The following is a 57,671-nucleotide window of genomic DNA, read 5'->3' as shown; positions in this document are numbered from 1 at the left end:
GCCACTCTACAACTTGCCGCCTTCGCGCACCAGTTGGAATGCTACCGGGATGAGGAAACCTATTACAATTCGCAAAGCAGACAGCGGAAATTTGCAGCAGAGTCGTTTTTCCCCACCGGGCTATTCCAAGCTCCAGAAGGGGAACAAGCAACGCCACCCGCCACCGCCATTTTTGCTGGACACATCGAGGCGGTGGAAACACGCACTAACCCTGATAGCGGCTATGAGTTTCTTTACATGTCTATCAAGACGCTGGCAATGACGCTGGATGTGGTAGCCGACCCGGAAATGGTAAAGGGCGAGCCGATACTAGGCGGAGTAATATCCGGTAGCTTCTGGATAAGTGGACGAGTGGTGGAATAACAATAATCCCCATCTTGCGGGATATATCGTGATAAATAATTAATGGAGAATACCAGACCATGATAAAAGCGCCGATTAGCTGGCTAAAAGATTACGTGGATATTGTATGGACACCAGAGCAGATTGCAGCCGGTTTAACCCTACGCGGGCTGGAAGTGGAAGCAGTTATTCGCACCGGAGCAGGCTGGGACAAAATTGTAGTAGGCGAGGTGCTAAAAACTGACAAACACCCGAACGCCGATAGGCTAGGCTTGGTGCAGATTACGGACGGAACACGTACATATCAGGTAATTACCGGAGCAATGAACCTCAAAGCTGGCGACAAATGCCCGCTCGCTTTGCCCGGCGCACGACTGATTGACGGACATAAACTACATGCCGATGGAACACTGGAAGGGGCGTTGGAACGCAAGCGCAGCGAGTTGCCATACTTTACGGTTAAAGCGGGGAAAATGCGGGGCGTAGAGAGCGATGCGGTAGCCTGTGCCGAACTGGAACTGGGCGTGAGTGAAGAGTTCGATGGAATTATGGTACTTGACCCTAACGCCCCGGTGGGCAAACCACTGGAAGAAGTGCTAGGCGATGTTATTCTTGACCTAGACCTCAGCCCGAACCTAGGACGCGCCCTATCCATTTTTGGTATTGCGCGTGAAATAGCGGCAATGACCGGGCAGAAGGTGCGCTTTCCCAAAATCGAAGTCGTAGAGGATGGCGACCCCGTAGAAGGGAAAATATCGGTCAGAATTGATGCGCCGGAGCTTTGCTCTCGTTTTAGCTTGATGGTAATCGAGGATGTAAAAATCGGGCAAAGCCCCGCATGGATGCAGTATCGTCTACGCGCCACCGACCAGCCCGTGATTAATAACGTGGTGGATGTTACCAACTACGTGATGCTTGAGCTTGGACAACCGCTACACTCCTACGATTATGACGACATCAGAGGCAAGCAATTCATCGTACGGAGGGCATACCCCGGCGAAAAAATGGAAACGATTGACCATGTGGAACGCACCTTCACGCCCGAAGTTTTGCTGGTAACAGACACCGAACGCAGCGTCGGTATGGCAGGTGTAATGGGCGGAGCAGACTCCGAAATCAAGGATACCACCGTAAACATCGCGATGGAAGGGGCGCATTGGGATTCCTTCAACATCCGGGCAACCGGGCGCGGCTACTTCGCCAAAGTCAGCGAAGCCGCCAAACGCTTTGAGCGTTTCGTTGACCCTGAACTGACGGTTCTAGGTGTTCGCCGCTCTATTCAGCTAATTCAGCAATTGGCGGGTGGACGTGTCGCTAAAGGCATGATTGATGAGCATCCGGTGAAACACTCTCGGCGGGTGGTGGAGTTGCCGCTTTCGGAAATCCCGCGCTTGCTCGGCATCGAGATTCCCAAAGAAACCATCATCGAGATGTTGGAACAACTGGAGTTTGCAATCGAGGATAAAGGCGATATTCTTGCAGTTACCGTGCCAACCTACCGCAACGATGTGACCATCAAAGCCGATTTAGTGGAAGAAGTGGCGCGTATGTATGGCTACGATAAAATCCCCGAAAAGCGCATGAGCGGGGAACTGCCAGTACAGACCTTCAATAGTGTTCTCGCCTTTGAAGATAAAATGCGCGATGCCCTAACCGCTTGTGGCTTGAGTGAGATTATCACCTACCCGCTGGTAAATCTGGCAGATTTGGAAAAGCTGCATTCGGGTGGGGTTAGCGCGGAAAACCGCTGGAGCGACTCTGCGAAATTGCTCAAGCTGGCAAATCCCTTGAGCAGCGAACACGAATATATGCGCCCTACCTTATTATCTTCCACTCTAACAGTTCTGGGTGAAAACCGTCGCTTTGTGAACCGCGTTGCCATTTTTGAAATCGGGCGAATCTATACGGTAAAGGAAAACCAGTTACTACCGGAAGAACGCCGCACCCTCTCAATCGCGATGAGCGGAGAGCGCCACCCGCTTTCACGCTTCACCGCTGTTAAAGATACCGAGAAGCTGGATTACTTTGACCTCAAAGGAGTGCTAGAAGCAGCCTTAGCGCGACTGAATCTGAACGGTATCACCTTTGAGCCAATCGGTGGAACCTCCGTGTTGCACCCCGGACGGGCAGCAGATATTTATATTACGGTAAAGGGAGAAAAGAAGCAGGTTGGTATTCTGGGGGAATTGCACCCCAAAGTAGCGATGGCTTTTGATTTGTCGGAAGAGCGTGTGGGAGTTGCCGAACTCGACATCGAACTGATGGTAGAGTTGGCACAACCTGTACCATACAAAACCGTTACCCGCTTGCCAATGCTCTCACAAGATTTGGCAGTTATTGTGGATGACGAAGTACCCGCTTCCAAGATAGAGAAGCTGATTCTTGAAACGGGCGGTAAATTGCTGGCAAGCGCAACCCTCTTTGACTTGTATCGGGGCAAACCCATTCCCGAAGGCAAAAAGAGCCTAGCATATCGTCTGGTATTCCAATCGGAAGAACGCAACCTGACCGACGAAGAAGGCAACAAACTACGCGAGAAAATCGAGAAGCGCTTGACTCGAGAGGTGGGCGCAACCTTCAGGGGCTAGTATTTTAAATTCAGATAGGCGGAAGTTGAATTTATAAACCATAATAGTTTACTTTCGTCTCATCTCTTATATATTTACAGCATCTTTAATTCGCAGGGATTAATAACATTGTACACACCTATACTCGCTACATTGGGTTATATCCTCTCACACGATGGTTCACAGGTGTTGATGATTCATCGCAACAAACGCCCGGAAGATACTCACTACGGCAAATATAATGGGCTAGGCGGGCGAATCGAACCAGACGAGCATGTAACAGGCGGGATGAAACGCGAAATTTTCGAGGAAGCAGGTATCCATGTGGAATCCTTGAACTTGCGCGGCACAATCTCATGGCCCGGCTTTGGTAAAGATAACGAAAACTGGTTTGGCTTTATCTACCTGATTGATAAATGGAGCGGTGAGCCACACGAAGGCAACCACGAAGGCACGTTGGAATGGGTTCCCGTTTCAGATATTCTGAAATTGCCGCTGTGGGATAGTGACCGCCTTTTCCTACCAATGGTATTTGATGGCGACCCACGCCCTTTCCATGGCGTTATGCCCTATAAAGACGGTGATATGGTTAGTTGGAGCTTTGAGCGGTTGTAAGGCATCAATGCGCCGCTACGCAAAATTCATTACCTTCGGGGTCATGCAGCACTGTCCAGACAATGCCCAATTCGGCACGCTCGATAATTTTCTTAGCGCCTAAAGCGATGAGCCGCACTACTTCGGCATTCATACCTGCAAGGTCGCCCGCCCCAAAATCGAGATGCATACGGTTCTTAACAGTCTTTTTCTCCGGCACTTTCTGAAACAGGATGCCCGCTTCAGCTTCATTGGGATTAACCAGTTGGATATATTGCCCGAACGGACCACGTTTTTCCCACCCTGTCATAACTGACCAAAAGTCTGCCAGTTTCACGGGGTCTTCGCAATCCAGCACAATGTTAGCAATTTTAAGGCTCATCGCATAACTCCTTTCGATTTCCATAACCTAATGTATTATAACTAATTCGCAATATAACAATAATTATGTTTGGCTTCCATATTTTGTAAAAATAGGGTAAAAATATAGGTGGTAATAATCTATAAGCGGAGGAATTAAAAATGTCGATTTTTACAGCAGAGCAACGCAAGCTCTTTGAAGGAGCTAATTTTATTAATGTAGCCACAATAAGCATGGATGGAACCCCTCGTACCACTGCTATTTGGGTTGATATAGATGGTGATGATATTTTGTTAAACGGGGCGCGTAGCCGTAAATGGATTAGCAATTTACGCAATAACCCGAATCTAGCCTTGAGTATTTTCGATGTTACAATGCCTTACCACCAAATAAATGTGCAAGGTGAAGTGCTAGAAATAACTGAGGAAGGAGCGGAGGAGCATATTGACAAACTCTCCCAGAAATATTTTGGGCGCGACTATCCAGACCACAACCCAAATGACCCGCGTACTATTGTCAGAGTCAAGGTGAAAAAATTCAAGAGTATTGGGGTTTAAGCGAAGGTTGGCACAGCTATATCAGAACGCGGGTGGTTATGGGGAAAGGACTCGCGTTTCGGTAAAGTATAACTCTATCATTTTTAGTGAAGAAGGGGGAAAACAAAAAAAGCTCCGCTTATACTGCATTATAGGCAGTATATTCAGAGCTTACAAATTAGATTAATGACCGATTAGCTTATTTCTTCTCCGCAGCGTAGCGTGGGATGTAACCGATAACCCCGGTTGAAAGCTGAATCTGGAAGAAATAACCATCATCCGAGAGTAGCCCGGCACGTTCACCACGGCGCAACTTGGAAATCTGGCGACCAATAATGCCCGGTTTGTCATAAACTGCAATTTCAGCCGAGGTAACTGTAATACCACGAGCAGCGGACGATACTTTCGCAGCGGATGTGGAAGGTTCGCGCCGAACATTGCTAGAAGAAGAAGTAGAAGCTGGCGCAGATTTGGGCGCAGCCTGACGAGAAGCGCGAGCAGTCACAGCAGGAGCGCCAGTGCCGTTAGCGCTTCTAGCTGGTACAGGTTTCGTAGCAACCTCGGCGGGAACAGGAGAATCTAGAGTAGGCAACTTAGAAAGTGATGCACCCTGCACAATTTCCCCAGCAGCTTTGTAGATATAACCAGCCAGACCGTTGTCTAATTGGACTTTGAAATAGTAAGGATCGCTATCCTCAATCACCAGAACTACAGCGCCCTTTAAGAGATTGCCTAGTACATTCGAGGTACCCTTTGGCGCTACCAGCAAATCGGCTACTTGGTACTTAATTTTTAAAGGTGTATTACCCGATATCTGATTCAATTTTACCCCTCCTAATTGGAGATTCATCGCCGTTGATAAGCAGTTTCTAAAGACCGAGGGAAGTGCTAACAATCTATAAGATTACACAAATCTCACACAATTTTACCACATTCTTTGCATTGTATATATTTTAACAGATGTTAGAAAGGTTTGCTAACGGAATGTGGGTTTTTCTATGAATCATCTGTGTCTTTTGAGTAGATTCGTTTGTGGTTTTTGTAACTGCATTATATATCCTTTCGTATTAGGTTATAATTAGTCAAAAATATTAATATAGACGGGTTTTGTAATGAGATTTTTAAATATACTCCAATCAGTTTTATTGTTGCTAGTTTTGGTACTGGGGGCGTGTGGCGATTCAGCAGCCACTTCGTCTGATAAAACGCCTCAGCAAGTTACACCCACTCAAGGAACAACCATCTTAAGTGCTGTAACACCCAGTGTTACGTTATCCAGCCAACCGGAGCAACCACTTTCGGGACCGGGAGGAAGTAGCTACAAATACGGGGAAAGTACCAGCAGTAGCTTTGGAGAAGGTTCCGCCAAATATTATATTTATGAACCTGCAAACCCCACCCCTGCTACGGCACCTGTAATTGCCCTATTGCATGGTTATACCGATATTAACCCGCAAAGCTACAAAAACTGGATTGACCATCTGGTTAGGCGTGGGAATATTGTGATTTTTCCCGTATATCAAGCAACTATTTTTGATACAAACGGTTCGAAATTTACAGATACCAGTTTGATAGCGCTGAAAGAAGCTCTGGCACAATTACAGCAAAACGGTAAGGTTAAACCTGAATTGGATAAATTTATGCTGGTCGGTTACAGCGCGGGCGGTATTATTGCTACAAATCTGGCAGGACGTGCGACTACAGCTGGCTTGCCAGAACCACGCGCCCTTTTCGACATTACGCCGGGGGGTTGTAATAATTGCGGGGCAATGGCAATCGGAGGTTTTCCACTAGAACTGGAGGCGTTGCCTGCTATCCCCGCTTCTATGAAAATGCTGGTACTGGTAGGAGACAAGGATATAATTGTGGGGGATAAATCTTCAAAGGTTATCTGGCAAAATACTTCGCAAATATCGCCGGAAAATCGTGATTTCATTAAGGTTATTAGCGATAATCATGGGACACCTGCGTTAATCGCCGACCATGGAATGTCGAATCGCAGGAAGCCGGATGCGCTGAATTACTACGGTATATGGAAATTGACCGATGCGTTGCAAAGTTGCGCGTTATACAATACAGAGTGCGATAATGCGCTTGGCAACACTCCGGCGCAACGCTTTATGGGCAAATGGAGTGACGGAACGGCTGTAACAGAACTGGTAGTTACTAAAAAACCATGAGTGAAGGAAGTAGAAAATAAATGCAATTGATGATTGCCGCCCAATTTCAAGGGACATTGCCTGAAATACAGCAGAAAATGGCAAAGGTAGCCGAGATTTTCTATCCCAAAGAGATTTATTATCAGTTAGAAGCTATACCCAAAATGATGCGCTTCAAAGTGCTAGTCTATTCCGATGATTTAACCAAAGCCAAAGATGCGCTTTTTGGCGTTTTCCCCAATGAGCCGCGCAAACTACAAGTTCAGGTGGATTCTCAAGTTCCACTCAAGCTTTCAAAAAACGTTATCAAGCCGGGTCAAATTGCGCTTTTCGGACGTTTACCCTTTGCCTTAAAAATTCCCGGTGCAGAGGCTTTCCAATTGGATGGCGATAGTACCATAGCTTTGAATGAGTTTGCAGTAGAATGGGATGGTTTTGGAACATTGCGTATTCGCGATTTGGGCGAAGGTATCGGAGTAGTAGTGGGCGAGGTAATGGTTCCGGCTAACGAATGGCTGCAAATCGAAACGGGCGCAAAGGTGCGAATCGGGCGACAGGCAACGCTACGATTTGTAGAAATATAGAAACTCTAATTGATAAACCTATATTTTATAGGCAAATCTACTTTGCATTGATATAGAGAATAGCTTAAAATACAATAAGCTTGCTTACTTTTTATAAGTAGCATATATTGTAGGTTGGTTTAGAACTAGAAAATATAAGTCGGTATGTTAACGCGAGTAGTTGCCAAAAGTCATAACAGAGTTCTCGCCATCTTTTTAGTGGCTTTTTTTCTCATTAGCTTGCTGGCTATATTTGGTAAAGTCGAAACCGCCAAAGCCCGTAAGGCAGAAGCGATACCTGCCAGTTCCAAGATAGATAATATGCCGGTTTACGCGCAGCAACGCACCCTTAGCTGCGAATATGCTGCCACACGCGCCGCATTAGGACGTTGGGACATCAATATTAGCGAACTAGACTTTATTAACGCTATTCCACAAAACCCCAATCCACATTTCGGTTATCGCGGAAATATTAACGGAGTATTCGGTGGAACGGTAGATTACGGCATCTATGCCGAACCGATTGCACTCTATCTTAATTCACATGGAATAAATGCCAAATTGCTGTCGGGAGGCATAGAAGAACTTAAAAGCGATATTTCCAAAGGTCGCCCGGTAGTAGTGTGGGTGCCTAGTGGGGTTGGTTGGGGTAGCCCATACCTTACCAGTTACGAGGGTGTAAGCTTCAAATTAATGGCTTATGAACATGCGGTCACTGCTTACGGCTATGATGAAGATGGAATTTATATTGCCGACCCGGGTTTTGGCACTTACGATTATTATAGCTGGGATAGCTTTATACGAGCGTGGGGCTATTTAGATAACATGGGTATGTCGATTTTATCCGGTAGCCCGGCTTATACAGCAGATGAAAGCTATGGAATCGCGCCCCAATTCTACCGCCAGTGGCTTTTAGAAGGTGGGCTTGAACTCTACGGTTATCCGATTTCGCTGCCGGTGGAGACTAAAGGCAAAATCTTCCAGTATTTCGAACGGGCGCGTATGGAATATGATTTAAGCGCACCCGCTACCCAGATTATTGCATTGGGTTTGTTGGGGCGTGAATTAACGGCAACCCGTACTGACGAACTCTTCTTCCGTCCCGTTGCACCCTTAAAATCTGATAGCATATGGTATCTGCAAGAAACCGGGCATACGTTGGGAGGGGCTTTCCTTTCTTACTGGCTTAACCGAGGAGGGCTGGCAGTTTTTGGTTTTCCCATCTCAGAATCTTTTGTAGAGAGTGGTCAGGTAGTGCAATATTTCGAGCGGACTAGGCTTGAACTGGTTCCGGGTACTAACGACCAAATTACGCTGGGCTTGCTAGGTAGAGAAATTCTCAATAGAAAACCCAATACTATGCTGACTCACCTGCCGATTATGGAATAAAAACTCGAATCCTACGTTTGCAAAGCCATACCCATCGTGCTATAATTTTTGTCACCTGAATGAGGGCAATTAGCTCAGTTGGTTAGAGCGCACGGTTCACATCCGTGAGGTCACTGGTTCGAGCCCAGTATTGCCCATTTTTTTATGTCTGTTATTCCTCATTGCTTGTAACCTCTCATCATCTGGTTCGTTTTATATAGTGTGAATAATTACCTCTAAAAGGATTCATTTATATGTGGAAGCGCGTAATTCTACTATTTTTGTTTTGCTTGCTTTTCAACGCTTGTAGTTCTGATAATGTGCCAAATGGAACGCCTATTCCTGAAGTTTCGTCAGCGCCTTTCTGGTTCTTTAGAACAGCTACCCCGCTTGAAGAAGCCATCAATACCACGTTGGAACCGTCAGTAACTATTACGCCGATTCCTATTGCTACCGTGCCTATAATTACTGCGCCAATCACTACCATTGATATTACAGAACCAACGGCTAGCCCAGCACCGTTAAATACTACCGTTGCAAAAACGGTTGCCAGCCCACCTAAAACCGCCACGATTGCAGCGAAAACTGCTGTAGCCACCACGATTGCATATGCAACCCCAATACCCGGCTTAAGTGAAATTGCAAGAGGGCGAACTGGCAAGAAACAGGTAGCGATTACCTTTGATGCAGGGTCGAGCGGAGAGGCTTTTCCTTTGATTAAAACCGCGCTTGACAAGTATGGCGTAAAAGTCACTTTCTTTCTGACAGGTCTATGGGCAGAACGTAACCCGCAATATGTCAAGCAACTAGCGGACGACAAAATGGAATTGGGAAATCATTCATGGAATCATCCCGATATGACCAAAACCGGGACGGAGGAGATTCGCACCGAGCTTTTACGCACCGATACGCTAATCCAGCAACTGACCGGGAAATCTACCAAACCGCTTTTCCGCTTCCCTTATGGAGCGCGAACTGTTCGAGAACAAGGTATCATAACCGGGCTAGGCTATCGCTCAATTTACTGGACGTTGGATAGCCTTGATTCGGTGGGTGCGCCAAAATCAGTAGATTTTCTGGTACAGCGAATAACGGGACAAACCGATGCACAATTGGATGGGGCAATAATATTAATGCATATAGGCGCACAGACTTCGGCAGAAGCATTGCCGTTAATTATCGAGAAATTACAGGCACGCGGATTTAAGATAGTGACCATTTCACAGCTAATAAATTAAGAAGTAAGCAAAAACTTCACCGTTTTTCTATTGACTCCCTCTTGCTGAGAGATATATAATCGTTGTATCACGGTATAACACACTCTTTACCGGTTGCGAAGGGTTTAAAGGTTTAAATTGAAAATCGCCAGGGGTGCGCGATGAAGACAGCGCCAATAGGAAAATCAATCAAAACTGTTTCTTCGGATACGGAGTATATGCGCGAGTCTGCGGCACAGGTACGATAACACGTCCTGTGCCGTTTTGCTTGAGTGTGAATTTTAAGGGGAACTCTAACGGGCTTGGTTTACCAGACTCGCCGAGCAAACCAGTTAGAGTATTAATACTTCCCGGTTAATTCCGGAAAGTTAGAGTTTAGGAGGCAACACATGCACAGTAGCTTTATTGGAAAGATTGAAAAAGCCAAACGCTATCAAACTGAGCCTGGACGCATTCACTTCCTTAACGCGACAGCCGAATTTCATGGTGAACACGACAACTATGTAGTAGAGCTTCGCGAAGGGCATTGGCATTGCACCTGCCACACTTTCCAAATCGGACTTGAAGAATGTGCGCATATTATGGCGATGCAACGCATCCTCGACCCAATGTTGGATATAGAGTCGCGCTCTGCTCACCACGAAGAGTAACCTGAAATTTATTCAAAATCAGGTAAGACTGCCCTATCTTTTATAGAGCAGTTTTTTTTGTTGCTTAAAATTGACGCATCCACGGGCTTTTTGTATCATGCCATGTACACAGCTTTTTTATTATGTGAGGAGGCACAGTTTTGGATTTATTGTTAAGGTTATTTGGTGGTCTTGGTATAGCAATCCCATGCGGCTTTAATCCTTATTTACCCTTACTGGTTATCAGTGTGGCAGGAATGGGCAAACTGACTACACTGAACCCGGATATAGGTTTTTTAAGTTCGTGGACAGCCTTAATCGTGCTGGCAATTCTTGTCGGGTTAGATATTGTTGCCGATAAGTTACCACAGATTGAGAACTTCTACCGTTGGGTAAATCTTCTGGTATGTCCCATCACAGGAGGGCTGGCAATGGCAGCTATAACACCTTCCAACGTTATAGCAACACCCGCCAGCTTTGCAATCGGTCTAATTGCCAGCGAATTGATGCACCTAGTTAAAAATGGGCTACGTCCTGCTCTAATTAATTCTAGCAAAATGGCACTTGCTTTTGAATCCATGATTAGCATGGGTGAGGATATGCTGGTGGGGGTGTTGGCGATACTATCAATAGGAGTGGCTATTCTAGGAGGTTCTCTCTCGATTCTGACTCTTGGAATAAGTTTCTGGTGGATGGCTAGGCTCAAACGGCGCAAGCAACCGGCTAAAATATGAAAATAGGCATAGATGCCAGCAGGTTGGCAGTAGGCAAGCGCACAGGCACCGAAAATTATACCTATCAAGTGACTAGGCGAATTATCGAAAATCAGCAGCATAATTTTGCGCTCTATTTCAATAAGCCCCCTACCAGCCTGCTATTACACGGGTTGAATTTGGGAGAAAATGTAACCACATGTGCAATGCCAACGCCACGCATGTGGACTCATACACGCTTGAGTCTTGAAATGCTGATGCATGCGCCAGACGCTCTTTTTATTCCGGCACATGTGTTGCCTCTATACCACCCCTTACGTTCGGTAGTCACAATCCACGACCTAGGCTACCTTTACCACCCGGAAGCGCATACCCCCAATTCTCGCATGTATCTGAACTGGTCAACCCGATTTAGCGCCCGTAAATCGCGTCTGGTAATTTCAGTAAGCCAAGCCACCGCAAACGACCTTACGCGCCATTATGGAATCAGCCCTGACAAAATCCGAGTAATCCCTCATGGTTATGACCGTGAGCAGTTCAAACCTATCAAAGATGCCAGCCTGATTGCCTATGCCCGCACCAAATACAATATAGAGCAGGGACCTTACATTTTTTATGTAGGCACTATCCAGCCACGCAAAAATCTGGAGCGTTTGATGGAAGCGTTTGCGGCGTTAGTGCGAGATGAAAATTTCGATTATCCGGCACGTAACCAATTACAACTGGTGTTAGGAGGTAAGCCGGGTTGGATGAGCGAACCGATTATGCAAAAAGCAGTTGCGCTAAACCTACCGGAACAAATCAAACTGGTGGGGTATGTCTCTGATATTGATTTGCCCGCACTCTATAGCGGGGCAGAAGCTTTTACATTTCCTTCGCTCTACGAAGGGTTCGGTTTACCTGCGCTGGAAGCAATGGCGTGTGGTGTGCCGGTAATTTGCTCTAACACTGGTAGCCTACCCGAAGTAGTAGGCGATGCCGCTTTGTTGCATCACCCGCTCGATGCCAAAGCGATAGAATGGAACTTGCGCCGCCTTTTATGTAACCCTCAACTGAGAGGCGAAATGGTAAACAAGGGCTTACGCCGAGCAGCATTATTTTCGTGGGAAAAATGCACCAACGAAACCCTAGCTACTTTGATAGAAGTGGCAGGTAAAAGGTAGTATTTTTAGGCAAACGGCTGGAATTGATTAGTGAACACATCATTGGTTTGGTAATTACCGCTTTCCTTGCGCTCAATCCAATTTATTATGCGCTTACGTACCTCCGGCGCATCTGGATCGTTCAGGATTGCGTGGAAAGCCTCCGGGAAAACGTGCATCTCCTTATCAGTTGCAGCAATACGATGGAAAAAGGCACGAGTAGGACGATGGCGCACCGTTATATCTTTGCCGCCCTGCAAAATGATTGTGGGCATGCTGAGAAGATGGTGGGATTGCGCCGCTCGGTTCATCGCCTTTGTCATATTGAGCAAAAACCGCACACTGACATGCTTGTTGAACAAAGTATCCGCTTTCAAAACTTTGATAAATTCAAGGTCGCGGACGCCTTGCTCCTCGCGCCCGGTAATGGGCAATGCCGGTTTGCGGCGATTAGTCGCCAAGTAAAAGGCGGTACGCAATATTTCATCAATTCGAGGTTTAATAGTCGGCGCTACCACGCACGCTGCCAGTATAAGATAATCCGGCTTCAATTCGGGCTTACTAGTAGCGGCATGCAGAATAGCGAGCGGAGTCCCCATACTTTCACCAAACAGATAAAACGGCAAATTCGGATGCCGATTGCGTACCCAATCTGCGGCTGCCGCCACGTCTCCTTCTAGTTCGCCAAAAGATTCTATATCGCCACGCATACCATCGCTACGCCCGTGTCCTCGCAAATCAGGGGCATAAACCATTGCGCCTAGTGGCACAAGATAAGGCGCAAGGGAAGAAGCGTAATAAGCGCCATGCCCGCCCAAACCATGCACTATAAGTACCACCCGCGAGATAGGAACGCTGGAAGGTCTCCAGCAATGCATATGTAGGCGCATACCATCGTGGCTCGAAAACTGTTCAGTTTCTCCCTGTAATAGCTCGTAAAGATTCTTCGTAAAATTACCTATATCCTTTAATTTAAACCGAAAGTTAGAAATTACTCTGTTAATGTGATGGCTTTTTCTTGTGACGAATAAAGCTGAAATAACTCAATGTAACGAAACCAGTAACTAATACCAGTATAACAAGAATGGCAATTAAACCTTGCTCATACCAAAATTGCAACTGCACCCAAAGCCATGGGAAAGTCAGGGTATCCGCTAAACTCGCCCCGTTACGGTTGCCTGTTAGCAGCACATATTTACCGCTATGAGCCTCTGGGTCAAAAACTGCTACATAATAAGTGGTAGCTTGTGTCAGTTCGCGCCCGATGCGTTGTCCTTCCCAGAATCCCGTTTGAGTATATGGTTCATCTACTAAAACTCGTGTCTTTGGTTCGTTGGGGTCGTCCTGTGAAAGCACTATGCCGTATTCGGTAGGAAGTGTGAAAGGCAATTTCCTTAAAGCGGATTCGGGAGGCTTGGGCAAGTCATTACCGAATAGCGCCAGAGAAGGGCGAAAATTCTCTAACCCCTCAAGGCGTGGAATGTTTAGTTCAAGGTCTATTGCCAGTCCCTTGCTGGCAGTAAAAGAATAGAATTGCGCTTTGCCGGAGACTAGTTCGCTCACAAACTGACGCGCCCGGTCAGGGTCATCGTAAAAAATTACGTCGCTAGAAGATAAATTGTAGTTGGCAGTGAAAACAGTCTGACGAGCAGCAGAAGCGCCAGAGTATAACAGAATGAATACTATACCTAGTATGCTTAGAATAATAATAGCTTTTAAAATTCGGTCTATCATTTAACCTGTGACAAGACGCGCTTGAGTATAGTATTTGCTTTGGGCATTGCATCGGTTAAGCCTTCGGCACCGCGCTTGTTATCTATCACCACTGCAATAGAGAAAGCTCTATCACCTTTGGTCGCCCAAGCAATATACCAGCCATTGTTGATACCCTGCTGAGGATTTACTTCGGCAGTGCCAGTTTTGCCGCCTACTACTGCGCCAGAACCCTGCAAACCGCCCCCATTAAGTCCTACGTAACCGTTCGTGGCAGATTTTATCATAATATCGCGAACGGTTTTAGAGGTTTCCGGGAGAAGCGGTTTGAGCCAAACTTCGGGCTTCGTTGCTTTGACCAACGCTTTTTCGCGGGTGCGAATTTCTTTTACCAAGATGGGTTTGGGAAGCGCCCCGTCATCGCGGGCAAAACTGGCAGCCAACATCGCCCAATGTAGCGGCGTTACCAATATCTCACCTTGACCGAAGCCGGTAGAAGCCTGCGCCGGACGCTTGTCCAGAAAACCCGTAGTTAGGAAAGGGCGGCTCTTTTCCACCGGAATATCAAAGGGAATTGCTGTATTGAAGCCGAAACGTTCCATATAACGCAATTCGTCTGCACCGCCAATCGCCAACCCGATTTGCCCGAACACAGCGTTGAGCGAAAACATGTAGCCTTCGGTGGTAGTCCAATCAGTGCGAGTTTTGTCTGGGCGGTTCGGGTCGTTAAACACCGCGCCATCCACCGTCAGTTTGCCCTCATCTTTCCAAAGCGTATCGGGATTAGCTTTTCCCAAATCGAGTAAAGTGGAAAGCGAAACGGTCTTAAAGGTTGAACCGGGAATGTATAAGCCCTGAGTTGGACGGGTGAGAAGTGGCTTTTTAGGGTCATCGCGAAGGGCGTTCCAGCGTTTCTGAATTTCTCTGGTTTGCGCATCCCATAGGTCGTCCGCCACCGTTGGGTCAAATGCCAGTTGAGCCGGGTCGAAGTGAGGATTGCCGACCATCGCCAATATTTCCCCGCTTTTGGCATCCATCAATACAATAGCGCCATCCTGAGTACCCAACTGCTGTTGCGCCAGTTCCTGATATTCTGGCACAATGCTCAAATACAAATCATTGCCAACTATCGGTTGGTGAGTTAAATCGCGGGTCAGCGCCACAAACGGATTTGTGCCAGAACGCCCGGAAAGGTAATCGTCATAACTCGCCTCTAACCCGCTACTACCGAATTGAAGCGGGCTATAATAACCCACCAGAGGGCTAATATATGGATTCAGATAGGTGCGGCGCACCACGCCATCCTTGACCTCAATGCTTACCAGCGGATTGCCAAAAGTATCGCGAACCGTCCCACGCTGCACCGTTAGTTGTTGGCGAATAATGCGGGGGTCTTGGACTAATTCATTTTTGGGGGTGAAATAAGGCTTGCTGATTTCGTCCGTAATTACAATTTGGTTGCGTAGCAGTTGAAAACTGAGCAAGATAAAACCCGCCAGAATGAAAGTCATGGCACGTTGGGTATTATGTGCAATTCGTTCCTGACTAGAAGCATCTTTTTTGATTGGAGCGTTGCCATACCAGAAAGCCAATAGCAGCAAAAGCCCGGTTACGAGCATGCAGAGTAGCCAAACAGAGTCGCTACGCCCGTTTGCATCCCAACCGGGACCGAATAGGAAACCAAAAGAAAGTCCAAAACCGATTATACCTGCTGCCAGTATCAAGCTCAGGTATCGAATTGTTTTTGGATTCATAGTTTGCTATCTCGCTCTAACGAAAGCCGTACCAATAACCCTGCCATCAGAAAGTTTACCAGAATTGAACTACCGCCGTAACTGATAAAAGGCAAGGTCATACCACTAAGAGGAATGAGTTTGGTCACGCCGCCCACGATAATTAAAGTTTGAATGCCAAAAATCGCGCTGATGCCAATAGCCAAAAATTGGTAAAAGCCGTTGGTGGTATGCAAGGCTATGTGGAAACCGCGATATACCAGCAAAATATCCAAGCCTAATATTCCAAGCGCTCCCGCCAAGCCCATTTCTTCACCTATAGCAGCCATTACATAATCGGTATGCACTTCCGGGATAAAGTAGGGCGCACCTTGCCCAATACCTTGCCCAAATACACCACCTTCCGCGAAAGAGAATAGCGCCTGAACAATCTGGTAAGAACGTCCTTGCCCGGTAGGCCATGGGTTTAGCCATGCATCCACCCGAACACGTACATGCGCCAGTTGGTCAATATTGGCAGATAATACATAAATCAAGGCAAACCCGGCGATGAATAAGAATAGCCCTACTATTATATAGCTGGCACGTCCGGTAGCGGCAAAAAGCATTATCAGGAATACGCCAAAAAATAATTCTGCTGCGCCTAATTCTTTCTGAACAATCATGGTCAAAAGTGCTATGCCTAGAATGCCAAGCATTGGCATAAGATAAGGAAAAGGAGGTAACGGTATAGGACCTAACCTGAAATTGGCAGAAAGAATTACCTCGCGTTTATCGTCCAGATAGGCGGCAAGGAAAACTACCAGCATCACTTTTAAAAGCTCGCTAGGCTGGAAGCTGAAAATTCCAAAACGAAACCAGAGACGCGCCCCGTTCACTTCTTGACCAAAAACAGTTACCGCCGCAGTGAGAACTAAACCTAAAAACAGAAAGGTGTATTTGTAGCGTCGCAACAGCATGATATTGCGTAGCCCCAACACTACAATAAGAAAGGTGGCATAGCCAAGCGCTACCCATAGAACTTGGCGACTGGCAATATTGCCCGTTCGGGTGGTTTCAAGGCGTTGGCTCATTATCAATCCAAAAGCGGACAGGGCAGAGATTAACGGTATTATAAGCTGATCAGAACGTGGCAACCAAATGGTAAGTACCAGATGCGTTACCAGCAGCAAGCCGATAAATACAAAAGTCATCCACAGGTCTTTGGCATCCCAACCAACCCGCTGATTTGGTACGGAAATGACAATCAACATTCCAATCAACGCCAGTAGCGCGGGCGCAACCAGCAATTGGAGTTCTACCAGCCGTAATGGCGTTTTTTTCTTTACAGATGGGGTTATTTGCATAATTGAGTATAAAAACGAAAAGGAGCAGACTCAAACAAGCTGCCCGACTTCAATTCACAAGGGGTATATAGAAATAATTTGCCCAAGAGTTTTGCGAATAATTATCTATAATAATTTCAACTCTGTAAGGACGGAGCCACTTACTGGCGAGGTCGTCGCTCCACAGATTTTTCATTGACACGAACAGGAACACGTACTCGGCGTTTTTCAGCATCTTTTTGCTGGCGTTCGATAGCTTTTGCGGCAGCTACAGCAGCGGTAATGGCAGCGATGACAGCAGCTAATAATTCCATAGTGTAAAAACCTTCCTATCCCAAAGAATTTGTAGCCCCAGCCTTGCTGAGTCAGAGTCAAAGTAGAGCGGTGACTAATAGCTGGTTTGTTAGTTAGACCAAAGACCGCTTAGATATGGTTCTGGTGCTATCTGCAAATTTATCTTAACCCATGTACTGTACCAACGCAATAGGATATACATATAATATTCACTATTTTTAAGACTCTTTTAACACTTGATAAGGGTGGGTTATTGTGGTGCTGGGTTTGCATATGCTTGCATTTAGGCACTTTTCTTCATGCCCTATTTTGCGAGTGTACCATTATCGCACATCCGCCTCAAATTCGCCGTTACTTAGCCTGACCCGGATTTTGTCTATACCTACTATTTGGGATATGTCGTGTATAACCTCGCCGGATTCCTTTTTCGTTACGATGGCATAGCCACGCTGCAAAATCTGTTGGGGGTCAAGCACTTTGAGACGATAGGAAAGGGCGCGAGTCTCCAGTTGTAAAACCTTTAAGCGCTGGTTTGTATTTTGAGAAATTTGAGCGATTAATTGTTCTACCCGGTTACGCTGCTGCGCGAGCAAAGTGAAGGGCGAAGCCAGCTCAAGTCGTCTTTGTAAGGCGTTTATAGCCTCTCGACTCTCCTCCAAGCGGTATTCCAGCGTGGCAGAAAGCTGCGATTGTAATTCTTCAAGCTCACTCCGAATATCGGCAATATCTGGGGAGACGAGTTCGGCGGCGGCGCTTGGAGTAGGCGCGCGCAGATCCGCCACGAAATCCACAATCGTAAAGTCGGTTTCATGACCAACCCCGGTGATTACCGGATGCCTACTGGTAAACACGGCACGCGCTACCCGTTCATCATTAAATACTGCCAGTTCTTCGGGCGCACCACCACCCCGCGCCAGTATTATAACTTCAACTTCTGGCATAGCGTTGAGGCTGTGCAAAGCAGCCACAATTTGAGGCGGCGCATTTTCGCCCTGTACTAGCGTAGGAGCTAATACTACGGTGGCAAGCGGGTAGCGACGGCGCAATACAGTCAGGATGTCCTGAAAAGCGGCAGCTTTCCCGGAAGTTACCACGCCAATAGTTTTCGGACGTTTGGGTAGGGGACGTTTGCGTTCCGGTGCAAATAGTCCTTCTGCTTCCAGCCTTTGCTTGAGCAATTCAAATTCCAGCGCAAGTTTGCCTTGCCCTTCCGGCTGAATCAAATCCACGTAGAATTGCAGCTTTCCGGTCTGTTCGTAAATCGAAACTTTACCATGCATCAGATAGTTGGTTCCGTTTACAGGCTTGTACTTTTGGCGCAAGGCGTTACCCTTGAACAACACGCAATCTACCACCCCACTGGCATCTTTAAGGCGAAAGTAAGTATGACCGTTCTGGTAGGTATTGCTGTTCGATACTTCACCGCGCAGCCACATATCGCCTAGTCTCTCGTCCAAAGCCATCAGGGCTTTGAGATATTCGAGCAGTTCGCTAACGCTGAAAATTTCCAAGATTATCCCCTATTATCCCAAGTTATCCCAAGTTATCCCCATCAGGTAGCAAGATTGTACCCCCGTTCTTTCGATTGGAGGTAGGTTACTCCCCAGAAGCATTAAAATACGTATAACAAAGGTTATATCAAGGGCGATAAGTTTCGCGAATGCGCTTTTTACGTTGGCGTTCCAGAAAGTCCAGCACTATCAGGCTGGTAAGTTCTGGGCGTTGCTGTGGCACAGCATGGGCAACACCCGGCAAAATACACAACTCGCTGCCCTCGATAAAGCGGTGCATTTCCACCACCTGCTCAACTGTACCAAAAGGGTCACGTTGCCCAGTCATCAATAACGCCGGAAGCTTCATAGCACGCATCTCTACCTCGGTGGGATAACCGGAATCATCCAGCCACATTGCGGTCATTTGCGTACTCAATTTCTTCCAGTAACCCGGTTCACGATGTGCGTATTGCCTTTCTAGGGTAGCAGCCCACTCCTTGAAGTTTTGCTCTATGTAATCCCCACTGAGTTTTTGCATCGTGGCAAGAATCTCAGGGGTATTACGGTAGTTTACGCCGATTGCCGCCAGAGTATCTACCAAATCGGGATAGAGTGCGGCAAGCTTTAGAGCGGTTATACCACCATCGCTAAAACCAACCACATGCGCTTTTTTGATACCCAGATATTTCAGCAACCCTGCGGCATCATCAGCCAATTCACTATAGCCGGAAAACTTTTGAGAGGGATTATCGGTGCGCCCATGCCCGCGATGTTCGTATGCAATCAAGCGATAGTGACGGGCAAAAACTTCAAAGTGCTTACCCCAATCGCTGGAAAAATCAATCAGACCAAAAGCGCCGTTGAGGAGTAAAAGCGGTTCGGCTTCTTCAGCCCCATTTAATTCGTAATAAATTTTTAAATCGCGTAGAGGGGCATAGGGCATCTTCTACCTCTGGATTCTTTGGAGAAGGATAGAAAAGACACTACCGTTATAAAGATAACTAAATAGAACTTTCGCTTCAGAAGGATTTTCAGGCAAGAGGCTTAAGCCCATTGTTTTTAATCTAGGTTCTTTTTTCTGTTACATGCGAAAGTTCTACAAGAGCTATAAAACAGATTACACCGACTCCAGCAAGAACAAGGTTTGCCCATATTCTACAGGCTGACCATTTTCAACGCTGACTTTCACGCAACGACCGGAATAATCACTAGTTATTTCGTTCATTATCTTCATTGCTTCGATAATACCGATAACCTGCCCTTTTTCCACCATTTCGCCTTCGTTTACAAAGGAGCGAGCTTTGGGGTCAGGCGAACGGTAGAAAGTACCGACCATAGGCGCGACAAGTTTGCGGAAAGAATCTTCTGGTAGTGCTTCGGAATCGGAAATTGCCCGACCATCCATTGAAGACGAAATATTACGCTGCCCACGTGCAGCGCGATTAACGCGAGAAGGTGAAACCTCTAATGCCTGTATCACGGTTTTTTCGCGCTTGATAAGAAGCTTATGTGAGCCATTCTCAATAGCCAACTCTGTAATATCGCTGGCTTCAACCATTTTGATAAGCTCACGAATTTCCTCAGTAAGGAAATTTCCTGACGAGGATGAGCCGTTTTCTGGTTCACCGGAGGATTTCTGACTGCTTGAGCTGGAAGTTGTCACTTAAGCACGCTCCACATAAGAACCCGAACGGGTATCTATCCTAACTTTGTCGCCAATATTGATGAATAGCGGAACATTGACGGTTAATCCTGTGTCGGTAGTTGCCGGTTTGCTGGTACCACTGGCAGTATCGCCCTTGATACCCGGCTCGGTATATGCTATGGACAAGATAACCGAAGGGGGGATTTCAATATCAATAGGTTCACTGTTATAGGTAATTAGGTCAAGGGTATCATTTTCGTGAATATAATATTTCACGTCACCCATTTGCTCGTCATTCAATATTGATTGCTCGTAGTTTTCGACATTCATAAAATGATAGTCTTCGCCATCCTTATAAAGGAACTGCACTACTTCACGCTCCAACCGTACATCGTTGAATTTGGCACCGGCTTGGAATGTACGCACAGTATTAGAACCGCTACGCAGGTTCTTAAAACTGATTTTTACCTGAGCGCTGCCCCGCCCGATCTTCTGGTGATCAAATTCCAGAATCTTCTGAAGTTGACCGTCAAGGTCAATTACCATTCCGCGTTTAATTTCGCTGGTCGAAACCATACCTTCTCCTGAATAAACTGGTGTTTTGATATCCTAGAAGCTGCCAATAAGCGCTTCTAATGCAAGTAAGTAACCTTTAGGACCAAAGCCAGCGATTTGCCCTTTAGCTATTGGCGCAATCAGGCTGTGATGTCGGAATTGCTCACGGGCATATACATTGGATAGATGCACTTCCACAATTGAGACCCCATCCAACGCTGCAAGACAATCACGTAGCGCAATACTATAATGGGTAAAGGCTCCCGGGTTAATAATTATACCACATATTTCTTTGCGTCGCGCTTGTACAAAATCTATAAGCGCACCCTCGTGATTGCTCTGGAAGTCTTCGAGTTCATATCCGGCAGCGTTAGCAACGCTTCGCACTTTTCCCACGATTTGAAGAAGGGTAGTATATCCGTACACCTGTGGTTCACGTTCACCCAGCAAATTCAGGTTTGGTCCGTTGATAAGCAAAATCTTTTTTGGTTTTAGTTCCATACCTCCAGCCTCCTTAATACGTTATAATAATGCTTGAATTTTACAACTATGTAAATATAACGCTTGTTATATTTTGGAAGGGTTTTGATGGCTCAATCTGATACGCGGAGAGGTAATGCCAAAACCTCCGGCGCGACTCTTGAGAAAAAAAAACCGGGAAGGCGCACTTCAAAAGGGCGAATGCGCCTACGAGTAATACTGTTATTACTAATAATAATTATATTATTGCCCCTTTTGCTGGTTTATTTTATCACCGAAAGCCAAAATTCACTTATATACAGTGAGGTTTCAAGGATGCCTTCGCGTCCGGTTGCGCTGGTCTTTGGAGCAGGTTTGAACCGCGATGGTACGCCTAGTTGGATGCTGGCAGACCGGATAGATGCCGGAATCGCCCTGTATAAAAACGGTAAGGTGCAAAAATTGATGATGACCGGAGATGGAATCGAAAATAACGAGGTAAACGCGATGAGCTTGTACGCGCAACAAAGGGGCGTTCCGGTTTCAGCAATTATCAAAGACTCCGGAGGACTACGCACATACGATAGTTGCTGGCGCGCTCTTAATAAATTTCAGATACACAGCGCAATACTGGTAACGCAAGGCTATCATTTACCGCGTGCGCTGTACCTGTGCAATTCGTTAGGAATCAATTCCGTAGGTTTGAAAGCAGGGCTAGAACGCTACCCGGGACAAGATTCTTACAACAGCCGAGAATTTTTGGCAATTCTCGGCTCGTGGATTGATATTAATATCTTCAAGCCTACCCCAGAAGCCAGCCGCTAACCTAACATTATTTTACCCTACTCAACCCGACTTTGGCATCCTCGTTAGCAGGGTCAATATCTAGAGCCTTCTGGTATGCCTCACGCGCTTTCAACGGTTGGGAGGTGGCTTCAAAACAAAGACCCAAATTTGAGTAATAGACCGATACTTTGCCGTTAAGCTGAATTGCTTTCTGGTAAGCATCAATCGCCGGGTTATTCTTTTTCTGCTGGTAAAGCGCAATCCCAAGTAGGTTATAGGCGCGGGCATTGCTGGCACTATTAGGGTCAATCTGGATAGCTGCTTGAGCTTCCTGCTCTGCTTCTGGATAACGTTTAAGCTCAATCAAGGTGCCAGCCACATTCCGATGGTAAAGAGCGACTTTAGGCGATATTTGTACTGCCTTGGCATACGCGAGGTTGGAATCGCCCCACTTCTCCTGCAATTCAAGCGTTAAACCTAACAGGTTATAGCCAGCAGCATAATTTGGGTCGAGAGAAATTGCTTTACGCGCTTCCGCTTCCGCTTCCGGGTATTTGTTCTCATAATAAAGCGCATTAGATACATTTAGCTGGTAAATAGCGGAGCTAGGCATCAACTTTACCGCATCACGATACGCTTTTTCAGCATCAGGGTATTTAGCCTGATCTAGCAAGGAATCCCCAAGAATGTTATTGGCGGCTGCCAGATTCTTATCTTTATCTTTACTTGTGTCAGTAGCATAAAGCGTAATAGCCCTACGCACTTCCTGCTCTGCCACGTCCGGCTTCCCAAGATCCACCAAACATTCGGCGAGGTTACGGTGGTAAAGCGGTTCGCTGGGCTTCAGACGGGTTGCTTCCTGATATGATTTTTGGGCATCAGCTTTTTTACCCTGATTGAAAAGAGCCAGACCCAGATTATTATGAAAACGGGCTATGCTGGAGTCTATACTGACCGCTAGTCGTGCTTCGTTTTCTGCCAGAGTGTACTCTTTGGTAAGGTTATAGGCAGTTGATAGATTATCATGGTAAATTGCTACGTTGGGCGCAAGCCTGACAGCTTCTTTGAATTTGTCAATTGAGCCTTGCACGTTACCGCTATCCAGTAACCCTTCGCCGTCTTTATTTAGCTGAGCAGCTAAATCTATTGCGGAGGTAGTGGGTGTAGGAGGGGCGTTGGTGACAGTAGGCGGCACAGTAGTAGTAGCCACTGTAGTTATTATAGCCACTGTAGCTGTAGGGGTAGGCTTGCCACCGCCAACCACCACAATAAGTACCACCGCAATCACCGCAACTATTACTACCCCGACTATAGCAAGAATCAAGCCGGTATTTGAACCGCGTTTTGGAACTGCTAGAGTGCCGCTACCTGTGGGACTGGTGATGTTGCCGGGCATTCGAGTGCTTGGCACATAACCTTGGGTTACATAGAAACGGTAGCGAGTAGTAATGTTGGTATCGGTAGGAAAGCGTGATTGCAACGTATGCAACCGATTGAAGGCTTCCTGATATTGATTTTGTCTTTCGAGTTCGGCAATGACGTTGAGTTCCTGAGTAGCAAACGGATTTGGAGAAGGCGCGGCTGCCATCCCAAAGGTGCTATTCTGGGGCGAACCATAGTTGGAAGGCGCAAGCGCAATAGTAGCCGGATCTACAGCACCGCCTTTTATAGCCATTTCCAATGCCCGCGCCATTTCCCCGGCAGATGAGAAACGATCTTCTTTCTTTTTACTGAGCGATTTATTTACAATCGTTTCAACCGAGGGTGGAATATCCGGATTCATAGAGCGAATAGGTGGCACAGGTTTCTGAATATGCCCCATTACTACCGAAATAGGCGTATCTCCCCGAAAAGGCAACGAGCCTGTCAGCATTTCAAAAAGCACCACACCTAGCGCGTAAATATCGCTACGGCGATCTAGTGGCTCACCCATAGCTTGCTCAGGACTCATGTAGTCGGGGGTACCAACGCCTTCACCTAAAGAAGTAAGTTGGGTACTACGGCTAACATCTTTAGCAATCCCAAAGTCCCCCAAGGCTACTCGTTTGCCACCTTCAAAAAATACATTGCCGGGCTTAATATCGCGATGCACGATATTATGGGCTTCATAGGCGTAGTCAAGCGCAGAGGCAATCTGGTTAATAATGCTAGAAATCTCAGCCAGATTCAAACTACCCTGATGTAAACGGTCACGGAGAGTAATGCCTCCTTCAATAATTTCGGTCACGATGTAACTATCCGCGCCGGGAACTTCTTCGTAGTCATAGACAGTTACAATATTAGGATGTTTTAGCTGTGAGGAAAGCTCTGCCTCACGGCGGAACCGTTCCAGTGCGCCGGGAGAGGAAAGAAATTCTGATTTTATAGTCTTAACTGCAACATAACGCTTCAAAGGGGGTTTGTAAGCTTTATAAACAGACCCCATACCGCCTTTCCCCAACAGACCAACTACATGATAGGGTCCTATTGTTTCGGGCATTGCTTCAGCAGGCATTTTATTCTTGCTCCGTTCTAACCATGAGGACGACTACGGCAAGGATACAGTATCCCCTTCTCCATTTTAAGCCGCAATTAACGCTTATTTTATCAGTAGTAGCTTAACAAAACAATTACGATTCTGGTAAAAAAAGCTCATTTATAATGACTCATATCGTGCTATCCTGTATAATTCTTGCATCGTTTGGAGCTAGTCTTATATCTTTAGGGATATGTAATCTTAAATGCGCTTTTTTTCTTGGAAAATCAAAAATGGCAGAAAAGTGATTATAAATTGAAACTGATATGGTTAACTAGCCTTTTGCTGCTATCCTTGCTATTGGGCGCATGTAACGCAAGCAGCCCTAGTGTCGTTACGGCTACCCCTGCACAAAAAGATACTGCCTTAACCCAAGCGGCAGCAATACCCACTATTACGCTACTACCGCCACTACCTACCAACACGCCACGCCCAACCCTGCAACCTACATCTAGCAGCGTGAAACCTATGAAAGCTGATGTGGTAAAAACGGCGTTTCAGGCTCTAATCAGCAGCTATTTTTATCCCTTGAGCAGCGCGAATGTATATGAAATTGTGCTACGCGGGATTAAAAATTATCTGCAAGATAATGGTATAAACGATCCGCAAGTACCTATTCCCGATTTTACCGGAGACCCAAACGGTGATTGGCAATTATTCTTGCAGTCATATACATTGACCCTAGAGAAATATCATAATCAAATCGGAGAAGAACAGCTTGCATATGGAGCAGTGCAATCTGCCACCGATTCTGTGAGCGAGTGTCGCACTGGTTTTTACCGTCCTGCCAATACAGATGAACTAATTCAAAATATCGGAGGTACCGCCCCTGCGCTAGGCTTAGGGATAGTTGTAGTAGCTCCAACAGGCAGTGAAGGGCTATATATCGATAGGGTAGTACCCGGTAGTCCGGCTGATAAAGCAGGCTTGAAAACCGGGGACTCCATCAGAGGAGTTGGTGGGCAAAGTATCGTGGGAATGAATCTGGGAACTGCATCACGCCTTCTAGTTGGCGGTGATAAACCGATACCCGGCACACAGGTCACTATCGAAATAAAACGAGCAATGACCGGAAAAACCGAACAGATACAAATTACACGCGGTAGCACGCAAGTACAAACTTTTGAGCGACAGCTTATTGGCAACGTAGGCTATCTGCGAATTAATAACTTTCCTAACCGTATCCAGTTAACCGACCTGAACCGTGAATTGGATAGTAACCTCAGTGAATTGACCAAGCAAAACGTTAAGGGTCTCGTAATTGACTTACGTGGCACACGCTATGGCAACTACAGCACAGTGAACAGCTTCCTGAGTCGTTTTGTACAGGATAACGGGCTACTGGTAATGTCGGGGCGCAATAGTCAGGGTAAATTTACAGCTTTACAAATGAACAGCATGCCGGGTGTTACCGTCTTCAATAAACCGCTGGCGGTATTGGTAGATGGTACCACTGCTGCCGAAGGTGAGCTTTTCAGTTATGCGCTGCAACTCAAAAAAGCTGCCCGCATCTTCGGACAACCTACTGCCGGGTGTGTGGTAGGTAGTGACATTGTGCGTATGCCTGATAACTCGATTTTGAATCTGGCGGTTTTCCGAGTAATTCAAGACCCTACCCAATTGGACTCGGCGATAGCCCGCGTTATACCCGATGAAGTGGTAGATATGGAATTAGCTTTGCTCGAGCAAGGCAAAGACTCATTACTCGAAAAAGCCCTAGCTTATATCCAATCTTTATAGAAAACGGAGAAACTAGCAAAATGAGCGCAAACATATATGAAGAACGCTGTCGCCAAGCGCAAGCGGTAATGGCTTCACTCCAAATAGATTTCCTTTTTCTCGGACCCGGCGCGGATATGCGCTACCTTATCGGCACACCCGGTATGGAAAACGAACGTATGATGCTCTTTATAGTGCCGCAATCTGGACAGCCCGTTATGATAGTACCAACGCTGGAAAAACTGGCTACCAGCAAACACGCTACCTATTTTGAATTGCTGGATTGGTCTGATGGTGTCGGACCACAAAGCAGTTTGCTGGAAGCGTTGGGTGGGGCAGTAAAGCAAGAAATCAAAGCGGCAGTTGGCTCACATCTGTGGAGTATGTTCCTGCTAGAACTACAGCGCATCTTACCAAATTCAAATTGGACAACCGCAAATGAGATACTTAAAAAATTGCGTATAAGCAAATCTGCTGAAGAAATAAAATTGCTCAAGGAGGCGGCAGCCATCGCAGACCACACATTTGATGAGGTGCGCCAGCTTAAATTTGCAGGTAGGCGCGAACTTGAAATTATGAGTGACATCAATAACCTGTTACTCAAACACGGGCAAGAAAGAATGGAGTTCTGTATCGTGGGGAGTGGACCTAACGGGGCGCAACCGCACCACCACACCGGAGATAGAATAATTCAGCCGGGCGATGCAGTTGTGCTAGATTTTGGCGGTATGTATCAGGGTTATTTCAGTGATATGACTCGCATGGTGTTGGTAGAGGGTGCGGAAGCCGACCCACTTTACCGTGAAGTTTATGACGTTGTAAACAAAGCACGCGCAGCGGGACATGCACAGGCAAAGCCCGGCGTTACCTGCGAAAGTGTGGACGAGGCAACGCGAAAAGTGATTGCCGATGCAGGCTATGGCGAGTTTTTTGTGCATCGCACCGGACACGGCATTGGCATGGAAGTTCACGAAGAACCTTATATCGTAAACGGCAATCAGCTTATATTGGAACCGGGTATGGCTTTCAGTATCGAACCGGGAATATACTTGCCGGGTCGTTTTGGTGTTCGCATTGAAGATATAGCAATAATAACCGATAATGGCGAAGAGAATATCAACCTCAGCACGCATGAAATTGTCACAGTACGCTAATAGCAATATTCAGGAAGGGCGCAGGCATACTGCGTCCTCTTTATTTTAGGGGTTAGTTAACATGAAAATACTGGTCGCAACCAACAACCGTAGCAAACTGCTAGAAATGGCAAGGCTATTTAATATAGAAGGCTTGGAACTGGTTTTACCAGCCGATTTGGGTTTGAAGGATTTTGATGTTGAGGAAACCGGACAAAGCTATTACGAGAACGCCGCGTTGAAAGCAGCCGCTTTTGCGCGTGCTTCCGGCATGTCCGCACTGGCAGATGACTCCGGGCTGGAAGTGGATGCGCTAAACGGGGAACCGGGTCTGTACTCCAAACGCTACGCCGGAGAAAACGCCACCGATGCTTACCGGATTAGTTACCTTTTGAAAAAACTGGAAAATGTAACGCAAGAGAACCGAACGGCACGCTTCATAGCTTTGTTGGCTTTAGCCTCACCGGATGGCACAATTATTGAACACGAGCAAGGCACTTGCGAAGGTAGAATCGGCTTTGCGCCAACCGGAAATAATGGGTTCGGTTATGACCCGATTTTCCTGCCAATCGTAGTAGCTGATAATCATAGTATGGCTGACTTGAGCAATGAAGGGAAAGACTTAATCAGCCATCGCGGTAATGCCGCTCGTAAGCTTGCTCCTTTTCTCAGAAAATATATAGAAGAAAGTTAATAGAACGTTTATGCTATAGAGTGGTATAATAATTCTAGCAATGTTTAGGTGTAAGCTGAGTAAGAAGGCAAGCAAATGGTTAAAGGGCGAGCAAAAGTAGTATTTACATGTGAAAAATGTGGCTTCGAGAGTCTCAAATGGCTGGGCAGGTGTACCGAATGTAGCGCTTATAATAGTTTTACCGAAACTGTTAAAGTGGCAGAGCGACAGATGGGTAGCGGTGGTGGGGAAAGCGTCCGGCAAAATCGCGCCGCCCTAAGCAGCAACAAGCCAGAAAGCATAGCCCGGATTAGCTCTGAAAATTTCAAGAGGATTCGCGTACCGATTGGGGAGTTCGAGCGAGTTATGGGTGGAGGCATTGTACCCGGTTCACTAACTCTTATTAGCGGCGACCCAGGAATTGGCAAATCTACCCTGCTCTTACAAGTAACCGCAGCGTTGGCAGAGTCTATTGGCAAAGTGCTATATGTCTCGGCAGAAGAATCTGCTAACCAGATAAAGTTACGCGCAGAACGATTGGGACTTGCCCCTGAAAACCTTTACCTACTGGCAGAAACTAACCTCAACTTGATTCTAGACCATATCGAACACATGAAGCCCGCTTTGGTAGTAGTAGATTCAATCCAAACGGTGTACCTCACGCACAAAGAACGGCAGGAAGAAGACCTAGCGTTGGGCTTTGGCGCAAGCGGTTTTGAATCGTTGGGTGCAGAAATTAACTCGGCGGCAGGAAGCGTAACCCAAGTAAGGGAATGTGCCGCAACCTTGATGCGCCTTTCTAAGAAATTGCATCTGCCCGTATTTCTAGTAGGGCATGTTACTAAGGAAGGGAATATTGCAGGACCTCGCGTGCTAGAGCATATGGTGGATTGCGTGCTATATCTGGAAGGTGACCGCTTTCACCAATACCGACTTTTACGTGGCGTTAAAAATCGCTTCGGCTCTACCAATGAAGTAGGCGTTTTTGAAATGCGCGGAGAGGGTATGGCTGAAGTAACAAACCCTTCACAAGTTTTCTTGGAAGAAAGGCAAGCGGGCGCGCCCGGCTCGGCAGTTGCGGTAACGATGGAAGGCACTCGCCCTATTCTGGTAGAGGTGCAGGCTTTGTGCAGCCAATGCTATACTCAGATGCCACGCCGAACCACCAACGGTATTGATATGAATCGCCTCTTGATGCTTAGCGCAGTTTTGAGCAAACGCTGTGGGCTTGGGCTTGGTAATCAGGACGTATATGTAAATGTGGTAGGCGGTTTGAAAATCACCGAACCAGCCGCTGATTTAAGTATTACTGCTGCAATTGCTTCTTCATATAGAGAAGCGGAAATAGACTCTAATACCGTATTGATAGGAGAGATTGGTCTTTCTGGTGAGGTACGCATGGTTAGCCAACTTGAACGTAGGTTGGCAGAAGCAGCGAAACTTGGCTTTACCCGTGCAATCTACCCCAAAAGCGCACATAGCAACGGACGCGATTTGAAATTACCGGAGGGGTTTAGGGGCGTGCCGGTAGCCACGTTGGCAGAAGCATTAGAAAAGGCTTTAACCGATAGCGGGAATTCCCGCCGCCACAAACCAAAAGCAACGCAGGAAAAAGAAATTCTGCCTAATCATACCCAATTTGACGAATATGGGAACGAGCTTGAGAAAGAGTTGGAAGTTTCAGAGCTAGGGGATTTTTGATTACCTGCAAACTTTATCCACAGTAAATGTGGAAATGTGTGGAAAAGTAGTGAGTTTTACTAAAGAACAGAAATACTTTGCCATTTTTGTGGCAAGAGGACAAAATCCTCAGGTGTGTCCAAATCGTAAGCTAACTCCGGTATATAGCATCGCCGTATATTCTTTAAACCGCAAGAATGAAATTTTCTCAAATGAAGCGCGAAGCTGTTTTCCCCAAAATTATAGGAAAAATCAAGTAATGTTGAAGGGGCAAGCAGTAGCGCGTTAGTGCCTTTGTGCAGTCTATCTGGAGCAATTGCCACAAATGGGGTAGTTTCTAGGAATAAAAAATCGCGTAAAACTCCGATATTCATTAGCGGAAGGTCGGCTAACAGAATCAGCAAGGCATCACAGCGTGTAGTAGTGACTATCTGTCGCGCAGCTAACTCCAACGCAGCATTTAATCCTATTTCCTGACCGTCAGAGCTTTCTTCAAACGATGTTGCGCCATAAAACCGCCCCATTCGTAGCGCTTCCTGATCTGCGCTCACAACATTATAGCCCGAAATAAAACCCAGCGCGGATATGTCTTTAAGTACCGAAAGGGTATGCAATAGCAGGTGGCGTGCCAGAATAGTCCGATGGTTTAAATCCAACAACGGAGCTATACGGCTTTTGCCTTTTGAAAAAGGCTTGACCGGTACAAGCGCTTGTATATTCGGTTTGGGATAAAGCGTTTTTTGCAACTTTCAGTCCTTTATATTTCTATGAATATAATTATAACATTGTGAAGGTTTTTATAAAGTTAGAAATGTGATATTATCATTGAGAAGTAGAGGGCTTTTTATCTCAACAGGCTGTTATAAATTGGATGCGAAACAAAAGGCTAAAATTCATGTTGAAGGATTATTTACAAAAAATCGAAGAGCTTTCTGATGAAAAGCTATTAGCTTTGGCAAACCGCTATCGCAGTACGATTCAGGAAATTCGGATTTACCGACGTGATGCAGAAATCGTGGCTTTTACAACAGTTGTGAAATACACTGACGAGGAATTAAAGAAAAAGGAAGAAGAATTAGCAATTATCCAAAGCTTTATTGAGAAGCGTAAGTTAACGGAATAAAAAAAAGCGCGAGACTTTATATCTCGCGCCATCTCTAAGTATGAAGTTATTTGTTCTCAGCCGCTAGTTTCGCTGCCTGTTCAGCCCACTTATTCCGCTCAATCCGAGTAGCGTTGATGCCCGTTTTCTCAGCAAGTTGTTCAGGACTCAACTTAGAAAGAGCTTTAAAAGTGATAACACCAGCCTCATAAAGCTTATTACGGAAAACTATTCCGATATCCTCGATTAAAGTAAAATCATCTTTGCCTTCCAATGAAATTTCCGGAGTCTCTTCATTTTTAGCCTCTAAAACCTCGGCATGGTCTGTTGTGGATTCAGACGCAACCACAGGCTTTTTAGCGGTAAGAGTGATTTTGTTTTCCACGCCCATAGCAGCATTAACTTCGTCAATGATATTAGGACCATGAGGCTTAGGACCGGAATTACGAACGGTAAACCTAGCAGTGCTTTGAGGGTTAGCAATCTGCATCGTTACCGATTCAGACTTAGTTGGCGTGGCAGGCTTTGTCGGTGTAACTGCCTTTTGCTTTGCGGAATAGCGTCGTAGCAAATAAAGCGCTAACAAGCCAACACCAGCGCCTAATGTAAAACCTAAAACTTTTTTAATCACAGTAAAATCTCCTCTTAGTCTAGTATAGTATATATTCAGCAATCAACCGCGTTGAACTATTTGAAGCTTGCTAAGATAAATCAGAGTATCACCTACCTCAGCTTTGCGATTAACTAGATCAGTTCTTTTCTTTAATTGGGTCTCATTCAAAAGCTGTTCATAGCGTAAAAAAAGCCCATCATAAACTCGTGGGTCTTTGGTAGAGCGCGTGTAATAATAGATAATAAAAGTGCTGTTCCGTTTGGTTCTTGGATCAACGGTTGGCGCAGGATTTTTGCCAGACGGTGTAACATAACTGGTTGCGCCATAGTCTATCTCAAGCTTTTTCTGATTGAACTGCTTCCATTGTAACGGCACAAGCTTCTTGCTGTAGTAGTTGTTAAGCTCTTCAGCGGATTGCTTGATAACATAAATCTCTGTTTGGTTAGAGACAACCCGATAATTAGGCATAGCAATAGAAATAATATTATTTGCTAGGCTCGATTGAATCGAGTCTGGGGTTTTGGTAATTTCTCTGATACCGATTGGCAAAGGCACATCAGCCATTGTAATAGATTCGGTGGCAGTACCGGGCTTAACTTCACCGGATGCTGAAACAAAGGTTAGATATATGACAAGAACGATAGAGGCGATAAAAAAAGTTGGGGCGAAGATAAAAAGCCCATAACGAAGAATACGGCGCGTGCCTCGCTCTTCAGGATTCTTATAGACTGCCACAGGGACTCTAGGTGATAGCGAAGAAGGCATGCTATTTTTGCTATTGCCAATCCCAGACAAATACTCAGCACTATTTTTATCGGTGGTATTACTCATAACCAAGACCTATAGTTAAGCCCATAATAGCAATAAAAGTAAATCTTGCCTGTATATTATAACACTACAATGATAGTAACTGCAGCAGGGTGGCAATTCGCATCTACTACCACCATGTTTCACGTTAAACATTATAGGGATGTTTCACGTTAAACATGTGGCACTTGCTACAAGTGTAAGTCTGTTTCACGTGAAACTAAGATAAAGGGTTATTCGTCATTATTGTAGAGTTATATAGCCTGTAAATCCAATGTGCATAAGGTTTGACTCTGCTATAATTGATTTCCAAGAAGTTCTATTAGGGTCAATTTCTTACTAGCCCACAGTCTCTTGAAAGGAGAAACAGGTTGATTGGTTCCACACTCTCTTCTAAAATTTCCCGATCTTTGCCGATATTGGTTGTTTTAGTGCTGGTATTGCAACTTGTAGCTACCGCGATGGTATTGCCTACAAACGCAACAGCCCAAACCAAGTCCTTGAATCCTTACGGGGTTAACACTTTCCTTGAAAAGGAAGTGGAAGACTGGAAAAAGGAGAAAACTTTCCAGTTGATTTCAGAAGCCGGTATCGGTTGGGTTAAGCAACATTTCCCTTGGGACGAAATCGAGTTCCGCAAAGGCTACTTCTATGATGACAAATTCAAGAAGTCTAGCTGGGAGAAATTCGATCAAATTGTTAATCTGGCAGTGAAATACAATATTAATATTGTTGCACGCCTAGATCGCACTCCTCAATGGGCTAACCCACTGAATGGCGATCCTATGCATCCACCCGCGGATTTCCAAAACTATGCCGATTTTGTCAAAGCCTTTGTGACTCACTACAAAGGCAAGATTAACTACATTCAGGTCTGGAACGAACCAAATCTAGGCTACGAATGGACAGGCACGCCAGATGCCAAGAAATATGTAGAGATGTTAAAACTTGCTTATCAAGCGGCTAAGAGCGCAGACCCTAACATTAAGGTCATGAATGCGCCGCTTGCTATGACAATTGAGAAAGGACCTACCAATCTGAGTGAACTGGATTTCTTTAGCCAGATGTATCAGGCTGGCGCAAAATCCTATTTCGATGTAATTGCCGCTAATGGCTATGGCTTGGAGTTTCCGCCCGAAGATGCGCCAGACCCGCAGAAGCTAAACTTCCGCAGGGTGGAATTGCTACACGATATAGCCGTTAAAAATGGCGATGGCGATAAACAAGTCTGGTTCAATGAATATGGTTGGAATGCCTCGCCTGAAACCATCCCCGCAGATAAGCTCATCTGGAGACGTGTAACAGAGCAGCAACAAGCTGATTACACGGTACGCGGCTACAAATATGCGCGTGACAATTGGGCATGGTCTGGCGTTATCTTTATGTGGTATTTCCGTCAGGTTGGAGATATTACCCCTGACCGAAGTGACTATTATTTCCAGATGGTCACTACCGATTTCAAAACCAAACCTGTTTATGATGCATTAAAGAAAGATGCGTTGGCATTTATAAATCAGAAGAGCTTACCAACGCAGGTTCCATATACACCCGTCACACAACCAGTCACTACTACAGCAGCAGTTACTACCACAAAAGCAGTTACTGCGGCAGCGGTAGCTACTACAACGCAAGCGTCTGGCAGTAATTCTAGTAGCAGTGAGAATTCCGGTGCGTTAATTCTTATAATTGCTGGTGTCGTAGTCTTGTTGGCAGGCGGTGGCGGCGCTGCGTTCTACTTTATGCAACAACGCAAGCAACAGTAATTTTACTCCGCAGTAACAAGTTCGAGTTATTATCGCAAAGCAGGAGCGTTCCGAATTTCGGGGTTGCTCCTGCAATCGCTAACATCCATAGCTTGCGTTATACAGTTTTCTTCAAGCAATTTTTATCTGGAAGTGAATTATGATAGAAGCAGTTAACCTAACAAAAGAATTCGGCAACTTTACAGCAGTAAAGGATGTCTCGCTTACAGTTAAAGAAGGAAAGGTTTTGGCGTTATTGGGGCATAACGGAGCGGGGAAAACCACTACAACCCGTATGCTTAGCGCGATTCTTGCACCCACCAAAGGCTATGCCAAAATTGCCGGATACGACACCGTAACACAAGCCCTTGAAGTACGCCGTTCTATCGGTCATCTGACTGAGTTACCGGGATTGTACTCGCGTATGAGGATTGAAGAATATCTGGAATTCTTCGCAGAAGTTTTCAATGTGCCTAAAGAAACCAGACGCACACGAGCAGAGCAAATGATGCGACAATTTGACCTATGGGAAACTCGAAAGCTAAAAATCGGCGAGTATTCAAAAGGTATGCGCCAGAAAACTGCCCTCATCCGGGCTTTAATCCATGACCCTAAAGTATTATTCCTCGATGAGCCTACCAGCGCGATGGATCCTTATAGCTCGAAATTGGTACGAGATTCTATTTCTCAATTAAAAAATCAAAATCGCACGGTTGTCTTGTGTACCCACAATCTGTACGAAGCAGAAGAACTGGCAGACCATATTGCCATAATTCGCAAAGGCGAAATCCTAATCGAAGGAAGCCCAGATGATTTGAAACGCCGTTTACTTGGTGCGCCAAGTTTTACCGTAAAGTTGGCACAATATAAGCACCCGGATAATTTGCCAACCCGGTTGAAAGAACTTGTTGAAGTAATCGATTCAGGCACTGATTGGTTCACTTACAGGTGCGAGGAGCCAGAAAAATACAACCCGCACTTATTAAAGATTCTGGTAGAAAGTGGCTATCAAGTAATCACTATAAGCGAAACGCCACGTAGCCTTGAATCTGTATATCTCAAGATTGCAGGAACCCCTGCTACCGCCAGCCAGAACCGGGATGAAAGCGAACAAACCCTACTAAAGCTCAAAGGGAAACGCAAAGGCTGGTTTAGAAACCGCCGTAAAGAAGAAGCTAACAAGTCGCAAGAACGCAGCCTGAGCAAGAGGAGGTCGTAAGCTAGTGCTAAAAAATTTAACCTTGAGAATAGGTAATCAGCCACCCTCCTCTATTGCACGCGCTTTAATAATCACAAGGCGCGAACTTAGAGACAGTATGCGGGATTGGCGAATCCTTTCCCCCCTGATAAGTCTGACCTTCATTGTGCCATCGCTGGTGGTGTTGGCTATAAGGTTCGGCAAAACTATGCTGGATAAACTTGAACCTGGTTCTTTCGAGGATAGGGTGCTACCCTTTGCTACGTTATCGGTTGGGTTCTTCCCGATGTCCTTCTCGCTAATCATCGCCTTTGAAAGTTTTGTAGGCGAAAAAGAGCGTAACAGTTTGGAGGCTTTACTCTCAGCGCCCTTAACCGATTTGGAATTATTTATGGGTAAGTTTCTAGCAGCGGTAATCCCTACTATACTTTCCAGCGCATACGGCACACTGGTATTTGTTATAGGAATCCTGCTGACTGGCGGACCAATGCCAACCGACCCATTAAACCTCATTTTCTTTATCCTTCTTGGTACAGCAGAAGCACTGGTAATGGTGACAGGGGCAGTAATAGTAAGTAGCCATTCAACCAGCGTGCGAGGGGCAAACCTGTTAGCCAGTTTCGTCATTCTGCCAATGACTATCATCGTGCAGATAGAAGCGCTTCTGGTAATCAGCGGTCAGAGCAATATGCTTTTCTTTGTATTGCTTAGCCTATTGCTTATCTTCGTGATTTTACTCCGCACCGGCGTAAGAGTCTTTAACCGTGAAGAAATTCTCTCTCGAGAAGGTGGCGATAGCTTGAAGATAAAAGCAATCTTCTCCAATTTCTTCTATATCTTTGCACGTACACCTGAAGAAACAATTTATAACCGGAAAAGCAACCTGCGAAAATTCAGTTTATGGCGCTTATATCGTTACGACATCCCCCAGATTATAAAGCTGAATGGACCGGCTATCATCATGGTAGTGGTGAGTCTAGTGATTGCAATATTTATCGGCTGGTGGGTTACAACCCTACAACCGATAAAAGAGTTATTGGCGCAATATCAGGGAAGCATCAAAGAGCAGGTAGCCAGCGTCCAGAATCCAGCCTGTAATTCCCAATTACTGGCAGATTACGGGATAACATGGCAATTTATTTTCTTCAACAATGTTAAGTCGGTACTCATCGGAAGCGGGCTAGGCTTTATATCAATGGGGATAGGGGGCTTGCTCCTGCTAATGGCAGCGATAGCCCCAATCGGCGGGTTGGGTAATATTATGGTACAGTCGGGCGCAAATATATTTCTGCTATTTATAGGCTTTATACTACCGCATGGAATTATAGAGTTACCTGCCGCGATTATGGCTACCGGTGCAGCGCTACAAGTGGCAACCTGCTTTATAGCGCCACCAAATGGCATGAGCATTGGTCGCAATCTGCAATTTTCTCTGATAAACTATGTAAAACTAATGGCGTTGATAATACCATTGCTGTTCATAGCCGCATTAATCGAGGGCAATTTAACGCCGATAATCGGTTGCTGGATAACCAATTCAAGATTCTAACTTTACATAATTGATAATAGGAAAAAAATGGCAAGAATTATAGACTTACGCAGCGATACTGTAACAAAACCTACCTCGGCAATGCGTGAAGCTATGTACAAAGCTGAGGTGGGTGATGACGTATATGGAGAAGACCCTACCGTTAACAAACTGGAAGAAACCGCCGCCGAAATAATGGGAAAGGAGGCAGGCTTATTTGTAACCAGCGGCACTATGGGAAATCTGATTGGGGTAATTACACATTGTAGTAGAGGTCAGGAAATAATAATGGGCGCAGAATCTCACATCTTCTATTATGAGGTAGGTGGGGGCGCAATAGTAGGCGGTTTGATGTATCACACCGTTCAGGAAAACCGTCTGGGCATACTCAACCTCGAACAGATAGCGCATGCCATCAGAGGGAAAAATATACATTACCCTGTAACGGGGTTAGTATGCCTTGAGAACAGCCATAACCGTAAGGGCGGTACAGTTATGAGTATCGAAGATACAAAAAGAATCTGCGATACAGCGCATGCTAATGATGTACCTGTCCATTTGGATGGAGCGCGGGTATTTAATGCTGCAACCTATCTTGGCAAAAATGTACGAGAACTGGTAGCCGAAATTGACTCGGTGCAGCTATGCCTCTCAAAAGGTTTGGGTGCGCCGGTTGGCTCAGTGCTGGTAGGAAAGCGCGATTTCATTGAACGCGCCCGCAAAAATCGAAAGATGCTAGGCGGTGGTATGCGGCAGGCGGGTATATTGGCGGCAGCGGGTCTTATTTCGCTCACTGAAATGACCAAACGGTTGGGGAAGGATCACTACAACGCACAACGCCTTGCCGAAGGCTTACAACAGGTCAGGGGACTGGAAATAGACCTAGAAACTGTGCAAACCAACATTGTGATGGCAGATACGACTGGTTCGGGGCGCACTGCCGATGAGTGGGTAACAAGTTTGAAGCAAAAAGGGATTTTGATTAACTCAATGGGCCCTTATACCATCCGCTTTGTGACCCATTACGAGGTAGAACAAAGCGGAATCGATGAAGCGTTGACCGTAATCTCAAGCTTTTTATGAAAAATTAATAAACTTACATCTCTTATTACAGAGCATAAGAAGGGCAAATATCACACGGACTTTGTAAAGCGCTATACAAATAATACCTGTTAACGATTTGTAAATTATTAACACAAACCCTATTGACTCAGCTACAAAACCGCTATATACTGTGAATGTAGAGAGAATATCTACACCCCATAAATTGAGAAGCTACAATTATTGGGAAGATAATAATGAAGCTCACCTCAAAAGTGCGCTTTTACTCTGTTATTGGTGGTAGCTTCACTAGCAAGTCCCAAATAGGAGGTACACTGGTATGGTTAAACCTCATGTGCTATTTGGAGTTTGGCAGGAAGACAGATAAAGCCCCAGTGCTATTGCACCTGATCTTTTTTACTAAATCGCTGTAAACTTGTAGCTTAAATATGCTGGATAAGCTTTATTGCTACGGGTTGTAACAGATAGATGTGATTAAATTGCAATTGAACTGATGTGCATAGATACATACAGAACAAAAGTGAAATTGCATGATTAACAAGGTCGTTAGTAGGGTAATTAGTAGAGTAGAAGTGATCAGTGGTACTCAAGAGATAAATTAGTCAGTATGCTGGGGCGGTAAGCAATAGTCGGTTCCTGTAGTCCGGTGTAAGTAAGAGGAATGCAAAGGCGTTTAGAAAGCCACGCATCCACTTCGAAGTTGGTTCCGCTAGAACCCTCACCGATGCTTGAATCGAGAAGCCGTGTAGCGCAAAGCGGCAAGGTTAAGCTGGCGTAAATAAGCTAGGTAGCCCGCGTGTCTTCAAGCAAACTAAACTAAATAGAGAACTTTAAGAAGCTTTGGAGATTTTGCCAGAGCTTCTTTGCTTTTTTATATACCTAATATCGGGCTACATCTTCAGGTTTTGGGGCTGCAACAAAACTCTGTTTCACGCTCTCCACGGGTAAAGCTTTCTGTATAATCCGATCCTTACTCATCACTCCCTGACCAAGCCAATCGGCATACCAGATATGCTTGAGGAAGTCTTTGGTTGGCTCAAATCCCATTATACGGGCGCAGGTAGCATCAACCGCTACCAAATCGCGCCCAATCACCAGCACTTGCGCTGGTTTGGGTGTTCCAAACAAAGGACCATCTCCCTCCATTGCCATAATTCCATCTACAATGGTAGCTTGTGGAGGCATTGTTTCATACAACTCAACGATATTTTGCTCAATCCCGGTTACGTGCAAAATATTCTTGGGCCAGCCGTATTTTATGCCCGGCACAATCCCATACAGATTCTTCATACTCAGAGTCACCCCTGCCCAGTGATGGGTTTTCATTTTAGGCATCGAAACCAGCAACTCTGCTTGAGCGATTGTCTTGGGCAACCACATAAATTCCAGACTGTTATAACCACCTTTGGTATTAACCTTAACCAAGTCATCGTGGTTCAAATCTACGAAAGGCACATTCAGGCTATCCAGCACCTTCTGAATGCCGCTTTGATATAACAAATCGGTAATATCGCGCTGGTAAGCTGAGCCTTCCGCCACGATAACCTCTTTTGCGCCCTGCTCCCGGAAAAGCCGTATAGCTGCTTCCAGTACGGCAGGGTGAGTATTAATAGCTGAACCGGGGAAGTTATAAATAATATTTGGCTTTAAAACGACACGCTTACCTGTTGCAGAAGGGGTATCTACCGCTTCCCAAGCAGTTCGTAGCGGGGTTAAAATATCCCCCTCATAGGTCGCGTTAACTATCGCCACCTGTGATTTCTCTCCAAAGCCCTTGCCGAGTCGGCGGAAATTTAAGCTAATCCACTTAATTATCCCAAGTGGACGGCTGACAAACTCAGCCAACACTACAGAGCCACCAATTGCACCTGTAAGCATCAGGCGTGTAAATTGACGGCGACTTAGCACTCTACGTCTGGGACGATTAGGATTTATTGTCATTGCGGTTGCACAAAATAAAGATTATCACTTAAAGCTAGAATTGCTAACGCAGTAGTATGAGGGCTAGTCATCCAGCCACCACTAAGAGCTTGTCCTTTTGAGGCGGGTTTACCGGTTTGGGAAGGAGTGCCTTTAAGTAATTTTATATAAAAGCGACCCATACGGTCAGAGTTGTTAGTACCTATATCAGGGTAAAAGCGTAAAGACAACAAGCCAAGAGCCAACACATGGTCACTGTAAGTTTCTTCTAAAAAATCGGACAGCACTGAAACACCACGCCATACTTCCTGTGTGCCGCCAAAATCCGAAGTGCTGAGCGTAACGGCAAAAGCCAATAAAGCATAGGCAGTTCCATCCGGTGTTGGTGGCAATTGTTTATCATACATATAAGGATTACCAACGTTCCAACCACCTACGGCGCAAGCGCGATCACGCAGGTAAGCCTTACCTTCTCGAATCTGGTCGCTATCAGCTACTATCGTTCTGTCTTCCACGGTCAAGGCTATCATTGCCAGAGCGGTTGGAATCACAAAACCTGCTTCAGTAGCGTTAGGTCCCCATTTCCAACCCAACAGATTGGAGTCAATACTTAGTAGCTTTTTATAAATATCCCATTCTTTCTGAGTAACTTTTGGCTCACGCTGTTTATTCAAAATCAAGCTGCGTGCGCTACTTCGTGAATCAACATCTTCAGGTTTGGCATAGAGCGCAGCTAATTCTGGGATTCGCAGCAAAATATTAAAACACCATGTAGCAGGATAAGTCATCCAGCCGCTAAACTGATCTTCCTTGAAAATTCCCCACCCACCGTCTGGATGCTGGTCGGCGCGAAGCCTAGTAAGTCCCTTCTGAACCGCATCCACATAGGGCTGAGGTGCATTCAACCTACCAGCCCCAATATTGGGATGGAAAAGCACCAACAATGCCAAAGCAGTTGGTTCTACAAAGCTTTGCCCACCCACCTTATAACCCCAGCCACCATCGGGGTTCTGTATTTTTACTAGGAAATCAAGCCCTAGGCGAATCTGATTATCATAAATTCCCACAAAAAACACCTTGATAGAATTGGTTCAATGGTTTTTCAAGCGATGGATAATCTGCTCCAAGGTACTTTCGCTAACGTCAGTTGCCTCGAAAGAAGACCCTTTGGGGGATATTTGCTCTTTGAGATAAGTCACCAAATCAGCATGTTCGACAATAGGGCAATTGGGGTGTGTAGAAGAAAATAATTTGCCCCTATCCAACACCACTATCGGTTGAACCGGCACTTGAGGTAAGTTTCGTACTGAAAGCCACGATTTTACCTCACGAGCAGCACGTATCACCTTCCAAGTAGGGCTATCCTTGATACGTTTACGGTTAGGTTGCTTTTTGGCAGTCGAATCGTTGCCTCCCATGTACCTGTACCAAGTGTCTCCCTCGCAAATATACTGACCAGAAATGCTGGATACTTCTAGTACCAACGCGCCATGAGGACCTAATAGCACCCCATCAATCATGCCAACCGAACGGTTCTCAGGCAACAAAAGGTTGAGAAAATAGATATAGTTCTCACCCAAAACCTTGCTTAATAGTGTTGCCAATCGTTCCTGACTACGCTGTTTCTGTAACGCAACACTTCCACGATTGCCAAACCAGAATGCCCCTGCTAAAAGAGGCAAGCCTAGCGCCAATATCCAAATGGAAATCGAAAATGCCAGAAATATAAACAGCAAGGCGGCTATACTAAGTCCGCATGCCAAACCGAGGTCCCGCAGAATCAATTGACGATAAGCTGAGGAATTACCAATAATAGATTGCAATAGTGCCTCTAATTAACCGGTTCTATCCTGTAAATCTGGCTACCCTTATATTCTGCAATAAATTGCAATTTCAGACCAGCCGCTATTACTCCGCCCTTATCTTTATACAAAGCATCTAAAGCTGAATAACGCTCTATGCCAAGCACCAGATAATTTGCCCCAAAGCGGCGAGCAGCTTCTAGATTAGCCGCTACACTATCGCTTGCCAACGCTATAGCTGGATTACCCGTAGCGTAGTAGTAGCTTAACGGCTCGCCGATAATTATAGCATAGTTTGAAATACTGTTTGCCTTGAACCAATCGTTTATCTCAACAGCATAAATAAAGTCTTTATCCCAAGAGCTAGAAGCAGAGGCAGAGACTAATAGAGTGAGTACAATTGACACCACCAGCAATGGCACAGCAATTCCGTTAGCGAAAAACTTGAGCCGGTTAGGGCGTTTGCGCCACTCGCAATATTTTCGTACCAACCATTCGATAGCGAAAAGAGCCGCGCCAGCCTGATAGGGTATAAGGCTACCAGCCGCATGAAAAAGCGTTCCGTGTAAACTAATTTCAGTAAATATAAGCACCATGCCGAAATATAAAAGCGTTAGATGGATTAAGAAAGGTACATAAGCCCGGTTCTTAAAATTCAAAAGAAAGATACCGAGCAGGAAAAAAGGCGCAAGCAGGAACAAACCCTGCACGCTTAGAATAATCGCGCCTATCTCCAGTGCGTTGAGTTTGCTGATAATAATATTGCCAAAGCCCCACTCAAAATACCGTGCCGGTGTTAGGGAAAGGCTATGACTGAATAGTTCGTTATAATTTTGCAGCCAAAATACTTTGCCGCTATTGGGAGAAAAGAGTGTGCCAAATTCTAACAGATTACGCCATAACCATGGCGTTACCACCGAAAGAGCAGCAATTAGGGCTAAACCCAGTATTCCCCAACGTGGCTTCCAAAGTTGAAGCCCTGTTTGTGGTTTACAGCGCACCCAAAGAAAGGATAGTACAAGTGTGGCAGTAAATAACACCCCATCGCTTCGGCACAGGTAAGCCAAACCGCTTAACGCGCCTGCCACTACTAGCCAACGATCATCTTTGTTTAGACCCAAATGAATAGTTATGAAGCACAGCAAGCCGAGCAAAGCAAAATTAGCAAAATTATCTGGAGCGTTCCAGAATAAGAAATAGCGTCCCGGAAAGAGCGTAGCAACCGCCATAACCCAGCTATAACGCCGCTGTGTCTCTCCAAAAGCCAGTTTCCCGGCATAAAACGCCAGTGGCGGGAGTAGTGCAGCGCAAAGCATAAATGGCAGGGATGCGGCAAAAGGAGACACTCCAAATAAAGCAAAAGAACCGATAATAAGCCAACTTGCCAATGGATTCCAGTAGTCGAAGGCTAGGTGCGTATAGCCAGAGAGCGGGTTGGTAGGATTAAAAGCAGTTATCTGATAATTCCAGACCGTATTGATTACAAAACCATGTCCATCATACCAGTTCTGAGCAGCTTGGTAATAATAATAAGCATCTACAAAACCAGGTTGCTTTACCCAGAAAAACGCAACCAGTAAGCGCAAAACCAAAGCCGCGCCTGAAAGAAAGAGGTACGGGTGACGATTTATGAATACAAAAGCTTGCTTTATGGCGTTCGTATTGGAATTTCCCATACTATAAGTAAAAAGGATAGCAATTCAGGCTAATAATAACCTGTAAAGCTATTATTTTCAAAAACAAAGAAAAACCCCACCGATTAGAGTGGGGTGTCCGTGCAATATACCTATTTTTATTTGTATAGCTATACTTGGAACAGCTTCAGCGTAGAAATAAAAGACCTCTGCCCCAAACGGAGCAGAGGCAAAATCCCAGATAATTAGGACAGGTTCTTGGTTACGCTACTGAAGACGTTACCGATCTGAGGTCCAAGGAACACCAGAATTGCTATAACTACTACGGCTACTAAGAAGAGGATCAAAGCATATTCTACGAGACCCTGACCTTCTTTTTCTTCGGTCTGTTTGCGGAAAAGTTTCTTGAAGTCCAACATTGTCGTTACCTCCAACATAGATAATAAGTTGTTAAAGTTGAGATTGACAGTGTGGTTACAGAAGGATAACTCTTCAATGCAAGAGGGATATATTGCTATACTGCGGAGTGTGATTAGCAAAGGTTAGGCAGAATTAGGAAAAAAAACTTTGAATAATATTTTTTTGCGCCGCGCCTATTGCTAGGATGTCAGTACAGTTTGCAACACGTCTCTTCTAAAACTGAAGCACTATCATTCGCTTCCACTAATCTATTTTAGTATTATGAGGCTTTTATAGCAATAGCCATTTGGTATATAGTACTTTTAGATTGTGGCTATTGTGCTTTCCTCATCTGAATGTAATATACCATATAAACATTACGAATTACATTACGATTATTTCATTCGTGAAATTTATTTAGCCAACTATTTATATCAAATAGTAATCAAGGGAATATATGCTGCCACACGGGTACCTCGACCGGGCGTACTGGCTATTTCCAACCTGCCGTTTAACATTTCAGTGCGCTGACCCATGCTATGAATACCAAGCGATTTTTGCTGTTTTTCACCTTCAAGCTTGCGAATATCGAAGCCATTACCGTCATCTTCTACGCTCAAGGTTACAGCTTGTTCACCTAAATCAAGCGATATATTAACGTGTAAGGCATGGGCGTGAATTGACACATTGCTTAGGGCTTCTTGAATGATACGGAAAACAGCTACTTCAAACTGGTTGGGCAAACGACGCTCCACCCCACTGCTTACCAGATTAACTTCAATTTTATTTTTCTCTTGAAAATCTTTGATATAACGCCGCAAGGTTGGTAGCAAGCCAAGGTCATCCAGAATCATAGGGCGAAGCTGGAAGATAAAACCGCGCGTTTCCTGTAAAGTGTCGTTCACCATAGATTTTAAGCCGGTTATCTCGGCTTTCGCTCGCGCAATGTCCGCTTCCATCCAACGTTCACAAATTTCAGCACGTAAAACCAAATTGCTCATTGCCTGTGCAGGTCCATCATGCAACTGGCGGGATACACGCAAGCGTTCGTTTTCTTGTGCTTGGATAATTTTGCCGACCATTTCCTGAGCTTCAACGCCTTGTACCCCACGTACATGACTAGAAGTTTGAGGAGCTTTACTTTTGGGTCGCTGATTCAAAATCTGATAGAGCCTAAAATTTTCTTGCTGCTGCTCTTTTAGATATTTCTGTCGCTCTCTAAGCAGCTCGACTTCCTTACGCATAGAGTTGAGCCTTAGCTGTACCTCATGGTAGCTATTGTATAGCACCTTGATGTCGGGCAAGCTATAAGCATCCATGTTGGTTTCCATATCTTTCAAGCGTGCTGAAAGCTGTCCCTCTCTTGCGCCGAGCCTGTCAACCTCTGTCTGGTTCTGCCGAATCAGCATCTCAACCTCACTCAGGCGTTTATTAAGCTCTTCTGCCCGGTTACGCGCTTCTATCATCAGTTCATCTAACTTTTGATCGATTTCCTCCGGGTCTGGATTTGAACCAAGCGGGGACATACTCATTTGGGTGCCTCCATTAAGGTAGCTTTTCAGGCAATTATAGCTCCAGCATTTACCTATTTATGATAGCATAAAGAGCAAGCGCAAGCCATAAGTAGGAAAAAAATCTGTAAGGACAGGAGTCCCTACAGATTATGAATATAATATGGTTAAGGCTCAAACCAAGCCTTACCTTATGTAATTGCGATTTCGTGCTAAATCAACCCCAAGCAAACCAAGCAGCACGTCGTATTTACTACCAGCATTTTCAGGATGATACTCAAAGCGATTGCGCTCAAAGTATTGCACCTGCAAACCATTTTCTAGCAATGGCTCGCTTACCGGATAGCCAAATATATCGAGTCCACCATATTTATTCCAGTATTCTAAGAAGCGACCGCTCAGGGTATGACCAGTTTTGTCAAAATAAACCAGAGTACCCGAAGATAAAACAGGCGCTACCGGCTGGAAATTCCGATTTTTAACGGACTCACTACCCAGCAAACCAAGTAACACTACATAAGGTGTTCCTGCGTTTTCAGGATGAAGCTCGAAGCGGTTACGCTGGAAATACTGCACTGTATAGAGTTTTCCATCGGTTTTGCTAACTTCAATAAACTCTTCGCTTAAAGGATAGCCAAAGACCTCTAAGCCACCGTGAGAATCCCAGAACCGCTTGAATTCGCCTTTGAGCGTATGTCCTGTTTCAGAGAAATAATTTAGTTCATTGGTACTGGAAATTGGCGCTACTTTATTGAAATAGACCGATTGGCTGGCAAGTTGATCTGTTTGGTTAGGTGCGCCTTGCCCGGTTGTCGGTTGTGTCGAACTTGGGGCTACTGCGCCGGGTCCGGCAATTACCTGTCCGGAGGCAAAGTCAAAGTTTACCGGGACTGCTCCATTGGTAGTGCCATCTACTGTAATAGTGACAGGTCCCAGAATACGGGCAGCTTTGGGCAATATTGCGCGTAAAGTGTAAACGCCTGCGCCCAAATTATCGAAGCTGTAATTACCTGACGAGTCTGTATTCTTGACAAGTTGACCCGGGTCGAGAGTCATAACCACATCATTTGAACTAGCCCCAGCTATAAACCCGTAAACTCTAGAGTTGCGATTCGGATTCAGGTCACTGTTTATAACTGCCCTAACCGCCGCGCCCGCATTAACCAGACCGTATCCGGTACGGTCATCGCGTCCAGCAGCATCAATATCCGTAGCCGTACCTTGCAAGATAGACTTAACCTGCGCGGCGGTTAGGTCTGGTTTTACCTCCAGCATCAAGCTGATAACACCCGTTACGATAGGGGCGGAAAAACTGGTGCCATCCATAACAGTGTAATCGCCTGAGTCTCTGTTATTACCAAACGGATCGTCGGTAAGATAAGGATTGCCTTTTCCAAACGAGGTACCGGGCCAGTTAATGTTGGTAGTCAGAATGTTGGTTCCGGGAGCGGCAACGCTAACCCATGAGCCATAGGATGAGAATTTAGCCGGTTTATTATTTTCATCAGTAGCAGCAACCGCAATAACGCCGTCATAGGCAGCAGGATATTCCGCCACACCGTTAGCCACATTGCCGGAAGCCGCTACAATAATCGCCCCTTTGCTCTGAGCATATTTAATCGCTTCAGCCATTGCCTTAGAATAGTTTGGTCCGCCAAGACTCATGTTGATTATACGCGCTCCCGCATTAGCAGCTTGCGTTAAACCTTCAGCTACCCACGAATCAGCACATTCGCCGTTCCAGTTGCAAGAACGAACGGACAAAAGCCCAGTTGGAGATGGATTAGCCCCTTCGCGAGAACCATTCCAGTTAACCCCTGCCATCCCGTAGTTATAATAAGGATATGCATAAATCCGCTTTTTTATTACAGTCACTTGCGTTGTAACTGGATCTATAACCGGAACATCATCTACCTCGCTGTAATTATTATTCGGGTTAGCCGCAATAATTCCGGCAACTGCCGTTCCATGACCGTTATAATCGGTGGTACATTCCGGGCTGCTAGGCTTCCAACGCGCCGAACCACAATCCGGCACGGTGCTAATGCCCTGCGCGTAAAAAACCCTGCCTCTGAGATCCCAAATTCCATCTCCGCCATATAGTCCCAAGACCTTACAACCGGAATTGGTCTGGCTTTGTTGCTCTTGCCCTGCCGATGGATAAGGTGAAGGTTGGGGTAAGTAACAAGGATCAGATTCTGCAATACCATTTGGAAGAGGCGCCGCCGGACCCTTCGGCGATCTTTGTGGAGAAGTAGCGCTGGTTGGGACATCAGTGCTTGGTACATAAGAACCATATACATCCCATTGACCGGGATCGAGGGTTAAGCTGCGATTATTACGAATGCCGGTATCCACCACTGCAATAACAACGCCCTGCCGAGAAGTATAGGCATTGGTATTAGAACCGTAAACCTGCTCCCACGCATCCGGTAGATTTATCCGCTTTAGATAATCTTGCTTGCCCTGAGTGTAAAAACTATCCGATGGCTCTCTAAAAATACGCCGGATATAGTTCGGTTCGGCATACGCTACTGCGGGATTAAGGCTAAAGGCAGTAACTAGGGTTTTGACATCAACGCCGGGAGCAGAAAGAACGTCTATGCCCGGTAGCGAAGCAAGACCTAATACACTGGTTAAACCTAAATTTTTATAGTATTCAATATCGGTATTATTTTTCAGATAAGCTGAGGCAAGATTTTGAAATTGACCAACTGGAGCATCTTTGAATTTTACAATTACTTCGCCTTGACGGTACTCAGCCACATCAGGAATTACGGTTGCTACGGGTGTTTCATCTTGCGAGGGTGCGCCCAACACAGGCGTTACAATAGAAAGCTGCAAAAGCAGTACAATTACCAGCCAATGAAAAGCAAAATGGGCGCGGCTGGTGAAAAATCGGTTTGGTCGCCTCATGAATTGGTTCTCCTGATTCCGACCCCATACGGTCAAAAGCCCGTTGAGTTTTGACTAGAGCTTCGTTGCACGCCATATAGCGGGCTGTGTGGAGTTGTGAGCCAAACAGAAACTTTTAGAGGCAAGGCAAAACCGTACCTCTACTTGTCATAACAACTTGTCATAACTTAATCTACCATCAAATCGGGGATTCTGCAAGTAGTATTTAACGAAATTTGGTTGAATCGAGAGGATTAATAGCCCGGTCCCAGCAAACCCTGAGTTCGCGCATAATCTCGCGCTACCAACGCGCCTAGAACCTCCATGCCCTTTGAAGAAAGTTCTGGATGAAGTTCGAGAATCTGCTTTTCAAAATACTGCAACACCCTGCCACCTTCACTAAAAGGTTCGCTAATTGGTAAGCCCAGAGTAACCCAGTTTCCGTTATCCTGCCAATATTTAAGAAATGAACCGCGCAAAGTATGACCCGTTTCTTTCCAATAAAACACCTGTGCATTGGCTTGTTCTTCCGCTGTCGGTTCGGGTACATTGCTGAAAGCCGTATTATTTTTTATCCTTTCAGAGTATTCCACCCCCAACCGACGCACCTGTACAGCAAAGGGAGTCCCGGCAAACTCAGGATGAAATTCGCAAACCACCCGCTCGAAATATTGCACCTGCATACCGTTTTCGATGAAGGATTCGCTAATCGGATATCCCAAACCCAACAAGCCGGCGTTATTCTCCCAAAATTGCCGGAAGGGCTTGCCGATGGAATGCCCTGTATCATCGAAATAAAGCGTATCACCACCGGGAGCGTCTTTCAAAGAAGCGAAAGTGCCGAATTTTACCCCGCTCGAAAGTAATTTGGCTGATGGGGAAAAATCGAATGTAAAATTCTTCGTGTTATTTCCATTGCCAGTAATCTGAAAGTTGAAATTCTGGAGCGGGTAGGTTTTATTGGGTAAACCATATTTGCTTGAAGTGGCAGTAAGACGGTAATTTCCGGGCGGTAAATTGGAAAAGTTAAGAGTGCCATCAGCGAAAGGAACTCTAGCATCACCCGGCGTTAGAGTCACAAGCACATCACGCGGGTTAGGAATGCCCGATACCTTTATTTGCGCTTGCCCACGGTTGGAAGCCACAAAATCGCCCTTCTGCGCTGCCAGAACGGCGCGATAGGTGTTCAGTCTGCCAAAACCGAGGCGCGTATCATAATATAGCGGTGTAATTGGGGTGGCAGTTGCAGAAAATACATGCGCAATAGTGCGTTGGGTAAACGTAACCGGAGCAGTGGTGGCATCAGAGAAAGGAGTCAACGCGCTGGTAAAACCGGGTGAAGATGTCAAAGAGCTGGTAGGCATTAGAGAAGGCGATACCGATGTAGTAGGGGTCTGTACCACGGAAGCTCCCGGGTAATCAGCGGTAGCCTCCAAAATATTTCGCACTTGTGACGGGTTCAAGCTGCGGTTAACCGAGAGCATAAGCGCCACCGTACCTGAGACATAGGGTGCTGAAAAACTCGTGCCTTTATCGAATCCGAAAACCAAACCGTTTGGCTGCGACCAAGTAAGACTAAAAATACTACTTCCCGGAGCTACCAGCGCTATTTCAGGACCGCTATTGCTAAAAGGCGCTACGCCATCAAACTGGTTACTTGCCCCAATAGCAATTACCTCGTCAAAAGAAGCAGGATATTGCGGCGCCGAATTGCCTTCATTACCAGCAGCGCCTATCAACACCACTCCTTGGTTATATGCCTTCAATACCGCTTCGTAAACTGCTTCCGAGCGTTCCGGCGCACCCAAGCTCAGGTTGATAATATTGGCACGCCGTTCGGTAGCATAGTTAATACCCATTGCCACTACCGCATTGGAAGTCTGCAAACGAGAATTAAGAACTTTGATCGGTAATATACGTGCGCCCCATGCCACTCCGGCAATACCATAATTGTTATCTCCACGGGCAGCAGCTACGCCCGCTACGAAAGTGCCATGCCCTGCATCATCAATGGTTGAAATAGTAGGAGGAGTGGAAATGAAGTTCAACCCACCTACAACCTTATCTTCGAGGTCTTGGTGTAGCGCGGCTACCCCGCTATCAACCACCGCAATAAGAATATTTTCCGAACCGGTGGTAATATCCCAAGCAGAAGCGGCATCAATTTTAGCTAAGCCCCATTGGTCACCTCGCAAATAATAAGGGTCGTTCGGCTCTCGAAAACCGTAAACCGGATAATCGAGTTCTGCAAAACGCGCCTGTCCACTCTGTTCTACCTCATAAAGCAATGCCCATACATCAGCATTTAGGTTAGCATTAATCCGGTAAGTACCATTTTCCGGGTCAATGGCATCGGCTGACCACACACCATACTTGCTAAAAACCTCGCGTAGTTTTGGAACCCCCTCTATCAAGTTGGAATAGGGCAAACGCTGACCAATATAGGTAGAATCACCGATATATTGATTTGCGTTATAGCGCAATTCAGTATAGAGAATACGGGAGGAGTTGGGCTGGAAAGAAACAATAATTTCTCCGGGTATGGGTAGATGTTGGATATTATCGGGTGGTGGTTCGGAAACGCCTTGATTTGAAGGGTAAGATAGAAAATTAGGTGAGCAATTAAGGAGCAAACCCGCAAACAAAACAAAAGCAAGCCAGTAACCGGCTACACGAAGAAAAGTGGAATATCCGTTACGGGTTTTCATCTATACTGTATCTCCGCCAACAAGTCGTTCACACGGTTTTTGGAGGGTTAAAGCTTATAGAATTTAGTTCAAGTGGGATGTGCCGGGTTACTCTCAAAATGAACTGGAATTAGACCAGATAAGGATAACCAGAACTAGACTAAGTTATACACGTATTAGTAAAAGTATGCAAGCCTGTCCACAATGGGACATGAAAAAAGCCTTCCCTAAATAGTCCCTAATCGTACCCATTTTCTACCAATAGAAGAGTCAGGGTTTTCACTATAAAACAGCAAAACCTGAATTGCATGGTTTCCAGCAGCATGCTATAATCCCCTCACACATTGTTCAGCTTATCACGAATGTAAGCTGAATTGTATCTTCCAAAAGAGATACTATGCTCGATTGCTTTTAGAAGTCAGAAACCAATAAAATAATACGGAAAAACAAGGCTAACCCGGTATGATGAGCTTAGAAGATTTCAACTTGGCGTATCTCTCCACTGCTATCTTTCTAATAGTGGTAACAATCGTAGGTATGACATTGTTATTGCTGGGCTTTCTTATCAGACCAAACAAACCAAATTCCCGCAAAACCATTCCTTACGAAAGTGGTGTGCCGCCTGTTGGTCGCGCTCGCGAACGTTACTCGATTCGCTTCTACATAATAGCGATGCTGTTTGTGCTGTTCGACATAGAAGCGGTCTTCTTATATCCGTGGGCGATTAACTTTGACGGTTTTGTGCGGCGAGGTGATGGCTTGTTCGTACTGATAGAAATGGGTATCTTCATTTTTGTAATCTTGCTGGGTTATGCCTATGCTTGGTTGAAAGGAGCCTTGGATTGGGTCTTCTAAACGAAAAGTTAAACGATAACTTTGTAACCACCACCGTAGATGCTCTGCTCAACTGGGGTCACCAAAACTCGCTCTGGCCCGTTTTGTTTGGTACAGCTTGCTGTGGTATCGAAATGATGGCTCACGCAAACAGCCGCTTTGATATTTTGGAACGCTGGGGAATGCTCTTTCGCTTCTCACCGCGACAGTCTGACATGATGATGGTCTCCGGCACAGTGACCAAGAAAATGGCTCCCATAATCAAGACAGTTTACGACCAGATGGCAGAACCCAAATGGGTAATGGCAATTGGTAGTTGCGCCATTAGCGGCAACATCTATAACAGTTACAGCACCTTACAGGGCGTAGATCGCATCATTCCGGTAGATGTATATGTACCGGGTTGCCCGCCTATCCCTGAAGCCTTTGCTTATGGCATTGACGAATTACGTAAGAAAATAGCTACGGAAAGACGCATTCGCAAACCGCTTCCGATTCTGAATCAGGATAGCAACGAGTTTGAGCGTACTTGGGACACTTCAGAAGTCAAACGTCCCGGTCATATTGCATTACCAAGCGCAGCCGATTATATGCAGTTCATTGACGAAGAAATCAGTAGCCCTCCTACCCTGTTAAAGTAGAGGCTACCCTGAATAAACTTGTGGCAAAAATCAGAGGTCAGGGCTATATGGTTACTTGCAAGCTTGTAGCAAGCAGTCACCCACAAAGTAACCTTGAATTCTTGGAATCTGATTTTTGATGATGTTTGAAAACAGGAAGAAAGAGTTAAAACGCAAATGAAGGAAAGCCTTCAGGTAGTCGCACAGAAGTTGCAGGAAAAATTTGGCGGTAATATCCTAGGTATAACCGAGTTTCGCGATGAGGTTACTGTTCGCGTAAAGAAAACAATCTGGTTTGAAGTTCACCAGTTCTTGCGTGACGACCCTGATTGCGCCTTCAATATGATGATTGACGAAACCGCCGCCGATTACCCTTTAAGGGATGAACGCTTCGATGTTATTAGCCATTTGCTGTCCCTATCCAAACGCCATCGGTTCAGGGTTAAAGCCAGCACCAGCGAAAAGATACCCAGCCTTTGCCCTGTCTGGAAAACTGCCAACTGGTTGGAACGCGAAACCTACGATATGTTCGGCATTATTTATGAGGGACACCCAGACTTGCGCCGTATTTTGATGGCTGAAAATTGGGAAGGCTTCCCGTTGCGCAAGGATTACCCGACCGAGGGATACGATATTTAAATCAAGGGCTTATTTAACCCTTGATTTTCTAAATAAAAGACGAGGTTCTTATGCAGAATGTAATGAATCCTGTAGGCGGGGATAATTTTCAAGAAAAAGGCGACAAGCGAATGCGCCTAAGCCTTGGTCCACACCACCCCAGCACCCATGGCGTGCTACAGGTGATTGTTGACCTTGAAGGCGAAACGGTGGTACGCTGCGACCCTGTACCCGGCTACCTGCATCGCGGTACTGAGAAGTTGGCGGAGAATAAATATTACACCCAAATTATTCCTCTTACCGACCGTCTTGATTATCTCTCTCCTTTCAATAATAATCTGTCTTACACTATGGCGGTGGAAAAGCTGGTTGGGATTGAAGTGCCAGAAAGAGCGCAATGGATTAGATTGATTCTAAGCGAGTTACAGCGCATTGCCAGCCATCTAATCTGGTTTGGTACCCACGTAATGGACATTGGGGCAATTACCCCTTTCCTCTGGGCTGCTCGTGACCGCGAAACCATAATGGATATATTTGAGATGTGTAGCGGCGCACGCTTGACCCTCAGCTATACCCGCATCGGTGGCTTGATGTCAGACGTTCCTCCCGGCTTCAATGAGAAAGTACACGAATTTACCGAGCTTTTCCATAAAGCTTTAAAAGACTACAACAAAGTGGTCAGCAAAAACCCTATTTTTATGTCTCGTACTCAGGGCGTAGGGGTTATTACGGCGGAACAAGCCATCCAATATGGCTTGACCGGTCCCTCCCTGCGTGGTAGCGGAGTTGAGTGGGACTTACGCAAGCATGAACCCTATATGTACTACGATCAGTTAGATTTCGAGATTCCCCTCGGTTCTACTGGTGACAGCTACGATCGCTATCTGGTACGTATGGAAGAAATGGAACAATCCAATCGTATAATCCAGCAGGCGTTGGCAAAATTACCTTCAAAAGGTCCTGTCAAGGCAGATGACCCCAAGATAGTATTGCCTCCTAAAGAACTCTCAATGAGCCGTGCTGAGGAAATGCAACGCCACTTCTACCAAGTCATTCATGGGTTCCCTGCCCCGGTAGGTGAGTGCTATTTTGGCTTGGAAGGTCCAAAGGGAGAACTAGGCTTCTATATTATCAGTGATGGGTCTCCACGCCCTTATCGACTGAAAATTCGCGCTCCTAGTTACGTTAATTTGCAGGCACTTCCGCTAATGACCGAAGGTCGCATGATAGCGGATGTTATTACCTGCATAGGAACGATAGACATCGTTCTAGGTGAAGTTGATCGGTAATGCCATGATCGGTTGCCGTTTTAATAGGCAACCATTGACCTTAAGTATAATCTGCTCACTACAGGAAAACAAAGCTCATGTTTTCACTCGCATTATTTGATGTTGTAAATGCAACAGAGGCAAGGGTAAATGCCCCGGAAGAACCTGTAATCTGGTTCCTTCAAACCTTCGTAACCTTGTTCATTATTATGAACGTGGTGATGGTAATCATGGCATACCAAACTTGGGCAGAACGCAAAGTAATGGCGCTCGCTCAACAGCGATTTGGTCCAATGCGTACAGGTCCTATAGGTCTGTTACAGCCAATTGCCGATGCCGTAAAGCTGTTGAACAAAGAATATATCGTGCCAAGAGATGCCGACAAAACGTTATTTTTCTTTGCTCCAATAATAGCCTTTATACCGGCACTTGCCGCCTTTGCGGTAATACCGTGGGGCGATGCTACTGGTGAAGGGTTATTTGGGGGATGGATTCGCCCGATAATTGCCAACCTCAATATGGGCATCCTATACTTGCTGGCTCTTAGCTCAATCGGTGTGTATGGTATCGTAATGTCCGGTTACACCAGCGGTAACAAATATGCGACACTCGGTAGCATCCGCTCATCAGCACAAGTAGTTAGCTACGAATTGACGATGGGTTTGGGCTTAATGGGTACGCTGATAATGGCTGGCTCGCTAAACCTAAACGATGTAGTGATAGCACAACAGAACACCATGTGGTACATAATTCCACAGTTCTTTGGCTTCATCGTTTACGCTATCAGTGGCATCGCCGAAACCAACCGCAACCCGTTTGACTTACCGGAAGCCGAATCGGAACTTGTAGCCGGTTATCACCTTGAGTACGGCGCAATGCATTTCGGGATGGTTTACCTAGGTGAGTATATCAACATGAACGTGATAGCGGCGACAGTAGCAACACTATACTTAGGTGGTTGGGCAGCGCCTGCTTCATTCCTTGAGTTCATTCCGGGTCCTATCTGGCTATTCCTGAAGTTTGCCTTCTTCCTGTTCATTTATTACTGGATTCGAGTAACCTTGCCGCGCTTCCGGTACGACCAGTTGATGGGTTTCTGCTGGAAAGTATTGTTCCCAATTGCGCTTGCCAACGTGGCAATTACCGCGGTCTTTAAATATTTGGGTATAACCTTTGGTTGGTGGGGATAAAGTACAGTTTTGAGGTTCGAGTGTTAAATTTCTCGCAAAACTCAAAACTTTCTGATAGAGGAGTGGTCTAGATGATAAAGGAAATAGCGCAAGGTCTGGGTTTGACGCTCCGGCACTTCTTTAAGAAGAACGTGACGTTGCAATATCCCAAGGAAATGAGAAATTTCCACCCGCGCTTCAGAGGCGCAGTCGGTATGGTGCGAGATCAAGAAACAGGCAAAGAACGTTGCGTTGGTTGTGGTTTGTGTGCCGCCGTTTGTCCGTCAAACTGCTTGACGGTAGTACCCGGCACTGATGATGTCGGTCTCCGCAACGCTAAAATATATCTCTATGATATGGGTCGCTGCGTTTTCTGCGGAATGTGCGTAGAAGTTTGCCCAGAACTGGCGTTGGTTATGACTCACGAATTTGAACTGTCGGTTTACGACCGCAGCCAGCTTATTCTTGATGCGGGTGCAATGTTGCGCCTTTCTGACCGCGAAAAAGAACGCACCGGAGAGTCTATTGAAGAACCAGGTTTCCCTGCTGTTACAGATGCGCCTTCTACCTTCCTCAAGCATAATCAGCTTGACCCGCGCATCCAGCGTGGTAAGTTTCAGAGCCACCAGCCTGCGCTTGGAACTTTGCCGTACGGCTACCCGATGAAATACGAAGAGTATCTCAAGAAAATACGTGAAGGTAAGCCGTTGGTGCAAGGCACTCTGCCTCCCAACTTTCAGGAAATCCAAAATAAGTATCTACCCGAAGACTCCAGAGTGCCTATGCCCAAATTCGTGGAGAATCAGGCAGATACCGCAGCCGAAGTACGAATCAAGCACATGACCGTCGGTGACATTAATAAAGTGGAAAGCCACAAGTATTATGATGAAGACGGTCAAGGCAGCAAAAAACGTGTTGAGCTTGGCAAGGGCGAGTGGGCTGACAAGAAATAAGGATTAGAACAATGTTTGGATTGCCGCTTGAGCAAATTATATTTCTGGTATTATCAGGGCTTTCGATTGTATGCTCGCTAGGTCTAGTAATTTTCAAAGACCCTGTGCATTCTGCCGTTTCCCTAGTACTTACCTTCTTCAACGTAGCAGGTATATACATCCTGATGGGTGCCGAATTTATGGCGGCACTACAAGTTTTGGTGTATAGCGGTGCTATTCTGGTTTTATTCGTCTTTGTGATGATGTTGTTACAACTCCGACCCGGTCCGGCACTGAACCCGTTTCGCTTTTTCCAGAGTCGGATAGCACCAGTAATCGCCTTGGCATTTCTGGCGGAAGTTTTGGTGATAATTTTCGCCAGCAACTACTATAATAACGGCGGGAAAATCACAGACTCTGCCAATACTCAAGCAGCAAACATGGCGAAAAACATCAGCTACGTGGTATCTAGCAAAGTGCCGATGACCGATACACAAGGCAACAGCGTGGTCAAAAGTAATGAAGGTTGGTTTTCCGAGCCTAACAGCACAGGACATACCGCGTTGCTAGGTAAAGAACTTTACAGCAAGTTCATTCTGCCTTTTGAAATTTGTTCGTTAATCTTGTTGGTTGCTGCCATTGGAGCAATCGTAATCGGCAGACGTGGTCTTGAACGCGATCGCAAAGAGTTCCGTTCAGTTGGCATCAGTCTCGGTGGTGTAGCCGAACCCGGTTCGGCACAAGAGTTTGAATACGAAAAAGAGCTTAAAATGCTCGGCACAAACGAACTTGATAAAGAGCGCAAGCTTACTTTGAAAAAATAATGTGAGGGGCTGAGTTGCCTTTCGCTTGTGGCGTATGCTCGCTACGCCATAAAGTATCACTAGTACAAAACAAAGAGAAGATTAGATGATACCGACAGCTTGGTTTTTAATTTTGAGTGGGATTTTGTTCTCGATAGGGCTTACGGGCGTACTAATGCGCCGGAATGTTTTGGTTATTTTCATGTGCGTTGAATTAATGATGAACGCCGTGAATATCACCTTTGTAGCGTTTGCTCGTAGCTTTACCAAAGGAATTAATTTCGCTGGTGACAATTTTGTGGTTTTTGTAGTAACAGTTGCCGCTGCCGAAGCTGCTGTAGGGTTAGCTATTATTGTAAGCCTTGCCACAAAGCAAAGCTCGGTAGATGCCGACTCAATAGGTATGCTCAAAGATTAATAATTTTACCCTTTTTGAGGGCGTGATTCGCAACACGCTTTTCTGAAACGTGTGGGGAGTAATTCTCAAGAATGACTGCAAAAGACGTAGAGAGCATTCTCTGGCTCGTTCCTATCATACCGCTAGTCGCCAGCTTCATAAACGCCTTTATCAGCCTTGCATTTCTGGCTTCCCGGAAAAAATCCGATTTGACGG

General features: G+C 45.8%; 51 protein-coding genes, 1 tRNA gene and 1 pseudogene (1 of these 53 running past the window's edge). 30 read left to right on the top strand and 23 right to left on the bottom strand.

Features of this window, described 5'->3' with window-relative positions; genetic code table 11:
• From WCK19_RS11110 to WCK19_RS11100, 3 genes are all read left to right on the top strand, one after another.
• Window positions 1-363 carry the end of a hypothetical protein gene (locus WCK19_RS11110; protein WP_342397448.1) on the top strand. The gene continues 384 nt to the left of window position 1, outside the view, so only the last 363 of its 747 coding nucleotides appear in the window; its start codon lies beyond the left edge, outside the window; its stop codon occupies window positions 361-363.
• Window positions 364-422: 59 nt separating this feature from the next.
• Window positions 423-2,930: a phenylalanine--tRNA ligase subunit beta gene (pheT, locus tag WCK19_RS11105; RefSeq protein WP_342397447.1), complete on the top strand. Its 2,508-nt coding sequence runs from the start codon at window positions 423-425 to the stop codon at window positions 2,928-2,930.
• A gap of 108 nt (window positions 2,931-3,038) precedes the next feature.
• Window positions 3,039-3,524 (top strand): 8-oxo-dGTP diphosphatase, encoded by a 486-nt coding sequence (locus WCK19_RS11100; protein WP_342397446.1) that lies wholly within the window; start codon window positions 3,039-3,041, stop codon window positions 3,522-3,524.
• 4 nt (window positions 3,525-3,528) lie between these two features.
• Here WCK19_RS11100 and WCK19_RS11095 read toward each other — a convergent pair whose 3' ends face one another.
• Window positions 3,529-3,885 carry a VOC family protein gene (locus WCK19_RS11095; protein ID WP_342397445.1) on the bottom strand — a complete coding sequence of 119 codons (357 nt, stop codon included), beginning with the start codon at window positions 3,883-3,885 and terminating at the stop codon, window positions 3,529-3,531.
• 140 nt (window positions 3,886-4,025) lie between these two features.
• Here WCK19_RS11095 and WCK19_RS11090 point away from each other — a divergent pair, with 140 nt between their 5' ends.
• The gene (locus WCK19_RS11090; protein ID WP_342397444.1) at window positions 4,026-4,421 is read left to right on the top strand and encodes a pyridoxamine 5'-phosphate oxidase family protein; all 396 of its coding nucleotides are present in this window, start codon (window positions 4,026-4,028) and stop codon (window positions 4,419-4,421) included.
• Between the two features lie 178 nt (window positions 4,422-4,599).
• On the opposite strand, the gene WCK19_RS11085 is transcribed toward WCK19_RS11090, so the two are convergent.
• A complete protein-coding gene (locus tag WCK19_RS11085) occupies window positions 4,600-5,223 on the bottom strand; it encodes an SH3 domain-containing protein (protein WP_342397443.1) in 624 nt (207 codons plus the stop codon).
• Window positions 5,224-5,512: 289 nt separating this feature from the next.
• Between WCK19_RS11085 and WCK19_RS11080 the strand changes: the two genes are divergently transcribed.
• The 8 genes from WCK19_RS11080 to WCK19_RS11045 all read left to right on the top strand — a co-directional run bounded on the left by WCK19_RS11080 (window position 5,513) and on the right by WCK19_RS11045 (window position 12,212).
• On the top strand, window positions 5,513-6,580 hold the full coding sequence (locus WCK19_RS11080) for an alpha/beta hydrolase (RefSeq protein ID WP_342397442.1): 1,068 nt from the start codon (window positions 5,513-5,515) through the stop codon (window positions 6,578-6,580).
• Between the two features lie 20 nt (window positions 6,581-6,600).
• On the top strand, window positions 6,601-7,143 hold the full coding sequence (locus WCK19_RS11075) for a hypothetical protein (RefSeq protein WP_342397441.1): 543 nt from the start codon (window positions 6,601-6,603) through the stop codon (window positions 7,141-7,143).
• Between the two features lie 144 nt (window positions 7,144-7,287).
• Window positions 7,288-8,511 (top strand): C39 family peptidase, encoded by a 1,224-nt coding sequence (locus WCK19_RS11070; RefSeq protein ID WP_342397440.1) that lies wholly within the window; start codon window positions 7,288-7,290, stop codon window positions 8,509-8,511.
• A 63-nt stretch (window positions 8,512-8,574) separates the two neighbouring features.
• A tRNA-Val gene (locus WCK19_RS11065) sits at window positions 8,575-8,648 on the top strand.
• Between the two features lie 96 nt (window positions 8,649-8,744).
• Complete coding sequence (locus WCK19_RS11060; protein ID WP_342397439.1) at window positions 8,745-9,728, top strand: polysaccharide deacetylase family protein; 984 nt, start codon at window positions 8,745-8,747, stop codon at window positions 9,726-9,728.
• A gap of 368 nt (window positions 9,729-10,096) precedes the next feature.
• Window positions 10,097-10,357 carry a hypothetical protein gene (locus tag WCK19_RS11055; protein WP_342397438.1) on the top strand — a complete coding sequence of 87 codons (261 nt, stop codon included), beginning with the start codon at window positions 10,097-10,099 and terminating at the stop codon, window positions 10,355-10,357.
• A 140-nt stretch (window positions 10,358-10,497) separates the two neighbouring features.
• Window positions 10,498-11,070: a DUF4126 domain-containing protein gene (locus WCK19_RS11050; RefSeq protein ID WP_342397437.1), complete on the top strand. Its 573-nt coding sequence runs from the start codon at window positions 10,498-10,500 to the stop codon at window positions 11,068-11,070.
• Window positions 11,067-12,212: a glycosyltransferase family 1 protein gene (locus WCK19_RS11045; protein WP_342397436.1), complete on the top strand. Its 1,146-nt coding sequence runs from the start codon at window positions 11,067-11,069 to the stop codon at window positions 12,210-12,212. Before WCK19_RS11050 ends, WCK19_RS11045 begins: the two co-directional genes overlap by 4 nt.
• A 5-nt stretch (window positions 12,213-12,217) precedes the next feature.
• Here the strand turns inward: WCK19_RS11045 and WCK19_RS11040 are convergent, their stop codons facing one another.
• The 10 genes from WCK19_RS11040 to aroQ form a co-directional block, all read right to left on the bottom strand.
• Window positions 12,218-13,081, bottom strand: a complete 864-nt coding sequence (locus tag WCK19_RS11040; RefSeq protein WP_342397435.1) for an alpha/beta fold hydrolase — start codon at window positions 13,079-13,081, stop codon at window positions 12,218-12,220.
• Window positions 13,082-13,190: 109 nt separating this feature from the next.
• Window positions 13,191-13,925, bottom strand: coding sequence for a hypothetical protein (locus WCK19_RS11035; RefSeq protein ID WP_342397434.1), 735 nt, complete (start codon window positions 13,923-13,925; stop codon window positions 13,191-13,193).
• Window positions 13,922-15,658, bottom strand: a complete 1,737-nt coding sequence (locus WCK19_RS11030) for a penicillin-binding transpeptidase domain-containing protein (protein WP_342397433.1) — start codon at window positions 15,656-15,658, stop codon at window positions 13,922-13,924. Before WCK19_RS11030 ends, WCK19_RS11035 begins: the two co-directional genes overlap by 4 nt.
• Window positions 15,655-16,983, bottom strand: a complete 1,329-nt coding sequence (locus WCK19_RS11025; protein ID WP_342397432.1) for an FtsW/RodA/SpoVE family cell cycle protein — start codon at window positions 16,981-16,983, stop codon at window positions 15,655-15,657. The genes WCK19_RS11030 and WCK19_RS11025 overlap by 4 nt, the downstream gene beginning before the upstream one ends.
• Window positions 16,984-17,123: 140 nt before the next feature.
• Window positions 17,124-17,276, bottom strand: coding sequence for a hypothetical protein (locus WCK19_RS11020; RefSeq protein ID WP_342397431.1), 153 nt, complete (start codon window positions 17,274-17,276; stop codon window positions 17,124-17,126).
• Between the two features lie 303 nt (window positions 17,277-17,579).
• Window positions 17,580-18,767, bottom strand: a complete 1,188-nt coding sequence (xseA, locus tag WCK19_RS11015) for an exodeoxyribonuclease VII large subunit (RefSeq protein ID WP_342397430.1) — start codon at window positions 18,765-18,767, stop codon at window positions 17,580-17,582.
• 127 nt (window positions 18,768-18,894) lie between these two features.
• The gene (locus tag WCK19_RS11010; RefSeq protein WP_342397429.1) at window positions 18,895-19,692 is read right to left on the bottom strand and encodes an alpha/beta hydrolase; all 798 of its coding nucleotides are present in this window, start codon (window positions 19,690-19,692) and stop codon (window positions 18,895-18,897) included.
• Between the two features lie 174 nt (window positions 19,693-19,866).
• Complete coding sequence (accB, locus tag WCK19_RS11005; protein ID WP_342397428.1) at window positions 19,867-20,412, bottom strand: acetyl-CoA carboxylase biotin carboxyl carrier protein; 546 nt, start codon at window positions 20,410-20,412, stop codon at window positions 19,867-19,869.
• A complete protein-coding gene (gene efp / locus WCK19_RS11000) occupies window positions 20,413-20,970 on the bottom strand; it encodes an elongation factor P (RefSeq protein WP_342397427.1) in 558 nt (185 codons plus the stop codon). It lies immediately after the preceding gene.
• Window positions 20,971-21,003: 33 nt separating this feature from the next.
• A complete protein-coding gene (gene aroQ / locus WCK19_RS10995; protein ID WP_342397426.1) occupies window positions 21,004-21,450 on the bottom strand; it encodes a type II 3-dehydroquinate dehydratase in 447 nt (148 codons plus the stop codon).
• 87 nt (window positions 21,451-21,537) lie between these two features.
• Between aroQ and WCK19_RS10990 the strand changes: the two genes are divergently transcribed.
• Window positions 21,538-22,233, top strand: a complete 696-nt coding sequence (locus WCK19_RS10990) for an ElyC/SanA/YdcF family protein (RefSeq protein WP_342397425.1) — start codon at window positions 21,538-21,540, stop codon at window positions 22,231-22,233.
• A 7-nt stretch (window positions 22,234-22,240) separates the two neighbouring features.
• Here WCK19_RS10990 and WCK19_RS10985 read toward each other — a convergent pair whose 3' ends face one another.
• The gene (locus WCK19_RS10985; RefSeq protein ID WP_342397424.1) at window positions 22,241-24,688 is read right to left on the bottom strand and encodes a tetratricopeptide repeat protein; all 2,448 of its coding nucleotides are present in this window, start codon (window positions 24,686-24,688) and stop codon (window positions 22,241-22,243) included.
• 276 nt (window positions 24,689-24,964) lie between these two features.
• On the opposite strand from WCK19_RS10985, the gene WCK19_RS10980 reads away from it, so the two are divergent.
• The 4 genes from WCK19_RS10980 (at window position 24,965) to WCK19_RS10965 (ending at window position 29,935) form a co-directional block, all read left to right on the top strand.
• Window positions 24,965-26,449: a S41 family peptidase gene (locus WCK19_RS10980; RefSeq protein WP_342397423.1), complete on the top strand. Its 1,485-nt coding sequence runs from the start codon at window positions 24,965-24,967 to the stop codon at window positions 26,447-26,449.
• Between the two features lie 20 nt (window positions 26,450-26,469).
• Window positions 26,470-27,582, top strand: coding sequence for an aminopeptidase P family protein (locus tag WCK19_RS10975; protein WP_342397422.1), 1,113 nt, complete (start codon window positions 26,470-26,472; stop codon window positions 27,580-27,582).
• Window positions 27,583-27,643: 61 nt separating this feature from the next.
• A complete protein-coding gene (rdgB, locus tag WCK19_RS10970; protein WP_342397421.1) occupies window positions 27,644-28,255 on the top strand; it encodes an RdgB/HAM1 family non-canonical purine NTP pyrophosphatase in 612 nt (203 codons plus the stop codon).
• A gap of 75 nt (window positions 28,256-28,330) precedes the next feature.
• Window positions 28,331-29,935 (top strand): DNA repair protein RadA, encoded by a 1,605-nt coding sequence (locus WCK19_RS10965; protein ID WP_342397420.1) that lies wholly within the window; start codon window positions 28,331-28,333, stop codon window positions 29,933-29,935.
• 59 nt (window positions 29,936-29,994) lie between these two features.
• Here the strand turns inward: WCK19_RS10965 and cofC are convergent, their stop codons facing one another.
• On the bottom strand, window positions 29,995-30,660 hold the full coding sequence (gene cofC, locus WCK19_RS10960) for a 2-phospho-L-lactate guanylyltransferase (RefSeq protein ID WP_342397419.1): 666 nt from the start codon (window positions 30,658-30,660) through the stop codon (window positions 29,995-29,997).
• Between the two features lie 125 nt (window positions 30,661-30,785).
• Here cofC and WCK19_RS10955 point away from each other — a divergent pair, with 125 nt between their 5' ends.
• Complete coding sequence (locus WCK19_RS10955) at window positions 30,786-31,037, top strand: hypothetical protein (RefSeq protein WP_342397418.1); 252 nt, start codon at window positions 30,786-30,788, stop codon at window positions 31,035-31,037.
• Between the two features lie 46 nt (window positions 31,038-31,083).
• Here WCK19_RS10955 and WCK19_RS10950 read toward each other — a convergent pair whose 3' ends face one another.
• A complete protein-coding gene (locus tag WCK19_RS10950) occupies window positions 31,084-31,647 on the bottom strand; it encodes a hypothetical protein (RefSeq protein WP_342397417.1) in 564 nt (187 codons plus the stop codon).
• Between the two features lie 42 nt (window positions 31,648-31,689).
• The gene (locus WCK19_RS10945) at window positions 31,690-32,364 is read right to left on the bottom strand and encodes a hypothetical protein (RefSeq protein ID WP_342397416.1); all 675 of its coding nucleotides are present in this window, start codon (window positions 32,362-32,364) and stop codon (window positions 31,690-31,692) included.
• 443 nt (window positions 32,365-32,807) lie between these two features.
• Here WCK19_RS10945 and WCK19_RS10940 point away from each other — a divergent pair, with 443 nt between their 5' ends.
• The 4 genes from WCK19_RS10940 (at window position 32,808) to ltaE (ending at window position 37,987) form a co-directional block, all read left to right on the top strand.
• Window positions 32,808-34,199 (top strand): hypothetical protein, encoded by a 1,392-nt coding sequence (locus WCK19_RS10940; protein WP_342397415.1) that lies wholly within the window; start codon window positions 32,808-32,810, stop codon window positions 34,197-34,199.
• A gap of 139 nt (window positions 34,200-34,338) precedes the next feature.
• On the top strand, window positions 34,339-35,397 hold the full coding sequence (locus WCK19_RS10935) for an ABC transporter ATP-binding protein (RefSeq protein WP_342397414.1): 1,059 nt from the start codon (window positions 34,339-34,341) through the stop codon (window positions 35,395-35,397).
• Between the two features lie 4 nt (window positions 35,398-35,401).
• Window positions 35,402-36,925: a stage II sporulation protein M gene (locus WCK19_RS10930; RefSeq protein WP_342397413.1), complete on the top strand. Its 1,524-nt coding sequence runs from the start codon at window positions 35,402-35,404 to the stop codon at window positions 36,923-36,925.
• Between the two features lie 27 nt (window positions 36,926-36,952).
• The gene (ltaE, locus tag WCK19_RS10925; RefSeq protein WP_342397412.1) at window positions 36,953-37,987 is read left to right on the top strand and encodes a low-specificity L-threonine aldolase; all 1,035 of its coding nucleotides are present in this window, start codon (window positions 36,953-36,955) and stop codon (window positions 37,985-37,987) included.
• Window positions 37,988-38,845: 858 nt separating this feature from the next.
• On the opposite strand, the gene WCK19_RS10920 is transcribed toward ltaE, so the two are convergent.
• From WCK19_RS10920 to WCK19_RS10890, 7 genes are all read right to left on the bottom strand, one after another.
• The gene (locus WCK19_RS10920) at window positions 38,846-39,907 is read right to left on the bottom strand and encodes a DUF362 domain-containing protein (protein ID WP_342397411.1); all 1,062 of its coding nucleotides are present in this window, start codon (window positions 39,905-39,907) and stop codon (window positions 38,846-38,848) included.
• The gene (locus WCK19_RS10915; protein ID WP_342397410.1) at window positions 39,904-40,953 is read right to left on the bottom strand and encodes a prenyltransferase/squalene oxidase repeat-containing protein; all 1,050 of its coding nucleotides are present in this window, start codon (window positions 40,951-40,953) and stop codon (window positions 39,904-39,906) included. The genes WCK19_RS10920 and WCK19_RS10915 overlap by 4 nt, the downstream gene beginning before the upstream one ends.
• A gap of 24 nt (window positions 40,954-40,977) precedes the next feature.
• Window positions 40,978-41,709, bottom strand: a complete 732-nt coding sequence (locus WCK19_RS10910) for a nuclease-related domain-containing protein (RefSeq protein WP_342397409.1) — start codon at window positions 41,707-41,709, stop codon at window positions 40,978-40,980.
• An 8-nt stretch (window positions 41,710-41,717) separates the two neighbouring features.
• Window positions 41,718-43,274, bottom strand: a complete 1,557-nt coding sequence (locus tag WCK19_RS10905; protein WP_342397408.1) for a glycosyltransferase family 39 protein — start codon at window positions 43,272-43,274, stop codon at window positions 41,718-41,720.
• An 881-nt stretch (window positions 43,275-44,155) separates the two neighbouring features.
• Window positions 44,156-45,253, bottom strand: a complete 1,098-nt coding sequence (locus tag WCK19_RS10900) for a histidine kinase (protein WP_342397407.1) — start codon at window positions 45,251-45,253, stop codon at window positions 44,156-44,158.
• A gap of 165 nt (window positions 45,254-45,418) precedes the next feature.
• Window positions 45,419-48,148, bottom strand: a complete 2,730-nt coding sequence (locus tag WCK19_RS10895; protein WP_342397406.1) for a S8 family serine peptidase — start codon at window positions 48,146-48,148, stop codon at window positions 45,419-45,421.
• Between the two features lie 233 nt (window positions 48,149-48,381).
• Window positions 48,382-50,835, bottom strand: a complete 2,454-nt coding sequence (locus WCK19_RS10890; protein ID WP_342397405.1) for a S8 family serine peptidase — start codon at window positions 50,833-50,835, stop codon at window positions 48,382-48,384.
• A gap of 441 nt (window positions 50,836-51,276) precedes the next feature.
• Here WCK19_RS10890 and WCK19_RS10885 point away from each other — a divergent pair, with 441 nt between their 5' ends.
• The 8 genes and pseudogenes from WCK19_RS10885 to nuoK all read left to right on the top strand — a co-directional run bounded on the left by WCK19_RS10885 (window position 51,277) and on the right by nuoK (window position 57,476).
• Window positions 51,277-51,669, top strand: coding sequence for an NADH-quinone oxidoreductase subunit A (locus WCK19_RS10885; protein ID WP_342397404.1), 393 nt, complete (start codon window positions 51,277-51,279; stop codon window positions 51,667-51,669).
• Window positions 51,657-52,115 (top strand): annotated as a pseudogene (locus tag WCK19_RS10880) (NADH-quinone oxidoreductase subunit B family protein); the annotation flags it as partial. The gene WCK19_RS10885 and the pseudogene WCK19_RS10880, both read left to right, overlap by 13 nt.
• Window positions 52,116-52,445: 330 nt before the next feature.
• Window positions 52,446-52,907 carry an NADH-quinone oxidoreductase subunit C gene (locus tag WCK19_RS10875; RefSeq protein ID WP_342397403.1) on the top strand — a complete coding sequence of 154 codons (462 nt, stop codon included), beginning with the start codon at window positions 52,446-52,448 and terminating at the stop codon, window positions 52,905-52,907.
• A 50-nt stretch (window positions 52,908-52,957) separates the two neighbouring features.
• The gene (gene nuoD / locus WCK19_RS10870; protein ID WP_342397402.1) at window positions 52,958-54,175 is read left to right on the top strand and encodes an NADH dehydrogenase (quinone) subunit D; all 1,218 of its coding nucleotides are present in this window, start codon (window positions 52,958-52,960) and stop codon (window positions 54,173-54,175) included.
• A 77-nt stretch (window positions 54,176-54,252) separates the two neighbouring features.
• On the top strand, window positions 54,253-55,344 hold the full coding sequence (nuoH, locus tag WCK19_RS10865) for an NADH-quinone oxidoreductase subunit NuoH (protein WP_342397401.1): 1,092 nt from the start codon (window positions 54,253-54,255) through the stop codon (window positions 55,342-55,344).
• 71 nt (window positions 55,345-55,415) lie between these two features.
• Window positions 55,416-56,276: an NADH-quinone oxidoreductase subunit I gene (locus WCK19_RS10860; protein WP_342397400.1), complete on the top strand. Its 861-nt coding sequence runs from the start codon at window positions 55,416-55,418 to the stop codon at window positions 56,274-56,276.
• 11 nt (window positions 56,277-56,287) lie between these two features.
• Window positions 56,288-57,079: an NADH-quinone oxidoreductase subunit J gene (locus tag WCK19_RS10855; protein ID WP_342397399.1), complete on the top strand. Its 792-nt coding sequence runs from the start codon at window positions 56,288-56,290 to the stop codon at window positions 57,077-57,079.
• Window positions 57,080-57,164: 85 nt separating this feature from the next.
• A complete protein-coding gene (nuoK, locus tag WCK19_RS10850; protein ID WP_342397398.1) occupies window positions 57,165-57,476 on the top strand; it encodes an NADH-quinone oxidoreductase subunit NuoK in 312 nt (103 codons plus the stop codon).
• Window positions 57,477-57,671: the final 195 nt, after the last annotated feature.

The sequence above is a fragment of the Candidatus Chlorohelix sp. genome (assembly GCF_037138995.1).
In the GTDB taxonomy this organism is placed as follows: Bacteria; Chloroflexota; Chloroflexia; order Chloroheliales; family Chloroheliaceae; genus Chlorohelix.
The sequence above is the reverse complement of the archived record's forward strand: the minus strand, read 5'-3'. Positions and strand labels throughout refer to the sequence as shown.

Excerpts from the sequence above, each read along its gene's own strand:
- pheT (WP_342397447.1), top strand. The coding sequence starts at position 423 with ATGATAAAAGCGCCGATTAGCTGGCTAAAAGATTACGTGGATATTGTA.
- WCK19_RS10860 (WP_342397400.1), top strand. The coding sequence starts at position 55,416 with ATGATAAAGGAAATAGCGCAAGGTCTGGGTTTGACGCTCCGGCACTTC.
- WCK19_RS11055 (WP_342397438.1), top strand. The coding sequence starts at position 10,097 with ATGCACAGTAGCTTTATTGGAAAGATTGAAAAAGCCAAACGCTATCAA.
- WCK19_RS11030 (WP_342397433.1), bottom strand. The coding sequence starts at position 15,658 with ATGAATCCAAAAACAATTCGATACCTGAGCTTGATACTGGCAGCAGGT.
- nuoD (WP_342397402.1), top strand. The coding sequence starts at position 52,958 with ATGCAGAATGTAATGAATCCTGTAGGCGGGGATAATTTTCAAGAAAAA.
- rdgB (WP_342397421.1), top strand. The coding sequence starts at position 27,644 with ATGAAAATACTGGTCGCAACCAACAACCGTAGCAAACTGCTAGAAATG.
- WCK19_RS11095 (WP_342397445.1), bottom strand. The coding sequence starts at position 3,885 with ATGAGCCTTAAAATTGCTAACATTGTGCTGGATTGCGAAGACCCCGTG.
- nuoK (WP_342397398.1), top strand. The coding sequence starts at position 57,165 with ATGATACCGACAGCTTGGTTTTTAATTTTGAGTGGGATTTTGTTCTCG.
- WCK19_RS10955 (WP_342397418.1), top strand. The coding sequence starts at position 30,786 with ATGCGAAACAAAAGGCTAAAATTCATGTTGAAGGATTATTTACAAAAA.
- nuoH (WP_342397401.1), top strand. The coding sequence starts at position 54,253 with ATGTTTTCACTCGCATTATTTGATGTTGTAAATGCAACAGAGGCAAGG.
- WCK19_RS10890 (WP_342397405.1), bottom strand. The coding sequence starts at position 50,835 with ATGAAAACCCGTAACGGATATTCCACTTTTCTTCGTGTAGCCGGTTAC.
- WCK19_RS10935 (WP_342397414.1), top strand. The coding sequence starts at position 34,339 with ATGATAGAAGCAGTTAACCTAACAAAAGAATTCGGCAACTTTACAGCA.
- WCK19_RS11090 (WP_342397444.1), top strand. The coding sequence starts at position 4,026 with ATGTCGATTTTTACAGCAGAGCAACGCAAGCTCTTTGAAGGAGCTAAT.
- WCK19_RS11010 (WP_342397429.1), bottom strand. The coding sequence starts at position 19,692 with ATGCCCTATGCCCCTCTACGCGATTTAAAAATTTATTACGAATTAAAT.
- WCK19_RS11060 (WP_342397439.1), top strand. The coding sequence starts at position 8,745 with ATGTGGAAGCGCGTAATTCTACTATTTTTGTTTTGCTTGCTTTTCAAC.
- WCK19_RS11075 (WP_342397441.1), top strand. The coding sequence starts at position 6,601 with ATGCAATTGATGATTGCCGCCCAATTTCAAGGGACATTGCCTGAAATA.
- WCK19_RS10900 (WP_342397407.1), bottom strand. The coding sequence starts at position 45,253 with ATGAGTATGTCCCCGCTTGGTTCAAATCCAGACCCGGAGGAAATCGAT.
- WCK19_RS10920 (WP_342397411.1), bottom strand. The coding sequence starts at position 39,907 with ATGACAATAAATCCTAATCGTCCCAGACGTAGAGTGCTAAGTCGCCGT.
- WCK19_RS11025 (WP_342397432.1), bottom strand. The coding sequence starts at position 16,983 with ATGCAAATAACCCCATCTGTAAAGAAAAAAACGCCATTACGGCTGGTA.
- WCK19_RS11045 (WP_342397436.1), top strand. The coding sequence starts at position 11,067 with ATGAAAATAGGCATAGATGCCAGCAGGTTGGCAGTAGGCAAGCGCACA.
- WCK19_RS10895 (WP_342397406.1), bottom strand. The coding sequence starts at position 48,148 with ATGAGGCGACCAAACCGATTTTTCACCAGCCGCGCCCATTTTGCTTTT.
- WCK19_RS10875 (WP_342397403.1), top strand. The coding sequence starts at position 52,446 with ATGAAGGAAAGCCTTCAGGTAGTCGCACAGAAGTTGCAGGAAAAATTT.
- WCK19_RS10965 (WP_342397420.1), top strand. The coding sequence starts at position 28,331 with ATGGTTAAAGGGCGAGCAAAAGTAGTATTTACATGTGAAAAATGTGGC.
- ltaE (WP_342397412.1), top strand. The coding sequence starts at position 36,953 with ATGGCAAGAATTATAGACTTACGCAGCGATACTGTAACAAAACCTACC.
- WCK19_RS10975 (WP_342397422.1), top strand. The coding sequence starts at position 26,470 with ATGAGCGCAAACATATATGAAGAACGCTGTCGCCAAGCGCAAGCGGTA.
- WCK19_RS10990 (WP_342397425.1), top strand. The coding sequence starts at position 21,538 with ATGGCTCAATCTGATACGCGGAGAGGTAATGCCAAAACCTCCGGCGCG.
- WCK19_RS10985 (WP_342397424.1), bottom strand. The coding sequence starts at position 24,688 with ATGCCTGCTGAAGCAATGCCCGAAACAATAGGACCCTATCATGTAGTT.
- WCK19_RS11035 (WP_342397434.1), bottom strand. The coding sequence starts at position 13,925 with ATGATAGACCGAATTTTAAAAGCTATTATTATTCTAAGCATACTAGGT.
- aroQ (WP_342397426.1), bottom strand. The coding sequence starts at position 21,450 with ATGGAACTAAAACCAAAAAAGATTTTGCTTATCAACGGACCAAACCTG.
- WCK19_RS11020 (WP_342397431.1), bottom strand. The coding sequence starts at position 17,276 with ATGGAATTATTAGCTGCTGTCATCGCTGCCATTACCGCTGCTGTAGCT.
- WCK19_RS11080 (WP_342397442.1), top strand. The coding sequence starts at position 5,513 with ATGAGATTTTTAAATATACTCCAATCAGTTTTATTGTTGCTAGTTTTG.
- WCK19_RS11070 (WP_342397440.1), top strand. The coding sequence starts at position 7,288 with ATGTTAACGCGAGTAGTTGCCAAAAGTCATAACAGAGTTCTCGCCATC.
- WCK19_RS10855 (WP_342397399.1), top strand. The coding sequence starts at position 56,288 with ATGTTTGGATTGCCGCTTGAGCAAATTATATTTCTGGTATTATCAGGG.
- WCK19_RS11040 (WP_342397435.1), bottom strand. The coding sequence starts at position 13,081 with ATGCGCCTACATATGCATTGCTGGAGACCTTCCAGCGTTCCTATCTCG.
- WCK19_RS10885 (WP_342397404.1), top strand. The coding sequence starts at position 51,277 with ATGATGAGCTTAGAAGATTTCAACTTGGCGTATCTCTCCACTGCTATC.
- efp (WP_342397427.1), bottom strand. The coding sequence starts at position 20,970 with ATGGTTTCGACCAGCGAAATTAAACGCGGAATGGTAATTGACCTTGAC.